The 57280-nt window shown below is 69.0% G+C and carries 48 protein-coding genes and 1 pseudogene (1 of these 49 cut by a window edge); 25 read left to right on the forward strand and 24 right to left on the reverse strand.

The annotated features are described in order from the left end of the window. Positions 1 to 265: pseudogene (locus tag FL344_RS19000) on the forward strand (hypothetical protein); the annotation flags it as partial. Between the two features lie 55 nt (positions 266 to 320). Here FL344_RS19000 and FL344_RS19005 read toward each other — a convergent pair. The 4 genes from FL344_RS19005 to hflK all read right to left on the reverse strand — a co-directional run bounded on the left by FL344_RS19005 (position 321) and on the right by hflK (position 4214). Continuing rightward, positions 321 to 860: a hypothetical protein gene (locus FL344_RS19005; RefSeq protein WP_228565174.1), complete on the reverse strand. Its 540-nt coding sequence runs from the start codon at positions 858 to 860 to the stop codon at positions 321 to 323. A 128-nt stretch (positions 861 to 988) separates the two neighbouring features. After that, on the reverse strand, positions 989 to 1912 hold the full coding sequence (locus tag FL344_RS19010; RefSeq protein ID WP_141619509.1) for an endonuclease/exonuclease/phosphatase family protein: 924 nt from the start codon (positions 1910 to 1912) through the stop codon (positions 989 to 991). 293 nt (positions 1913 to 2205) lie between these two features. After that, positions 2206 to 3147 carry a protease modulator HflC gene (gene hflC, locus FL344_RS19015; RefSeq protein ID WP_011553221.1) on the reverse strand — a complete coding sequence of 314 codons (942 nt, stop codon included), beginning with the start codon at positions 3145 to 3147 and terminating at the stop codon, positions 2206 to 2208. Next, positions 3144 to 4214, reverse strand: coding sequence for an FtsH protease activity modulator HflK (gene hflK / locus FL344_RS19020; RefSeq protein WP_141592000.1), 1071 nt, complete (start codon positions 4212 to 4214; stop codon positions 3144 to 3146). Before hflK ends, hflC begins: the two co-directional genes overlap by 4 nt. Before the next feature lie 161 nt (positions 4215 to 4375). Here hflK and FL344_RS19025 point away from each other — a divergent pair, with 161 nt between their 5' ends. Beyond that, the gene (locus FL344_RS19025; protein ID WP_141619510.1) at positions 4376 to 5422 is read left to right on the forward strand and encodes an NADP-dependent oxidoreductase; all 1047 of its coding nucleotides are present in this window, start codon (positions 4376 to 4378) and stop codon (positions 5420 to 5422) included. Between the two features lie 63 nt (positions 5423 to 5485). Here the strand turns inward: FL344_RS19025 and FL344_RS19030 are convergent, their stop codons facing one another. Continuing rightward, on the reverse strand, positions 5486 to 6430 hold the full coding sequence (locus tag FL344_RS19030) for a DUF808 domain-containing protein (RefSeq protein WP_141619511.1): 945 nt from the start codon (positions 6428 to 6430) through the stop codon (positions 5486 to 5488). A 262-nt stretch (positions 6431 to 6692) separates the two neighbouring features. Between FL344_RS19030 and FL344_RS19035 the strand changes: the two genes are divergently transcribed. Next, positions 6693 to 7913, forward strand: coding sequence for a DnaJ family molecular chaperone (locus FL344_RS19035; RefSeq protein WP_228565175.1), 1221 nt, complete (start codon positions 6693 to 6695; stop codon positions 7911 to 7913). A 57-nt stretch (positions 7914 to 7970) separates the two neighbouring features. Here FL344_RS19035 and FL344_RS19040 read toward each other — a convergent pair whose 3' ends face one another. Then, positions 7971 to 8552, reverse strand: a complete 582-nt coding sequence (locus tag FL344_RS19040; protein WP_141619512.1) for a hypothetical protein — start codon at positions 8550 to 8552, stop codon at positions 7971 to 7973. 270 nt (positions 8553 to 8822) lie between these two features. On the opposite strand from FL344_RS19040, the gene FL344_RS19045 reads away from it, so the two are divergent. Both FL344_RS19045 and FL344_RS39920 read left to right on the forward strand, forming a co-directional pair. Beyond that, positions 8823 to 9554 carry a hypothetical protein gene (locus FL344_RS19045; protein ID WP_026114162.1) on the forward strand — a complete coding sequence of 244 codons (732 nt, stop codon included), beginning with the start codon at positions 8823 to 8825 and terminating at the stop codon, positions 9552 to 9554. A 720-nt stretch (positions 9555 to 10274) separates the two neighbouring features. Further along, a complete protein-coding gene (locus tag FL344_RS39920; RefSeq protein ID WP_305021761.1) occupies positions 10275 to 10646 on the forward strand; it encodes a hypothetical protein in 372 nt (123 codons plus the stop codon). Here FL344_RS39920 and FL344_RS19055 read toward each other — a convergent pair. Together FL344_RS19055 and FL344_RS19060 are read right to left on the reverse strand one after the other, a co-directional pair. Continuing rightward, positions 10625 to 11197: a hypothetical protein gene (locus tag FL344_RS19055; RefSeq protein WP_228565176.1), complete on the reverse strand. Its 573-nt coding sequence runs from the start codon at positions 11195 to 11197 to the stop codon at positions 10625 to 10627. The two genes, FL344_RS39920 and FL344_RS19055, sit on opposite strands and share 22 nt — an antisense overlap. Positions 11198 to 11276: 79 nt before the next feature. Further along, the gene (locus FL344_RS19060) at positions 11277 to 12587 is read right to left on the reverse strand and encodes an OmpA family protein (protein WP_228565177.1); all 1311 of its coding nucleotides are present in this window, start codon (positions 12585 to 12587) and stop codon (positions 11277 to 11279) included. A gap of 250 nt (positions 12588 to 12837) precedes the next feature. Here FL344_RS19060 and FL344_RS19065 point away from each other — a divergent pair, with 250 nt between their 5' ends. After that, complete coding sequence (locus FL344_RS19065) at positions 12838 to 14475, forward strand: fumarate hydratase (protein ID WP_194863162.1); 1638 nt, start codon at positions 12838 to 12840, stop codon at positions 14473 to 14475. A 24-nt stretch (positions 14476 to 14499) separates the two neighbouring features. On the opposite strand, the gene FL344_RS19070 is transcribed toward FL344_RS19065, so the two are convergent. The 4 genes from FL344_RS19070 to FL344_RS19085 all read right to left on the reverse strand — a co-directional run bounded on the left by FL344_RS19070 (position 14500) and on the right by FL344_RS19085 (position 21509). Beyond that, on the reverse strand, positions 14500 to 14724 hold the full coding sequence (locus FL344_RS19070; RefSeq protein WP_141619515.1) for a hypothetical protein: 225 nt from the start codon (positions 14722 to 14724) through the stop codon (positions 14500 to 14502). A gap of 52 nt (positions 14725 to 14776) precedes the next feature. After that, positions 14777 to 16888, reverse strand: coding sequence for a M13 family metallopeptidase (locus tag FL344_RS19075; protein ID WP_141619516.1), 2112 nt, complete (start codon positions 16886 to 16888; stop codon positions 14777 to 14779). A gap of 157 nt (positions 16889 to 17045) precedes the next feature. Continuing rightward, positions 17046 to 20363: a C45 family autoproteolytic acyltransferase/hydolase gene (locus FL344_RS19080; protein WP_141619517.1), complete on the reverse strand. Its 3318-nt coding sequence runs from the start codon at positions 20361 to 20363 to the stop codon at positions 17046 to 17048. Between the two features lie 147 nt (positions 20364 to 20510). After that, positions 20511 to 21509 (reverse strand): hypothetical protein, encoded by a 999-nt coding sequence (locus FL344_RS19085; RefSeq protein ID WP_141619518.1) that lies wholly within the window; start codon positions 21507 to 21509, stop codon positions 20511 to 20513. A 14-nt stretch (positions 21510 to 21523) separates the two neighbouring features. On the opposite strand from FL344_RS19085, the gene FL344_RS19090 reads away from it, so the two are divergent. Both FL344_RS19090 and FL344_RS19095 read left to right on the forward strand, forming a co-directional pair. Then, a complete protein-coding gene (locus FL344_RS19090; RefSeq protein ID WP_141619519.1) occupies positions 21524 to 21943 on the forward strand; it encodes a VOC family protein in 420 nt (139 codons plus the stop codon). Positions 21944 to 22005: 62 nt separating this feature from the next. Further along, positions 22006 to 22776, forward strand: a complete 771-nt coding sequence (locus FL344_RS19095; protein WP_141619520.1) for a hemolysin III family protein — start codon at positions 22006 to 22008, stop codon at positions 22774 to 22776. 16 nt (positions 22777 to 22792) lie between these two features. Here the strand turns inward: FL344_RS19095 and FL344_RS19100 are convergent, their stop codons facing one another. Both FL344_RS19100 and FL344_RS19105 read right to left on the reverse strand, forming a co-directional pair. Then, positions 22793 to 23203: a hypothetical protein gene (locus FL344_RS19100; RefSeq protein ID WP_141619521.1), complete on the reverse strand. Its 411-nt coding sequence runs from the start codon at positions 23201 to 23203 to the stop codon at positions 22793 to 22795. A 91-nt stretch (positions 23204 to 23294) separates the two neighbouring features. Then, positions 23295 to 24188 carry a 1,4-dihydroxy-2-naphthoyl-CoA synthase gene (locus FL344_RS19105; RefSeq protein WP_141591986.1) on the reverse strand — a complete coding sequence of 298 codons (894 nt, stop codon included), beginning with the start codon at positions 24186 to 24188 and terminating at the stop codon, positions 23295 to 23297. A 250-nt stretch (positions 24189 to 24438) separates the two neighbouring features. Here FL344_RS19105 and eutB point away from each other — a divergent pair, with 250 nt between their 5' ends. Further along, positions 24439 to 26763, forward strand: coding sequence for an ethanolamine ammonia-lyase subunit EutB (eutB, locus tag FL344_RS19110; protein WP_141619522.1), 2325 nt, complete (start codon positions 24439 to 24441; stop codon positions 26761 to 26763). 171 nt (positions 26764 to 26934) lie between these two features. On the opposite strand, the gene FL344_RS19115 is transcribed toward eutB, so the two are convergent. Continuing rightward, a complete protein-coding gene (locus FL344_RS19115; protein ID WP_141619523.1) occupies positions 26935 to 27339 on the reverse strand; it encodes a RidA family protein in 405 nt (134 codons plus the stop codon). 119 nt (positions 27340 to 27458) lie between these two features. On the opposite strand from FL344_RS19115, the gene FL344_RS19120 reads away from it, so the two are divergent. From FL344_RS19120 to FL344_RS19130, 3 genes are all read left to right on the forward strand, one after another. Beyond that, the gene (locus tag FL344_RS19120; protein WP_141619524.1) at positions 27459 to 28346 is read left to right on the forward strand and encodes a LysR family transcriptional regulator; all 888 of its coding nucleotides are present in this window, start codon (positions 27459 to 27461) and stop codon (positions 28344 to 28346) included. Positions 28347 to 28570: 224 nt separating this feature from the next. Then, positions 28571 to 29203 carry an endonuclease III gene (nth, locus tag FL344_RS19125; RefSeq protein ID WP_141591980.1) on the forward strand — a complete coding sequence of 211 codons (633 nt, stop codon included), beginning with the start codon at positions 28571 to 28573 and terminating at the stop codon, positions 29201 to 29203. A 125-nt stretch (positions 29204 to 29328) separates the two neighbouring features. After that, complete coding sequence (locus FL344_RS19130; protein WP_141619525.1) at positions 29329 to 30657, forward strand: DUF418 domain-containing protein; 1329 nt, start codon at positions 29329 to 29331, stop codon at positions 30655 to 30657. Positions 30658 to 30676: 19 nt separating this feature from the next. Here FL344_RS19130 and FL344_RS19135 read toward each other — a convergent pair whose 3' ends face one another. After that, positions 30677 to 31360 carry a hypothetical protein gene (locus tag FL344_RS19135; RefSeq protein ID WP_228565180.1) on the reverse strand — a complete coding sequence of 228 codons (684 nt, stop codon included), beginning with the start codon at positions 31358 to 31360 and terminating at the stop codon, positions 30677 to 30679. A 55-nt stretch (positions 31361 to 31415) separates the two neighbouring features. Here FL344_RS19135 and FL344_RS19140 point away from each other — a divergent pair, with 55 nt between their 5' ends. The 3 genes from FL344_RS19140 (at position 31416) to xdhB (ending at position 38136) form a co-directional block, all read left to right on the forward strand. Further along, a complete protein-coding gene (locus FL344_RS19140) occupies positions 31416 to 33278 on the forward strand; it encodes a hypothetical protein (protein WP_228565181.1) in 1863 nt (620 codons plus the stop codon). Positions 33279 to 33481: 203 nt separating this feature from the next. Continuing rightward, the gene (xdhC, locus tag FL344_RS19145) at positions 33482 to 34318 is read left to right on the forward strand and encodes a xanthine dehydrogenase accessory protein XdhC (protein WP_141619528.1); all 837 of its coding nucleotides are present in this window, start codon (positions 33482 to 33484) and stop codon (positions 34316 to 34318) included. Then, positions 34315 to 38136, forward strand: coding sequence for a xanthine dehydrogenase molybdopterin binding subunit (gene xdhB / locus FL344_RS19150; RefSeq protein WP_141619529.1), 3822 nt, complete (start codon positions 34315 to 34317; stop codon positions 38134 to 38136). The genes xdhC and xdhB overlap by 4 nt, the downstream gene beginning before the upstream one ends. A 30-nt stretch (positions 38137 to 38166) precedes the next feature. Here xdhB and FL344_RS19155 read toward each other — a convergent pair whose 3' ends face one another. Further along, positions 38167 to 39207, reverse strand: a complete 1041-nt coding sequence (locus FL344_RS19155; protein ID WP_228565182.1) for an AraC family transcriptional regulator — start codon at positions 39205 to 39207, stop codon at positions 38167 to 38169. Between the two features lie 94 nt (positions 39208 to 39301). On the opposite strand from FL344_RS19155, the gene FL344_RS19160 reads away from it, so the two are divergent. Continuing rightward, a complete protein-coding gene (locus FL344_RS19160; RefSeq protein ID WP_141619531.1) occupies positions 39302 to 40093 on the forward strand; it encodes a hypothetical protein in 792 nt (263 codons plus the stop codon). A gap of 4 nt (positions 40094 to 40097) precedes the next feature. On the opposite strand, the gene FL344_RS19165 is transcribed toward FL344_RS19160, so the two are convergent. Beyond that, positions 40098 to 40904 carry a hypothetical protein gene (locus tag FL344_RS19165; RefSeq protein WP_141619532.1) on the reverse strand — a complete coding sequence of 269 codons (807 nt, stop codon included), beginning with the start codon at positions 40902 to 40904 and terminating at the stop codon, positions 40098 to 40100. Positions 40905 to 41157: 253 nt separating this feature from the next. Between FL344_RS19165 and FL344_RS19170 the strand changes: the two genes are divergently transcribed. Then, positions 41158 to 42441: an endonuclease/exonuclease/phosphatase family protein gene (locus tag FL344_RS19170; protein ID WP_141591971.1), complete on the forward strand. Its 1284-nt coding sequence runs from the start codon at positions 41158 to 41160 to the stop codon at positions 42439 to 42441. Between the two features lie 43 nt (positions 42442 to 42484). Here the strand turns inward: FL344_RS19170 and FL344_RS19175 are convergent, their stop codons facing one another. After that, positions 42485 to 44785, reverse strand: coding sequence for an SO2930 family diheme c-type cytochrome (locus FL344_RS19175; RefSeq protein ID WP_228565183.1), 2301 nt, complete (start codon positions 44783 to 44785; stop codon positions 42485 to 42487). 290 nt (positions 44786 to 45075) lie between these two features. Here FL344_RS19175 and FL344_RS19180 point away from each other — a divergent pair, with 290 nt between their 5' ends. Continuing rightward, complete coding sequence (locus FL344_RS19180; RefSeq protein WP_141619534.1) at positions 45076 to 45483, forward strand: hypothetical protein; 408 nt, start codon at positions 45076 to 45078, stop codon at positions 45481 to 45483. Here the strand turns inward: FL344_RS19180 and FL344_RS19185 are convergent. Continuing rightward, positions 45471 to 47672, reverse strand: a complete 2202-nt coding sequence (locus FL344_RS19185; protein ID WP_141619535.1) for an ATP-binding protein — start codon at positions 47670 to 47672, stop codon at positions 45471 to 45473. The two genes, FL344_RS19180 and FL344_RS19185, sit on opposite strands and share 13 nt — an antisense overlap. Positions 47673 to 47853: 181 nt before the next feature. Here FL344_RS19185 and FL344_RS19190 point away from each other — a divergent pair, with 181 nt between their 5' ends. Together FL344_RS19190 and FL344_RS19195 are read left to right on the forward strand one after the other, a co-directional pair. Next, positions 47854 to 48279 (forward strand): GAF domain-containing protein, encoded by a 426-nt coding sequence (locus FL344_RS19190; protein WP_043612819.1) that lies wholly within the window; start codon positions 47854 to 47856, stop codon positions 48277 to 48279. Next, a complete protein-coding gene (locus FL344_RS19195; RefSeq protein ID WP_141619536.1) occupies positions 48272 to 48976 on the forward strand; it encodes a TVP38/TMEM64 family protein in 705 nt (234 codons plus the stop codon). Before FL344_RS19190 ends, FL344_RS19195 begins: the two co-directional genes overlap by 8 nt. Before the next feature lie 9 nt (positions 48977 to 48985). On the opposite strand, the gene FL344_RS19200 is transcribed toward FL344_RS19195, so the two are convergent. Beyond that, positions 48986 to 49675: a hypothetical protein gene (locus tag FL344_RS19200; protein WP_011553182.1), complete on the reverse strand. Its 690-nt coding sequence runs from the start codon at positions 49673 to 49675 to the stop codon at positions 48986 to 48988. After that, positions 49662 to 50309 carry a recombination-associated protein RdgC gene (gene rdgC / locus FL344_RS19205; RefSeq protein WP_141619537.1) on the reverse strand — a complete coding sequence of 216 codons (648 nt, stop codon included), beginning with the start codon at positions 50307 to 50309 and terminating at the stop codon, positions 49662 to 49664. Before rdgC ends, FL344_RS19200 begins: the two co-directional genes overlap by 14 nt. Before the next feature lie 149 nt (positions 50310 to 50458). On the opposite strand from rdgC, the gene dacB reads away from it, so the two are divergent. Together dacB and FL344_RS19215 are read left to right on the forward strand one after the other, a co-directional pair. Next, positions 50459 to 51943: a D-alanyl-D-alanine carboxypeptidase/D-alanyl-D-alanine-endopeptidase gene (gene dacB / locus FL344_RS19210; RefSeq protein WP_141619538.1), complete on the forward strand. Its 1485-nt coding sequence runs from the start codon at positions 50459 to 50461 to the stop codon at positions 51941 to 51943. Between the two features lie 153 nt (positions 51944 to 52096). Beyond that, complete coding sequence (locus FL344_RS19215) at positions 52097 to 54304, forward strand: prolyl oligopeptidase family protein (protein ID WP_141619539.1); 2208 nt, start codon at positions 52097 to 52099, stop codon at positions 54302 to 54304. 69 nt (positions 54305 to 54373) lie between these two features. On the opposite strand, the gene FL344_RS19220 is transcribed toward FL344_RS19215, so the two are convergent. Next, positions 54374 to 54736 (reverse strand): hypothetical protein, encoded by a 363-nt coding sequence (locus FL344_RS19220; protein ID WP_228558156.1) that lies wholly within the window; start codon positions 54734 to 54736, stop codon positions 54374 to 54376. 291 nt (positions 54737 to 55027) lie between these two features. Then, positions 55028 to 55636, reverse strand: a complete 609-nt coding sequence (locus tag FL344_RS19225; RefSeq protein ID WP_228565184.1) for a hypothetical protein — start codon at positions 55634 to 55636, stop codon at positions 55028 to 55030. A 371-nt stretch (positions 55637 to 56007) separates the two neighbouring features. Between FL344_RS19225 and FL344_RS40050 the strand changes: the two genes are divergently transcribed. The 3 genes from FL344_RS40050 to FL344_RS19240 form a co-directional block, all read left to right on the forward strand. Beyond that, positions 56008 to 56241 carry a PAN domain-containing protein gene (locus FL344_RS40050; RefSeq protein WP_194863163.1) on the forward strand — a complete coding sequence of 78 codons (234 nt, stop codon included), beginning with the start codon at positions 56008 to 56010 and terminating at the stop codon, positions 56239 to 56241. Continuing rightward, entirely contained in the window at positions 56238 to 56924 is a 687-nt protein-coding gene (locus FL344_RS19235) for a hypothetical protein (protein ID WP_141619540.1), read from the forward strand. The genes FL344_RS40050 and FL344_RS19235 overlap by 4 nt, the downstream gene beginning before the upstream one ends. Positions 56925 to 57049: 125 nt before the next feature. Then, on the forward strand, positions 57050 to 57280 hold the 5' portion of the coding sequence (locus tag FL344_RS19240) for an ArsC/Spx/MgsR family protein (RefSeq protein WP_141591961.1). 147 nt of this gene lie beyond the right edge of the window; 231 of the gene's 378 nt are visible here — the first part of the coding sequence; it begins with the start codon at positions 57050 to 57052; the stop codon falls past the right edge of the window.

The raw sequence follows: 57280 nt of genomic DNA on the forward strand, positions 1-57280 counted from the left end.
CCCCAGCACCTATGGTGGGTTTCAGGTCGGCGCCCCCGCCCCCGCCCCAACGGTTGTCCAGCAGTACTACTACACGGTCGACCCGGCGAACCCGGCTGGCTCGAAGACCTGTGTCTGGCGCGTGGAAGTCACGGACAACGCCGGCACCTGCACCGCGCAGGTCTTCTTCGGTACCTACGGCGGCGCCCTCTGCACTGTCGACGAGGCCCAGTCGTCCATCGACCCGGTCACGTGTCAGACGCAGGTCGTCACCAACATGCAGTGAGTTGAATCGCGTTCCACCAGGGGCTCTCCAGGAGGCCCTGGTGGTGCGTGCACCGTCATCGACGGTCGGCACGGCTCCAGCGGAACGTCAGCCCGGCATGGCCGGCGGGCGGGCGGCTCCCACCCCTCAGGCCCAGGGGAAACTCGAGGCCCCCCTCTGCTCGCACTTCGAAGGAGGGGCTCAAGCGAAACCCGATCCCCAGGGAGCCCCCTGGTGAGAGCAGCAGGTTCGAGCCATTGAACCGCCCTTGAAAGGCGGTGAGCGGTCCCGCGAAGGCGCCTGTCAGCGATGCACCACCGGTCAGGGTCCACGCGCGGCTCAGCCGATAGTCGAGCAGCGTCTGCGCGCCGAGCCGGAGATTGACGGGCTCCGTGTAGTTGTTGGTGACGGGCACGTACCAGATTCCCGCGCTCGGAGCGACGGACCACGTCCACCGGGACTGCTCGAGGAGCCGGTGCCGTGTTCCCAGCTCCAGGCCCAGCAACGTGAGGCGGCCGCCCCAATCCCAGTTCTCGCCAGCGCCCTTGCGGAAGGAGAGCTCGGGGCTGGGGAGGTACGCCTGTTCCCGCCCACGCTCGAAGGCCAGCGCGTTCAATGAAACGCCGACCTCTGTCGTCCCAACGGGGGTTGTCGCGGCGCGGATGTTCCGCGCACCGCTCAGACAGCCAGAAGCCAGAACGAGCGTCCCACCCACCCATAGTGCCCGCGCGCCGAAGCCTCGCATCATGGGGGCCATGCGAACCGCACCCAAACTGGATGGTGGTCGCTCCCCGCGGGACGCCGGTCCACGCCGCGCTCCAGCGGAGCGAGCCCCTGGGCGAAAACGAAGTCGAGCGGGAGGCCACCAATCACGGAGTCCACCGTGTCCCCCACGCCTTCCGAGGCCCATTGGAAGTCCCGCTTGGAAAACAGCTTCACCATCTGCCTCAGGCTTCCCGGGTCCGAGGTATTGAAGTCACCGGCGATGACCTGCACGGGTCCCGTTCCCTCCATCGCGTCGATGATGGTCTCCGCCTGGTCCAGCCGCCCACCAAGCCCGACGATGGGCGTGGCGTTGTGCACGGAGGCCGTTTGAACCAGGGTCCCACCGATGTCCAACGTCGCGAGGACCGCGATACGGCGGCGCTGATGGTACGGGTCGTCATGAGGAAGGTGAACTTTCCGGTCCGCGACGATGGGCCACCGGCTCAACAGCGCGTTCCCGAAGTCGTCGTCGTCCACCTGCACGGAGGCAGGGTAGTAGACGTAGGCCAACCCCAGCTCACTTGCGATGCGGTCGACGGACGCTGCGTCCATCTCCTGCATCGCGATGACATCCGCCCCCGCGAGCGGAGGCCTCGAGAGCGCGGTGATGGCCTCGGTGACCTTTTCGGCGAAGGACAGGTTGAACGTCACCACGGTGATGGAAGCGGGCGCCTCGGAGGCGACGGTATCAGGCTCCCGATGGTCGCCGCTGTACCGGGGGCCGCCCTCATCGGTGTAGTTCTCCGCGAGCGGGCATCCCGTCAGGAACGCGAGCAGGAGAAGCGCCCACGGCGGCGCGATACGCAGCCGTTGGAGGTAGTCAGGCTGCCAGACGCCTTCTCTGGCGCCAGGCGCCTCCGCCGCGGCGGCGCGTGCGTCGTTGCATTTCAATGACCCGTGCATCGCGCCACTGAACGAAGCAGCGCCCCAGAGATTCCTTCCACCGCAGCGCCGACACCGCACCGCTCCCTCCAACGGGCGCAGAGCAACAGAGGGAGTGAACGCCTTGATGGAGCAACCGCCTCATGGCCCAAGCCCACCAGGCAGCCGGATGCGGTGCTTGCAGAGATGCACTCAGCCACCTGCGGAGTGAGGCCAGTCCTCCACCTCGCTCGCGGCGGAACGAATCACCGCAAGTACGGCACGGAAGCGGGGCATCAGCGGCCAGGATGCCGTTGACGCCCCGCCCTTCCCGCCTACTTCTTGGAGCTGCTGCGCAGGTACCGGTAGAACTCGGACTCGCCGCCCAGGAACAGCGACGTGGAGCTGTCCACGACGTCCGGGTAGGCCTCCAGCGTCCGCATGAACTGGTAGAACTCCGGGTCCCGGCCGAACGCCTCCGCATAGATCTTCGTCGCCTCGGCGTCCGCGGCGCCGGTGACGTCCTGGGCCTTGCGGTAGGCCGCCGAGCGGATCTCCTTCAAGTCACGCTCACGCTGGCCCCGGACCTCCGCCGCGCGGCCCATGCCCTCCGAGCGGGAGCGCTCGGCGATGCGCTTGCGCTCGGAGATCATCCGCTCGAACACCTTCACCTGGACCTCGTCCACGTAGTTGATGCGGCGGATCTGCACGTCGACCAGCTCCACCCCGAACTCCTTGACGATCTCCGCGGCCCGCAGCCGGATCTGGCGAGTGAGCTTGTCCCGGCCCTGGGCGACCTGCTCCAACGACTCCGCCCGCTCCGTCTCGGCGGTGTACTCGTCGTCCTCGAAGGGACGGTTGGTGGAGCGGACCGCCTCGATCAGCGCGAACGACGCGATGGTGTTGCGCGTCTCGCCGTCGATGATGTCGTCGAGCCGGGACTGCGCGTTGCGCTCGTCCCGCAGGCGCTGGAAGAAGCGCAGCGGGTCCACGATGCGCCAGCGACCAAAGGTGTCCACCCAGATGTACTTCTTGTCCTTGGTGGGAATCTGGTTCGGGTCACCGCGCCAGTCCAGCCACCGCTTGTCGAAGCGGTTCACCGTGTCGACAAAGGGCATCTTGAAGTGGAGCCCCGGGTCCACGACGGACGCGCCCTTCGGCTCGCCGAACCGGGTGATGACGGCCTGCTCGTGCTCGCTCAGGGTGTAGGTCGCGGAGAAGCCCAGCACCACGGCCAGGACGGCCAATACGCCAAGGGGAATGACAAGGCGGCTCATCGGCGGCCCTCCGTCTGGCTCGCGCTCCCGGACACCGCGGGGTCGGTCGCCTGCATGTTCAACAGCGGCGTGAGCCCCTTGACGGACTCATCCAAGACGACCTTCTGCCCGGCGCTCCGGAGCACCTGGCTCACGGTCTCCAGGTACATGCGGCGGCGGGTGACGTCCGGCGCCTTGCGGTACTCCTCGTAGACGCGAGCGAAGCGGTCCGCTTCACCCTTGGCGCGGTTCACACGTTCAATGGCATAGCCCTCGGCGCTGCGCAGCGCCTCCTCGGCCTCGCCCTTCGCGCGGGGAATGACGCGGTTCAGCTCGGCATAGGCCTCGTTGATGACGCGCTCCTTCTCCTGGATGGCCTGGTTCACCTCGTTGAAGGACGGCTTCACCGGGTCGGGCGGGTTCACGTCCTGGAGGACCACCTGCTGGATGTCCACGCCCGTCTCGTAGCGGTCCGCCAGGTCCTGGAGCAGCAACTTGGCCTGGGTGGCCACCGCCTGGCGGCCCGTGGTGAGGACCTCATTCACCGAGTGGTCTCCCACGACGGCCCGCATCGAGGCCTCGGAGATGTCCCGGAGCATGCCCTCCACGTTCTTCACCTTGAAGAGGTACTTGTACGGGTCCTTGATCTTGTACTGGACGATCCACTCCACCACCGCGACGTTGAGGTCACCGGTGAGCATGAGCGACTCGCGCTTCGTGTCCGATGACTCCGCCGCATAGGCAGAGCCCACGCGCGAGCGGGAGGCCTCCGTGCGGAAACCGAACTCCGCCTTGAGCTGACGCTGCACCGGGACCTTCACGATGCGGTCCACCCAGAAGGGCATCCGGAAATGCGGGCCCGGCTCCACCGTTCCCACGAAGCGCCCCAGCCGGAGGATGACGCCCACTTCGTCCGGCTCCACCTGGGCGTAGCTGGTCATCAGCCCCACCAGCAGGAACAGGCCAAACACCGCGAACAGGATGCGGCGCCCTATTCCAGGCCCCAGTTGCCGCCGAAGCTCACGTAGGACGTCTGACGGCTCCCGCCCTCGTGGGTCGGAATTCATGACGCGAGGATTCCATGACATCCATCCGTCTTCCCCCGTACAGGCTGCTCATGCAAGGGGCGCCGCGAGAATTCCAGCCAGCCGGGCACCATGCGCAGCGCTCACGCGCTTGACCGGTATGGGCACGTCACTTCGGTCACTTCGATTGCCGCTCCACGGCACGCTCATTAGGGAAGCCGCACTTGCCAGGGAGGAATCCGTTGAGGGACCTGACCAACCGACGAATCGTGCTCGCATCCCGGCCCGAAGGCCGGCCCACACGGGAGAACTTCCGCATCGAGGACGTCTCCGTACCGGAGCCCGGCGAGGGTGAGCTCCTGCTGAAGGTCCAGTACCTGTCGCTGGACCCGTACATGCGAGGCCGGATGAGCACCGCGAAGTCGTACGCCCGCCCACTGGACCTGGGCGAGGTCATCGTCGGCGGCACCGTCGCCCGCGTCGTCCGCTCCCGACACCCGGGCTACGCGGAAGGCGACATCGTCCTCTCCTACTCGGGCTGGCAGACCTACTCGCTGTCCAAGGGTGAAGGTCTGCGCAAGCTCGACCCGGCCGCCGCCCCTGTCTCCACCGCGCTGGGCGTGCTCGGCATGCCGGGATTCACCGCCTACTCGGGCCTCTTCACGATTGGACGGCCTCAGCCCGGTGAGACGGTGGTCGTCGCCGCGGCCAGCGGTCCTGTCGGCGCGACGGTGGGGCAGTTGGCCAGAATCAAGGGCGCACGCGCGGTGGGCATCGCGGGCGGGCCGGAGAAGTGCGCGTACGTGCGTGACGAGCTCGGCTTCGACGCCGTCGTGGACCACCGCGCTCCGGACTTCGCCGAGCGTTTGAAGGAAGCCTGCCCCAAGGGCGTGGACGTGTACTTCGAGAACGTGGGCGGCGCGGTCTGGGACGCCGTCTTCCCGCTCCTCAATCCGTTCGCGCGAGTCCCCGTCTGCGGCCTCATCGCCTGGTACAACAGCACGGGTCCCTTCGAGGGCCCGAACCGCCTGCCCCTCGTCATGCGCGACGTGCTCTCCAAGAGCCTGACGCTGCGGGGCTTCATCCAGACGGAGTTCGTCAGCCAGCTCCCGGATTTCTACCGGGACATGAGCGCATGGGTGCGCGAGGGACGCGTGCGCTACCGCGAGGACATCGTCAACGGGCTCGACCAAGCGCCCGAGGCCTTCGTCGGGCTGCTGGAAGGCCGCAACTTCGGCAAGCTCGTGGTGAAGGTGGACGCAACGGCATGACGGCCGACGCGTGAAGCGCCGCCTGCGTGCCCGGAACACTCAGGCACGCAGGGGCAAACTGGCTCAGCTCGGCTTGGCCCGTACGGACTGGAAGGCCCGCGTCGCGGCCGTCACCAGCAGAACGATGAGGCCACCCGCGATGATGCCAGCCACCGCGTTCATCAGAGACGGCACGAGCGCGCCCAGCAGCCCGCCAACGCCTGGCACCGCCGCAACCGCGGCGGTCGAATGCTCGATGAAGTGATGCAGGGGCGCGATGCCGTGCGTGAGGATGCCGCCACCCACCATGAACATGGCGGCCGTGCCCACGATGCCGAGCCCCTTCATCAGGTACGGCGCGGTGGCCAGGATGCCCTGGCCCAGGCTCCGCTTGAGCCCGCCCTCCGCCTTCATCAGGTAGAGCCCCGCGTCGTCGAGCTTCACGATGCCCGCGACCAGGCCGTACACGCCCACCGTCATGAGGAGGGCGATGCCCGTCAGCACGGCGACCTGCATCCCGAAGGTCGCGGCGGTGAGCGTTCCGAGCGAGATGACGACGATTTCGGCGGACAAGATGAAGTCGGTGCGGATGGCGCCCTTGATCTTGTCCTTCTCCATGGCGACCAGGTCCACCGACGGGTCCGCCACTGCATTGATGCGTTCCTGCTTCTGCGCCGCCTGCTCCTCCTTGCCGTGCAGGAACTTGTGGGCCACCTTCTCGAAGCCCTCGAAGCACAGGAAGGCGCCACCCAGCATCAGCAGCGGGGTGATGGCCCAGGGCGCCAGCGCGCTGATGGCCAGCGCCGCGGGCACCAGAATCGCCTTGTTGACCATCGAGCCCTTGGCGACGGCCCAGACGACGGGCAGTTCGCGGTCGGCGCTGACGCCGGAGACCTGCTGGGCATTGAGGGCGAGGTCATCCCCCAGCACGCCAGCGGTCTTTCGGGTCGCGACCTTCGTCATCGCCGCGATGTCGTCCAGCAGGCTGGCAATGTCATCAATCAGGGTGAGGAGGCTGCTTCCGGCCACGTGGTTCGTCCTGGTGTAGAGGGCACGGGCGCGTCTCGAAGACGTCCCAAACCCTGGATATAGCCTGGATTAAGCGCGTCCACGCGGCTTCGAAAGCCACTCCCCCGGCTTTTCCCCCACCCCACCGCCATCCTCTTTTCCCTGGGTTCACCGAACAGGGCTGTAAGCAAGCGCGCTGGACCTGGCCGGCCGGATGGGGCATGCGTGAGGCCCACCCGCAACCCGAGCCACACCCGGCCCGGCCATCCCGCGAGAGAAGTCCATGCGAGCCTGCCCGTGCTGCAGGGAGGTGCTGACCGCCGGCATCCTGGGCCTGGGCGTCCGCCGCCTCGCGGGAAGCTGCGAGGTTTGCGGCGACACGGTCTGCCAGGTGTGCCTGAGCACGCAGGTCCTGGAGGCCGGTGACTTCCGGCAACGCCCGGTGGCGCCCGGCCACGAGAACCGGAAGGCCCGGGGCCGCATCTGCCGCGCCTGCTGGTGGGAGCACCTGACGGAGCGAGGCATCAAGCCTCCGTTCCCCGCCCCGCCTGGACAACGCGAGCGGGCCGCCCACGCGGCGAGGTCATCCTGCCAGCACCTGGACGTCACCCAGGCCATGGGCTTCTGCCCCGGCTGCGGCGACGAAGTCGAATGGAAGGCCGAGCACGGCAACCCCGTCTGCGTGGCGTGCGAGGCACCCTCGCACCCGCTCTTCAATCACTGCTGGGCATGTGGCGAGTCCTTCGACGAGGCCAACGCGCCCGAGCCCGTGGCCCAGGGCTACCGGCTCGAGTTCGGCTGCGACGCGGATGACTGCACCGGGAAGCTGGCGTGGCTGATGCCCTACTGCCCGTGGTGCGGAGAAACGAAGCACTGGGAGCCCGCGAGCGGTGGCGACCTGGAGTGCACCGAGTGCGAGCACCGCCTGGACCGCGCGTGGGCCCACTGCGTGCGGTGTGGCGAAGAGGCCCCCCTGCCAGACGACTGTCTCCGGTGCGGCCAGGACCTGGACGACGCCCCCTCCGCTGCGCGCTGCGAGTCGTGCCGCAACATCGTGTGTGGGGACTGCTTCGACACACGCGTGGTTCCCTCCGCCTCCGGTGAGCCCCAGGAGCGGCTCCTGTGCACCCCCTGCGGCGTGGGCTTCGACCGGCCCGCGCCTCCCGCCGAGCCTCCCGAGGAGGAGGAAGAAGCGGAGGCCGAGGACACCGCCGAGGACGCCGACGACACGGACGACACGCCCGACGAGGAGCCTGAGCCTGAACCGGAGCCTCGCACCGAAGCGCCTCGCGCGCCTGAACCGGAACCGGTGGCGTCTGCCTGGGAGGTGCTGGGAATCACGCCCGGCACTCCGCTCGCGGATGCACGGCGAGCCTACCTGTCACTGGTGGCCCAGTATCATCCGGACAAGGTCGCGCAGCTCGGCCCCAAGCTGCAGGCCCTGGCGCAGGAAGAGACGCGCAGGCTCATCGAAGCTTGGGAGTACGTTCGCAGGAAGACTTAACGCAGTCCCCGGAACGAGTCCGGACCTCACCCGGTCCGGACCTCGTACCGTCCAGATTCAGGCGTGAGAGGACGGCTGCACGTCCGCGCCCTCCCGAATCTTGTCGGAGCGCTCCCGCAGCTCTCGCCACGAGTCCTCGAAGTCCTTCTTCAGCTTCGACCAGTTCTCACCATGGCTGCTCATCAATCGGCGCAGCGCGGACTCCGTGTCCTGGAGTGAGCGACGGATGAACTGGAGTTCCTGCCGCGTGAGCCGTGAGTCCTCGGCCCGGGACTGCGCGGCGGACGCTTCCCAACCATCCACCTGCGCGCCGAGCGCTCGAAGCTCCGCCTCCCGCTTGCGCTCGTAGCCGGCACGGACGAGCGCCATCTTGGCTTCCATCTCGATGACAGCCTGGTTGGTGTCATCGTAGGACTTCCGGAGTTCGGCCTTGCCCTGGTCGAAGTTCTGCGTCTGCCGCTTGCTCAGCTCCTCCAGCTTGGTGCGGAACTGGTCGAAGACGCGGCGAATGCCGGACATGTCCTTGAGCTCGTCGCTCGCCTGGCGGACGTCTCCCTGCGCCTCCGTTTCGGCAATCCGGGCGTCGAGCCTCCGCTTTTCCGCATCCATCTGCTTCACATAGGCCTCTTGCTCCGTCATGACGCGTGTCTCCTTCCGCGCGACCTTCCGGGCGCGGCGCTGTGCTGACGTCATGCATGAGGGCTCCCCCCCATGGACGCACACACTGCGACGGACGAGGCCCGGGCGTCCGGCTCACCGGGCCAGCTGCGGACGAAGCGCACTCCCGGCGGCCAGCTGCCCCGCTTGAACTCCCCTACAGGCCTGAATCCCACAGTGCATGTCAGGGCGAGACGCAATGCTGCGTCGAGGGCGACAACCCACTCTTCAGAAAAAATCGGAAGTACCGTCATGCCGAAGCTGAACCAGATCATCGCCGTCGAGAAGGGCGTCAAGAACCGCTCCCAGCAAGAGCTGACCCAAGCCCATCACGACCTCCAGAAGCCGCAGTTGCTCAGCGGCATCTCCCGCACGTATCAGCCCCGCGACGAGGAGGGTGAGCGCTTCCCCCCCGAATCCACCCGCGTGCAGGTACGAACGCAAGACGTCCTCAAGAAGACGCAAGAGATTCTCACCCGGCTCTTCGACGTCACCGCCACCAAGGACCTCACCAACTGTCACGCGAAGGCGGACGTGCGCGTGGATGGCAGGGTCCTGCTCAAGGGTGTTCCCGCCACGTATCTGCTCTTCCTGGAGAAGCAGCTGGTGGACCTTCACACCTTCGTGAAGAAGCTGCCCACGCTGGACCCGTCGGAGTCGTGGGTTCCCGACCCGGCGCAGGGCCTGTGGGCCACCGAGCCCGTGCAGACGGCGAAGACGAAGAAGGTTCCCCGCAACCACGTGAAGTCCGAGGCCACCGAGAAGCACCCGGCCCAGGTGGAGGTCTATTACGAGGACATCGTCGTCGGTTACTGGAAGACGGTGAAGTTCTCGGGGGCGCTCCCCGCCACGCGCATGAATGACCTGCTGGAGCGCGTGGAGAAATTGCAGCAGGCCGTCAAATTCGCCCGCGAAGAGGCGAACGCCGTCGAGGTGGAGGAAATGAAGGCCGGCGAGGCCCTCCTCGGCTACCTGTTCGGCTAGACTCACGGCCGCAGACCTTTTGGAGTCCAGACTCAAACTCAGCAGCAGCCTCACGCCGAGCGTTCTCCGGCCGTCCCCCAGTGCAGGTTCGAGTCCTGCCCCCGCCATTCAGCACCACCTGCGGCGGGGTAGCCCAATCATGGTAGAGGCAGGCGGCATCACGAGCGCGCGAAGCACCCCAAACTCAAATTCTCACTCCAGACTCAGCATTCGCTGTCGCAGGCCCGATCAACCGTTCCCGCCCCCTCCCTCGTGATGCTGGTGCAATTCCAGCCCGCCGCTCCATTTCCCCTTGCGCGGCGGTCGTTCAATCGCAGGACCCGAGGTCTCAACCGCAGGCAGGAACTTAAACGTGCGGGTCTCATCCATGGCAGCACCCCGAGCCCGGGCAGGAGGACACCCTGCTCGGGCTCACTCTTTTCCAGCGGCGTGGCGGGACTTGACGCGCCTGGGCGGCAGCGCTCGGGTGCGCCCCATGGATTGCCTGCGGACCCGCGCTGAAGCGTCGAACTACACGCAAACGTCCCTTCACTCCGACGTGCTGGCCTTCGTGGACGAGCTCTGCCGCCGCACGAAGCTCGCCCGCAGGGTGGACTTCGGCCAGAGCGGCGAAGGCCAGCCCCTGGTGGCGCTGGTGGTGAGCGACCGCGGCTGCTTCACGCCCGAGCAGGCGCGCAAGCAGAAGAAGGTCGTGGCAAGCTGCGCGCCTACAACCGGGGCATGTTGGAGCGCGTCGCCAAGGTCGTGCAGGGCCGCCATGGCTTCGACAGCTTCTGGTACGGCAACTACAAGGACGAAGGCGACCCGCGCTCGGGCTGGCACACGTACCCGGCGCTGCCGCGCTTTGGCAGCCACTACCGGGGCCTGCTCGGCCGGCTGGACGTGCTGCTGGAGACGTACAGCTACATCGACTTCCCGCGCCGCTGCGCGGTGATGCGCACGTGGCTGCTGGAGCTCTTCCGCGACGCGGCCCGGAACGCCGCCACCTGGTGGTGGGCTCCGCCGCCGCGCCGAAGAAGGCGGAGTAGCCCCGCCGCCGGACCTTGCGGGCGGGGCCTCGCGGCGGGCGCTCAATGGCGCCGGCCGGGGTGACGCCGGTCGTCACGGACTTCCCGCCGGGTCTGGTTCAGCTCCCGCTCCGCCACCTGGATGAGCTCCAGGATGAGCGTGCGCTTGTAGCTCAGGGCTCCGGGCTGCCGCAGGCCCTCGATTTCGTCGAGCTCGCGGGCGATGGCCTTCCGGGTCCGCAGCGAGGCGTGCTCGGCGCGCAGGTCGCTCCGGGCGTCGGCCGCGGAGGCACGGCCCCACATGGTCGCCCGGGGGCCGCCCCACTGGGCCACGCGCGCATCCCGCCGGCTCCGCCGCGCCTGCGCCCAGTCCTTGGACAGCTCCCGCTCGCTCTCCGCCAGTTCGGCACGGAGGAGCTTGCGCAGACTGACCTCCACGTTCGCCATCTGCCGTTCGCTCCGGCTGCGCCACGCGGCGTCGAAGCGGGCCAGCAGGTTGCGCAGGTCCTCCAGGTCGCGGCGGTCATCGCGCAGCTCGCTCCGCTCCACGCGCGTGGGACGGGGGCCGAACCCCTGGGCCTGCGCACTGCCAGTGAGGAGAAAGGCTGCGACCAGCGCGGATGCGATGCGGTTCATGGGGTGCGTCCTCGTGAGCTCAGGGCCCGCCGTCGTGTTCATGAGGACAGACGCCTGCACCGCGGATCTATTCAGCCCCCTACTCCTTGCGCAGCAGCACGAACTCCACGCGGCGGTTCAGCTCGCGCCCGCGAGGCAGCAGGTTCGGCGCCTTGGGCCGGGTGTCACCCAGGCCCACGGTTTCGATGCGCGACGCGTCCAGTCCCGCGTCGACCAGGGCCTTGGCCACGGCTGCGGCGCGGGCTTCGGACAGCGTCTTGCGGGCCGCCGCCGCGGGGCGTTCGCGGTTGTCGGTGTGGCCTTCAATGCGGAGCCGGAGCTTCTCGTCCCGCACGAACATGTCCATCAGCAGGGCCAGTCCCGCGGTCGTTCCCTTGCGTGGCGCGGCCTGCTTCTCCGCGAAGCGCGGCATGCGCGGCAGCTCCACGACCTCCTTCTTCAGGCGGACCTTCTGGGACTTCGACACCGGTGCCTTCGCCAGGGTGAAGGACACCGTGGGCACCGCCTCCCGGGAGAGCGTCACCTTTCGCGTCTGCGCCAGGTAGCCCTGAGCCAGGACGTCCAGCCGGTACTCTCCGGGCGGCAGCATGACCTCCACCGGCTTGCGCGCCTTGCGGTCCACCATCACCCGCTGCGGCGCCCCGGTGGCGGACTTCACGTACACGGTGGCCGCGGCGGGCCGCTTCCCCGCGAGCACCTTCAACAGCAGCTTCGCGGGCGCCACCGGCCCCTGCTCGGGCGCCTCCACCGTCTTCACGGGCGCGGCAACGGGCGGCGTCGGCGAGATGGGGGTCGTCACGGGGGGCGGGGTCGGCTTCGCGGGAGCCTGCGCCACCGCGGCCACGGGCGCACCCGCATCCGGCACGTCGGGAATGGCCACGTCCGCCATGGCGGCCGTCATCTCCGCCTTCACATCATGGGACAGCTTCAGCTTCAGCCGGGGGTCCGGCGCGGTGGGGTTGATGGCGGGCAGCACCCGCACCCGCGCCCGCAGGCCGCGCTGCACCTGCACCGTCACCGACGCCGTCAGCTTCCAGAGGAAGCCGCTCTCCTCGCTGAAGAGGTTCCAGGACTCGTTGGCGTAGGTGACGTGCGAGACGAGCGTGTAGGAGCCCTCCTCCACCGTGAGCACCGCGAGCCGGTGCAGGCCGGGGCCGTTGAGCTTGTCCAGGCCGGGGATGGCCAGGGGCTGGCCGTTGACGAGAAAGTCCGCCTCCACCAGCTTGTAGCCGCGCGACGTGCCCGCTCCGGGAAGGCCCTCGAAGGAGATGACGATCTCCGGCGGCGGCGTCTTCACCATCTCCTGGAGCTGACGGTCCAGGTCCTCGCGCGCCCGCTGCTCCACGGCGGACGGCTCCGCCGCGCGCGCGGAGGCGGCGAGCAGGGCCATGAAAACCAGAAGGGGAACTTGAACGGAGATGGCGGCCACGGGGGCTCACAGCATCGCACAACCTGGCGGCTCCGCGAGTTGTCCGCCACCCGGGCTGACGACCAGCCAACCCTCGCCCGCCTTCCCTCCTCTGTCCATGTATCAGGATGTATCTGGAGTGAAGGGACTTGTAGCTCCCATGCTGGGAGGTTTTCTCGCGCCACGAGTTCCAGCTACCCACGAGGGCCGCATCAGCGCTACGCCTACGGGTATGACCGACTTCCAGTTCCAGGACATGCTGCCGCTGGGCAAGGACGAGACGCCGTACCGGCTGCTCTCCAAGGACCACGTCTCCACCTTCGAAGCCGGCGGCCGCACCTTCCTCCAGGTCGCGCCCGAGGCGCTCACCCTGCTCACCCGCGAGGCCATGCGCGACATCGCGCACCTGCTGCGCCCCGGGCACCTGAAGCAGCTCTCCCACATCCTCGAGGACCCCGAGGCGTCGTCCAACGACCGCTTCGTGGCGCTGGAGCTGCTGAAGAACGCCAACATCGCCGCCGGCGGCGTGCTGCCCTCCTGCCAGGACACGGGCACCGCCATCGTCATGGGCAAGAAGGGCCAGTACGTCATCACCGGTGGCAATGACGAGGAGGCCATCTCCCGCGGCGTGTTCGAGACGTACCAGACGTCGAACCTGCGCTACTCGCAGATGGCGCCGCTGGACATGTACAAGGAGGTCAACACCGGCAACAACCTGCCCGCGCAGATCGAGCTCTACGCGACGGATGGTGACGCCTACAAGTTCCTCTTCATGGCGAAGGGCGGCGGCTCCGCCAACAAGAGCTACCTGTTCCAGGAGACGAAGGCGCTGCTCAACCCGCAGAGCCTGCTGAACTTCGTGGACGCGAAGATCCGCTCGCTGGGCACCGCGGCCTGTCCGCCGTACCACCTGGCCATCGTCATTGGCGGCACCTCCGCCGAATACGCGCTGAAGACGGCCAAGTACGCCTCCGCGCGCTACCTGGATTCGCTCCCCACCGAGGGCAACAAGCTGGGCCGCGGCTTCCGCGACGTGGCGCTGGAGCAGGAGATCCTCAAGCTCACGCAGCGCACCGGCATTGGCGCGCAGTTCGGTGGCAAGTACTTCTGCCACGACGTGCGCGTCATCCGCCTGCCCCGCCACGGCGCGTCCTGTCCGGTGGCCATCGCCGTGTCGTGCTCGGCGGACCGGCAGATCCTGGGGAAGATCACCCGGGACGGCATCTTCCTGGAGCAGTTGGAGGCGGACCCGGCGAAGTACCTGCCGGAGACGACGGACGGCGAGCTGGGCGGCGAGGTGGTGAAGATCGACCTCAACCGCCCCATGAGCGAGATTCGCGCCGAGCTGTCGCGCTACCCCATCAAGACGCGCCTGTCGCTCAGCGGCCCCCTGGTGGTGGCCCGCGACATCGCCCACGCGAAGATCAAGGAGGTCCTGGACTCCGGCAAGGAGATGCCCCAGTACCTCAAGGACTACATGGTCTACTACGCGGGCCCGGCGAAGACGCCGGAAGGCTATGCCTCGGGCTCCTTCGGCCCGACGACGGCCGGCCGCATGGACGCCTACGTGGACCAGTTCCAGGCCGCGGGCGGCAGCTTCGTGATGCTGGCCAAGGGCAACCGCTCCCCCGCCGTCACCGAGGCCTGCAAGAAGCACGGTGGCTTCTACCTGGGCTCCATCGGCGGCCCGGCGGCGCGGCTGGCCAAGGACTGCATCACCAAGGTGGAGGTGCTCGAGTACGCCGAGTTGGGCATGGAAGCCGTCTGGAAGATTGAAGTGGTGGACTTCCCGGCCTTCATCGTCGTGGACGACAAGGGCAACGACTTCTTCGCCAACATCAACAAGCCGTCGGCGGCGAAGAAGGCCTGAACGGGCGCCACCCGCCCCTGACGCTCAGGGACGAGGCGGCTCCCCGGCCTTGGGAGCCGCCGTGGCGGAGGCGCGGCGCTTCGGGATGATGGAGCGCCGTGGCCCCTTGAGGGCCACGCCCAACAGCATGGTGGCTGGGAGCAGCATTCCCAGCCCCTGACTGAAGTTGTCAGGGGGCTTCACGATGGCCCCCAACACCAACACGGAGAACAGCAGGCCACAGACGAGCCGGATGGCGAGAGCGTTCACGCCTCCAGCCTAGACAGCCCGTGGCCGCTGTCCACCGGCCCGTACCGCGGGGCTACCAGATCTTGACGCGCTGCTCGGGCGGCAGCCAGCTGGCGTCCCCCTCCTTCACGCCGAAGGCCTCGTAGAACTCCGGCATGTTCCGCACCACGCCGTTGACGCGGTACCGCGGCGGCGAGTGGGGGTCGGTCAGCAGCATCTGCCGCATGGCATCGTCCCGGTACAGGCCGCGCCAGATCTGCCCCCAGCCCAGGAAGAAGCGCTGGTCGCCGGAGAAGCCGTCGATGACGGGCGGCGTCTTGCCCTGGGTGGACAGCTTGTAGGCCTGGTACGCGACGGTGAGGCCGCTCAGGTCGCCGATGTTCTCGCCCAGCGTGAGCTTGCCGTTGACGTTCATGGCCTCCAGCGGGCTGAAGCCGTTGTACTGATTCACCAGCATGTTGGTGCGCTGCTCGAAGCCCGACTTGTCCTCGGGCGTCCACCAGTCACGCAGGTTGCCGTCGCCGTCGGAGCGGCTGCCCTGGTCGTCGAAGCCGTGGCTGAACTCGTGGCCGATGACGCCGCCGATGGCGCCGTAGTTCGTCGCGTCGTCCGCCTCCGGGTCGAAGAACGGCGGCTGGAGGATGGCGGCCGGGAAGACAATCTCGTTCATCGTGGAGCTGTAGTAGGCATTCACCGTCTGCGGCGTCATGCCCCACTCCTCGCGGTCGATGGGCTTGCCCAGCTTGCCTACCGCGCGCTGGTGATCGAACAGCTCGCCCCGGCGGACGTTGCCCACCAGATCACCGGCGACGATGTCCAACGACGAGTAATCCCGCCACTTGTCCGGGTAGCCAATCTTCACGCCGAACTTCTCCAGCTTGGCCTGGGCCTGCGCCTTGGTGGCGGGGCTCATCCAGTCCAGTCCGTCGATGCCCTTGCGGAAGGCCTCGCGCAGGTTGGCCACCAGCTCCTGCATGCGCTTCTTGGAGTCGGGGCTGAAGTGGCGCTCCACGTAGAGTTGGCCCACGGCCTCGCCGACGACCTCGTTCACCTGGGCCACGCCGCGCTTCCAACGCGGGCGGTTCTCCTCCATGCCCTGGAGCGTCTTGCCGCGGAACTCGAAGTGCGCCTGCTCGAAGGCGCTGCTGAGCAGCGGCGCGCGGGTGTCCAGCACCTTCAGCGCCAGGTACTGCTTGATGACCGGCAGCGGCGTGGACTTCAGCAACCCGCCCAGGGCCTCCAGGTAGTCCGGCTGACGGACGATGACGGAGGGCGTGGCCTCCGCACCGGACGCCTTGAGGAAGCGGCCCCAGGAGAAGCCCGGCGTCAGCGCGTCCAGCTCCGCGACCGTCTTGGGGTTGTACGTCTTCTCGCGGTCGCGGTTGCGCGCCCGGTCCCACTGCTTCGCGGCCAGCGCCGTCTCGAACGCCATCACGTCCTGGGCGGCCTTCTTCGCGTTCTTCTCACCGGCCAGCGTGAGCAGCTTCTCGATGTAGGCCACGTACGCGGCGCGGACCTCGACGAAGCGCGGCTCCTGCTTGGTGTAGTAGTCCCGGTCCGGCAGGCCCAGGCCCAGCTGCGTGGCGTAGACGATGTAACGCGTGGCCTGCTTCTGGTCCTGGCCCACGAAGATGCCGAACGGCACCGGCACGCCTTCGCGCAGCAGCGTCGCGAACAGCTCCGGCAGCGCGTCCGCGCGCTTCACGGCCTTCACGCGCTCCAGCTCGTCGCTCACCGGCTTCAGGCCCAGCGACTCGATGTGCTGGGTGTCCATGAAGCTGTTGTAGAGGTCACCCACCTTCTGCGCGGTGGAGCCCGGGTGGCGCTCCTTCGCCGCGGCGGACTCCTCGATGATGGCGCGCATGGCCAGCTCGGCCTTGTCCACCAACTCGATGATGGTGCCGTACCGGGCGCGGTCCGCGGGGATGGACGCCGTCTTCAGCCAGTTGCCGTTGACGAAGGCGTAGAAGTCGTCCTGCGGCCGGACATCGCGGTCCAGGTGCTTCAGCTCCACGCCCAGCGAACGCACGGCCTCCGCGGAAGCGGCCTGGGCGGCGGGCACGGCCGGAGGAGGCGCGTCATCGGAGGGGGCCGGCTGCTGCGTGGTGGCACAACCGGTGAGGAGCAGGGTGCCCAAGGCGCTGCGGGCCCAGGCACGACGGGAGAAGGTCTTCAGGGGGCTCAATGCGGCTCCGTGAGGAAGTGAGGGGCGGCGAATGCTGCCAGACGCGGAGGGTCGTCGTCCCTCCGGGCAGGCAGGAAAAACACCTGGGCCCGTCCCCTATTCCATGGAGCGGGCCCCACCCGCACCCTTCGCGCGGTGGGGCCCCTCGCAGCGTGCGCTAACGCTGCGGCTGGCCCAGCACCGGCGCCGGTACAGGCGTGGGCGTGGGCGCTGGCGCGGCGGGCGGGGCGACGGGCGTCACCGTGACGTCCTGGGCCAGCGCGTCCACGCCGTGGAAGCCCTTGGCGCTCACCTCGGCGCCCCGGTACAGGGCCCAGCCCGGCAGGCCGCGCTGGTAGGCGCGCGTCATGTGCCAGAGCTGGAGTCCGCTGTTGGACACGAACAGGTACATCGACCGCTTCGGGTTCCACGGGTTCGGCAGCGCGACGGCCAGGCCATCATCCGGGCGGCCGTACGTCTTGCCCTGCCAGCGGAAGTAGCGCCGCCCCAGCTCCACGGGGAGCTTCTTCTCGGTCGCCAGCCGCGCCAGCAGCGCGTTGTCCTCCGCGCCGCCGAAGAGGACCAGGTCCCGGTCCGCCAGCTCCGCGTCCGTCACCTCGGCGTCCGGCTTGATGGGCATCAGGTACTCCACGAACGCGTCCGCCAGCACCTCCCGGTAGCCCAGCGCCAGCGTGCGCATGGACTCCGTCTGGCGCGCCGTGCCGTGCACCAGGAGCAGCTTCTCCCAGGCGTCGAGCTGGTTCGACAGCGTCTGGTGGTGCTCGCGCGGCACCGGGATGTCATTGCCGGCGTTGAACACCACGCGGACGGGAGGCTCCGCCGTGCGGAAGGTGAACGTCTCGTTGAGGCCCTTCACCTCCACGCGCTCCAGCGTGGCGCCCTTCGCGGTGCGCACCTCCACCATCGCAACGAAGTGCCAGGGGCGCGAGCCGGGCTGCTCCACCTTCAGCGTCACCTCGTAGCCGTCCTTCACCTGCGCGGCGCTGGCACGGATGCGCGGCTGCGGCAGTCCGGTCTGCTCCACCCACTGCGACACGAAGAGGCCCACGTCCCTGCCGGTGGCCTCCAGCACCGCGCGCTTGAAGTCCGCGGTGGTGACGTTCTTGTTGGTGTAGCGGCCATGCAGGGCGTTCATCGCCTTGGAGAAGTGGGCGTTGCCCAGCAGCAACCGGAGCTGGTGCAGCAGGAAGGTGCCCTTGATGCGCGGCAGCATGTAGGTGCCGTAGCGGCCGTAGTCCGTCTTCGCGGAGGCCGGCACCACGTCCGCCTCGCGCGAGGTGGTGAAGAGGTAGCGCGCGTTGAGGTCGGCCAATGCGTTGCGCTGGTACTCGAAGGCCTTGTCGGACGTGTCTCCGTCCGCCGGCAGGTCCTTGAGCAGCTTCCAGTACGCGGCGGTGCCGCTGACCAGCCAGTTCTCGCCGTCCGTCGCGGGGAACACGGTGTTGGCCCACAGCAGGGGCCTGCCGAAGACGAACGCGTCCTTCGCCTTCGACACGTCGCGCTTGAGCGCGGCCGGCTCCGCGGGAGGCGTCCACCCCTTGCGCGCGGCCCCCAGCTTCTCCGCGACGAAGACGGGGCTGAAGGCCGTGTAGCCCAGCGACAGGTGCGGCGTGGCACCGGGCAGGTCGGGAATCCACCGGCCGCCCACCATCTTCTCGCGCAGCGTCGTCTTGCCGTAGTGGGCCAGGAACATCAGCTTCTGGGCCATCTCCGACGTGGTGACCTTGCCATCACACGCGTGGGGCCGGTTGATGGGGCTGGAGGCCATCATCCGGATGGCGGTGTCCAGGTCGAAGCCCTTCTTGCCGTACTTCGCGTAGTACTCCCAGAAGGCGATGTCGCGGTTCCAGGTGTTGAAGGACAGGTCCACCGGAGCGTTGTCCGGGTTGGGCACGTACTCCTTGCGCACCTCCAAATCCCGGTTGTTGTTGTTGGCCCAGATGAAGTCCTTGAGATTGCCCGGCGTGTCCCCGGCCTGCCCCTTGCCGCCGGTGCGCCACAGGCGCGTCTTCTTCGTCCCCAGCAGCAGGCACGCGCCCTCGTCCGTCTTCGTGTCCGCCAACGTCCAGTCGTTGGTGTAGAGGCCGTTGTTGCCGTCCTTCATGATGCGGGCGACGTCGTCGATGGACGACGCGTACTGCGCGGCCTTGCGGATGCGGTTGCTCTGGGGCGTGCCATTCATGTCGAACGGCGACTGACCCACCGTCGTCTCGCCAATGACGATGCCGGCGGCATTGACGTACCAGTCCGAGCCGCTGTGGATGCCACCCGGGAAGGTCTGCATCACGAAGCGGTGGCCCTTGGTGGGCTTCACGTCCAGCACCACGTCCCAGTGAACGCCCGTGTAGCCGCCCCACATGAAAATCTGTCCCATGATGGCGCGGCCATCCGGGGTGGCGGATTTGGTGGCCACGAAGGAGGAGCAGTGGTCCCCCTTCCCCGCCCGCTCCGCGTCCTCCTCCGCCTTGAGGAAGGTGCGGCCGGTGAGCGGCGTGCCCGTGGCCCGGTTCGCCTCGGCGAGCTGCCCCGCGTCCACGGCGGAGTTGAGCGTGACGATGTCCAGCAGGTCCAGCTCGCGGTCCTTGAACTTCGCGCCCGCCTTGTTGGCGCCGTCCGCGATGCCCTTCATCTCCTCCAGGAACTCCGCGTCGTACTTGCGCAGGAAGAGCGCGTCCGCGAGCAGCCGCTGGTGGTTCCACCCCTTGGAGGCGTCCGTCCTGTCCTTCTCGATGCCGAGCTTCTCCATGTAGCGGACGATTTCCTGCGGCACCAGTTGGCCGAACTGGTGGCCCCGCTCGTAGGGCTCGCCCTCGATGTGGACGTAGATCCACCCGCCCTCGTCATAGCGGAAGCCCTTGCCGGCCCAGCGCACCGACTCCAGCGGAATGTAGGCGGTGATGTCGTCCACCTTCTCGATGCGGACGTCGTCGAACCAGGCGGTGCCCGTGGCCTTGCCGTTGCGGCCCAGGTGGAGCTGCACCCGGTCCGAGGACTGGGTGGCGAAGAAGAGCACCGACGCGCGGCCTCCCGCTTCCGCTGCGGGCGCGGGTGAGCAGTTGGTGAAGGGGAAGCTCTTCATCGACAGGCAGGCGCCGTGCGCCGTGGGGTAGCGCGCCTGCGGGTCCGTCTGGACGCCTCGCGTGCGCACCCAGGCGCTGAGCCGATAGAGCTGGCCCACCTGGAGCTTCATCGCCTCGGACTCCACCGTCGTCTCGGCGCCGCCCACCGGGTTCTCGATGGCCAGGCCGCGAGCGCCCTCCACCTTCGCCGCGGCGCTGCCGGATGCCTTCCCCTGCCCTCGGGACTTCCAGAAGGCGGGGAGCGAGCCGGAGCCGCCCGCAATCTCGAAGTTCCCGTTGGGCACGGCGACGGGCGTGGAGGCGGGCGCGGCGGCCCAGGAGGGTGCCGCGTGAAGCGTGCTCGCGGACAGCAGCAGCGCGCCAAGCAGCTTGGACGTCATGCGAAAGGAGGACATGAGGCTCCCAGCCCGGAAGGGACACCGGGCGACGGGTAGAGGTGGCCGGGGCGCATGACACCCCCGCCATCCCCGAGCGTCAATCGCGATACTCCACGACACGGCGATGACGCATGGCGGCTTCCACGCTGCCCGCCCGTCCATCCCTCAGCGAAGGACCCAGGCGCTCGTGCGGAGCAGCAGCCGGGCCGCGCGCCGCACGGCGTCCACGCGGCGCGCCGCGGTCGCTGGCGGGGTGACGGGCGCATCCCAGTCGAAGGTGCGGAGCCGGTTCAGGAAGCCCTGTTGGACGCAGCCCTCCAGGCTGAAGACGTGGAGGTCATGCGTCCAGCGCACCGCCAGACGCAGGTCGCGCGAGAACTCCGTCCAATCCAGGGGCTTCGCGGCGAAGGCGCCGGGCAGCTCCACGCCCCCGCCGGTGACGCCCACCGCCAGGGACTGACTTCCGGGCCCGTAGCTCCAGAGCACGGAGGGGCCATGGGGCCGCAGGAAGCTGGTGTAGAGCATGAGGACCTCACGGTCCGCCGGCAGGTCGAGCACTCCCGCCAGCCGCTGCACCAGCGTGGAGCGCGACTCCCGCTCGTCCACGATGATGGGGAACTGGTAGGCGTCCACCCGGTAGCCGTCCGCGCGGATGCGCTCCATCAGCCGCGCGTACCCTGCCCTCGCGTCCCGGACGCGGCGCCCCTGCACGAGCCTGGGCAGGATTTCGCCCAACTGCCGCCACCCGCCCTCCATCCACCGTCGCAGCTCGCGGATGTCCGGCTCGATGTCCAGCCCCACGCCCTCCCACGCCAAGTGGTGCTCGGCCGTCCATGCCTGGAAGGCTTCGTAGCGTGCCGTGGCCTGCGCCACATTGCCCGCATGGAACCAGTAGCCCTCTTCGGTGGGCAGCAGCAGCCACGCCGTGACGGGAATGCCCATCCGGTTCAGCCGCTGGACCACCTGGGCCCGCTCCGGCCCCAGGTCGAGCAGGCCCAGGCTCACCCCGGCCTCCAGCGCCGCCAGGTCCTCCACGACGCCAGGAGTGGCGAATAGCTCACGCAGAGGCTCCGCCTCCAGCTCGCAAAAGAAGGTCATCATGTGAGGTTTCATGCCAGCCTCGCGCCTCCCCGCGCATCGCCCGACGTCCGTGCGCCATACCACCGTGAAGGAGTCACATGGAGTTCCACAAGGGCCGGCTGTTCGATCACGTCCATCTGCGCGTCCAGGACCTCGATGCCAGCAAGCGATTCTATCGCGCGGTGCTGGACGTGTTGGGCGTGCCCTTCTTCAGCGAGAGTCCCCACCACTTCTCCGCCGACGAGCTGTTCGTCGACCGGGTGGCCCCAGGGACGCCCCGCTCCGAGCGCGGCGTCCATCTGGCCTTCCAGGCGCGGGACCGGGAGACCGTCCACCGCTTCCACGCGGCGGCGCTCGCCGCGGGCGGCCGGGACAACGGGGCGCCGGGTGAGCGCAACTACCACCCCGGCTACTACGGCGCGTTCGTCCTGGACCCGGATGGGAACAACATCGAGGCCGTGTTCCATGGCCCGGTGACGCGCTCCGCTGATTCCGTGGTGATGAAACCAACGTTCTGACGCGGAGCGTCTGCCTGGCCGCGAACCGGCGGTGGTGTCTTCCGGTTCGCACCCGCGGCCGTATGCCGCTGGACGCTCGGACGCCCCGGGCGTCAGAAGCTGGACGGGATGTCCGGCGCGCTGACGCGAGGGTGACCTGCGATGATTACGAGCAGGTCATGGCGTCCCCAGATGGCACCGACACCCTGCTCCTCATCGAGAGCGTCAAGCCCCGGCTCCGAGGTGTCTCCCACGCCGTGGCCTTCGTGGCGGCGCTGCTCGGGTGCATCCAAATGGCGCTGATGCCCGCGCGCGGCCCCCAGTACGTGGCCGACCTCGTGTTCGGTGGCAGCCTGGTGCTGATGTTCGGCGTGAGCGCCACCTACCACCGCTTCACCTGGGGCATGGACGCGTACCGGCGCATCCAGCGCTTCGACCACGCGGCCATCTACATCCTCATCGCGGGCTCATTCACGCCCATGGCCACGCTGGACACCACGGGTGACACCAGCCTGTACCTGCTCTGGTTGATGTGGATTGCCGCGCTGACGGGCGCGGGCCTCACGCTCCTGGGCGTGCACACCTCGCGAGGGCTGCGCTCCGCCCTCTACGTCGCACTGGGCGCCGTGGCCGCGCCGGTGATGCTGCGGCTACCCGAGGTGATTGGCTCCGGTCGCGTCGCGTGGCTCGTGGTGGGCGGCGTGCTCTACGCCGTGGGCGCGGTCATCTATGCGCGCCGCTGGCCCGACCCGATTCCCACCGTCTTCGGCTACCACGAAATCTTCCACCTGCTCGTCGTGGCCGCGGCGGGCGTGCACTACGCCGTCATCCTGGACATCGTGAGCGGCGCCTGACCCCGGTGTGACGGCGCTATCGCCGGTGGCAGCGGTCGTAGGGCCATTCCCGCTCGCGCTCGCAGCGGACGAAACAGGCGTAGCAGTCTCCCACCCATCGTCCCCTCCCCGCGTCCTTGCACCGGGCATGGGTGTCCACGCAGCGCCGCTTCCATCCCGCCTTCGCGCCGTCGTCCCGACTCGCCTCGCGCTCCTTCGCCACGGCCTGGATTTCCGCCAGGTACACGACGGCTTCCGAGGCCGAGAGACCGCACAACTCAGGTTGCGCCGGATGACGCTGGAGGCAACACGAGATGGTGTCGAGACACGTCGTGGCGGGCGTGGAGGCTTCGCGACGGCTGGCAGCGGCCGTGGCGCCGCTGGAGCAGCCCAGCGCCAGGCTCGAGAGCACGATGAGGAGGGACGCGGAGAGGTTCGTCTTCGGCATGGAAGAGGCCTAGAACACGAGGCCCCTTCCACCGACCATCACCCTGGATGGGTATTCCCAGGGCGTCCGCGCCGCCTCGGCGTCCGCGGCTTCAGTACGACCAGGGGAAGCGCTTGAAGTCGCGCTTGCGCTTCTGGACGAAGGCGTCGCGGCCTTCCTGCGCCTCTTCGGTGCCGTAGGCCAGGCGCGTGGCCTCGCCCGCGAAGAGCTGCTGGCCCACCAGTCCGTCGTCGGGCAGGTTGAACGCGTACTTCAACATCTTGATGGCCGTGGGGCTCTTCGTGTTGATCTCCGCCGCCCACTCCAGCGCGAACTCCTCCAGCTGCGCATGGGGCACCACGGCGTTGACCATGCCCATCTGGAAGGCCTCCTCCGCCGAGTAGTTGGCGCCCACGAAGAAGATCTCCCGCGCCCGCTTCTGACCAATCTGCCGCGCCAGCAGCGCTGAACCGTAGCCCGCGTCGAACGACGCCACGTCCGCGTCCGTCTGCTTGAACACCGCGTGCTCCTTGCTGGCGATGGTCATGTCACAGACGACGTGGAGGCTGTGCCCACCGCCCACGGCCCAGCCCGGCACCACGGCGATGACGGCCTTGGGCAGGAAGCGAATCTGCCGCTGGACCTCCAGGATGTGGAGCCGGCCCAGGCGCGCGGGGTCGGACTCCCCCTCCTCGCCCTCGTACTTGTAGCCGTCCTTGCCGCGGATGCGCTGGTCACCACCGGAGCAGAAGGCCCAGCCGCCATCCTTGGGCGACGGCCCGTTGCCCGTGATGAGCACGCACCCCACGTCCGTCATGAAGCGCGTGGCCTCCAGCGCGCGGGACAGCTCATCCACGGTGCGGGGCCGGAAGGCGTTGCGGACCTCCGGGCGGTTGAACGCGATGCGGACCGTGCCCTGGTCCACCGCGCGGTGGAAGGTGATGTCCTTGAACTTGAAGCCCTCGACGGCCTTCCAGCGCGCCGGATTGAAGATGTCCGAGACCATGATGTTCTCACTCGGGGGGAGAGAAGTGGATGCGCGCGGACCCTAGGCGCAGTGGCAGCGCCCGTCCAGGGATGCGCGCGCAGCCCGCACGGGCGCCATCTGTCCGAACCTCGCGGAAGTGCTCAGACCCTGGCCGGAGTTCCTCGTTGGGTGCCCTACAGCGACACGCGGCACCACCCGGGCCCTGCTTGTGCGCGGCGGGAAGAGGAGTGTTCCCTTCCGCCATCCAAGTCCTGAGTGAGGGAGAACCATGCACCTGGACCCGAGGTTCCTGCTGCACCGACGCGCAGTGCTGACCGCGATGGCGGGAGGCGCAGCCGCCTCCGTTCTGGGCTGCCGGAGAAAACCGACGTCCACCCCCACGCCGGAAGGCGTCTACATCCCAGACGTGAAGTCGGGCGAGGACGTCTTCGGCTACCTCCAACGGCTCCGGGGCGGCTTCGACGACACGCTCTACAAGCAGGTGCTGGGCGCGGCCAATACCTTCAAGGAAGGCGACGCGCTCGTGGGCGTCGCCGCCGCGGATGAGAACTCGCGTGTGAATGCGCGCAGGCTCTTGGGGCACACGCGGCTGGCGGACGTGCGGCGACACCCTTTGCACCAGGATGCGTTGCACGCACTGAGCCTGGAGGCCGAGGACTCGCAGGCGGCGGCGCTGACGGCGGACTGGACGTTGGGACGGCTGAGGAAGTTCCTGCTGGAGTCCGACGAGGCGGCCATTCATGCCATCGGCCCCGGGCTGGGCAGCGATGCCATTGGCTGCGTCGTCAAGCTGATGAGTGACGCGGAGCTCATCGCGCTGGGAAGCAAGGTGTTCAACCCGCTACCAGGCAGCAAGGTGGGCGCGCGGGGCTACATGGGGGCGCGCATCCAGCCCAACTCGCCCACCGACAACGTGGACGACATCCGCTGGCAGGTGTTCGACGGCTTCTCATACGCGGTGGGTGACGTGGTGCTGGGATGCAACCCGGTGTCCTCCACGCCAGAGTCCGTGGCCGCCATCGAGTCCGCCCTGCTCGAGGTGCTGGTGACCTTCGGACTGACGGACGTGCTGCCCCACTGCGTGCTGTCCCATATCGACGTGCAGGCGGAGGTGGAGCGGCGCCAGCCCGGCACCACGGGCGTCTGGTTCCAGAGCATCGCTGGCAGCGACAGCGCCAACGCGACCTTCGACATCTCCGTGGAGAAGATGCTCGCCTACGCGGACGGGCGCACGGAGCCTTTTGGGCTCTACTTCGAGACGGGCCAGGGCGCGGACTTCACCAACGGCCATGGCCACGGCTACGACATGGTCCTCCACGAGTCGCGCAAGTACGGCTTCGCGAGGGCCCTGTCCCAACGTGTGTCCCGGGCGCGGCAGGGCGCGGCGCCATGGGTGCACCTCAACGACGTCGCGGGCTTCATCGGGCCGGAGGTGTTCCGCACCCGCGAGCAACTGGTGCGCTGCTGCCTGGAAGACATCGCGATGGGCAAGCTGCACGGGCTCACCATTGGCCTGGACATCTGCTCCACGCTGCACATGGACGTGTCACTGGATGACCTGGACTGGTGCATCGAGCGCATCATGCCGGCGAATCCGGCGTACCTCATGGCGCTGCCCACGAAGAACGACCCGATGCTGGGCTACCTCACCACCGGGTTCCAGGACCACGTCCGCATCCGCGAGCAGTTCGGCTACAAGGTGGATGACCGGATGTGGGCCTTCTTCCAGCGCCTGGGTGTCATCGACGCGGAGGGCAAGCCCACTCGCCACTTCGGTGACCCGGTCTGGGTCTATCTCCAGTACCTGCGCGCGAAGGGCGACACCCGGCCGGAGGCGGACATCCGGGCGGACGCGGAGCAACAGCTGTCTGCGATTCGTGCGCGCGGCGTGCCCATGGCGCGTGGGTACGGCGCGCACCCGTGGGACCTGGAACCCGCGCTGGACGCGGAGTTGCGCCGTGTCTACGCGGACTCGAAGAAGAGCCTGTGGACGGAGCTGACGCCCGCCTTCATCACTGCCGTGCCGGAGGGCGTGCGGCTGGTGTCGAAGTCGCAAGACCGGACGGAGTACATCCTCCACCCGGAGACGGGCGAGCAGCTCGACGCCGCGTCCCTGGAGGCGGTGCGCTCGATGAGGGCACGCCATGCGGGACGGTATGACGTGCAGCTGATGGTGTCCGACGGGCTCAACGCGCTGGCCATCATGGACGAGGGACAGCTCGCGCCCTATCTGGAGACACTGCGCGCGGCGCTGATTGCCGCGGGGTACCAGCCTGCTCCAGAGCATCTGGTGCTCACGTCCGGTCGCGTGCGCGCGGGGTACCGCGTGGGCGAAGCGCTGTACTCGGGCCTGGAGGACGCGGCCCGGCACCGGGGCCTCATCCACGTCATTGGCGAACGGCCCGGAACCGGCCACCACACCTTCTCCGCGTACATCACCGCGCCTCCCGGAACCGTCTGGTCCCAGCCCGGCAAGGTGGACCACAACATCACCCGCGTGGTGTCCGGGGTCGCGCTCACGGCGTATGCGCCCTCACTGGCTGCGCCGGAGACAGTGCGGCTGCTTCAGCAACTGGCGCCCCGGGGCGGGTGACGTCTGGGGACGACGACGTGGGGCGGACGCTCCGCCCCGGGCAATGGCCACTCACACCGGCTATGAGCCATTGACCGCTGCGTCGTGCAATCAGTCGTGGATGCAGTCCCGCCATCGAGCCCCCGTCGATTCATCGACCGTGGGACGCTCGATGGCGGGGGATGGCGTGGGTCAGTCCACGACCGCCGTGGCTTCAATCTCGACGAGGACGCCCGGCTCGAAGAGCGCGGCGACGCCAATCAGCGAGGCTGGCGCCGGCACGATGTTCAATTCCTTGGAGACCTGCTCGATGCCGGCCAGGAAGTCCGGCATCCGCTCGTGCTTCCAGTCGACCACGTAAATCGTCAACCGAACGACGTCGTTGAACGTCGCCCCGGCCGCCGCGAGAGCGATGGCGACGTTGCGGTAGGCCTGCGCGACCTGCCCAGCAAGGTCTCCTCGCGCGACGAGCTGCCCATCCGCGTCGTACGCGACCTGCCCTGCGATGTGCACCTGTCTGCTGCCGGTGGCGACCGCCACCTGTCGGTACACGTCAGGCTTCATCATTCCTTCGGGGTTCATCAGGGTGACAGGCATGGGTGCTCTCCAATGGGTGAGGTTGAGGAAAGGAGCGATTGCCGGACGCGTATACCGAGCCCACTGGCGAACGGCGTTCCCCACTCCAGCGACGGGAGGACTACAATCGAGAGCCCGCCATGAAACGCGCCCATCTGGATGAGATCTTCGCCTTCATGGCCGTCGTCGACGCGGGCAGTTTCGTCAGCGGTGGCCGGGCCATCGGGCTGACGCGCTCGGCGGCTGGCAAGGCCCTGGCCCGGCTGGAATCCCGCCTGGGGGTGCGTCTGCTCAATCGCACGACGCGCCACCTGAGTCTCACCGACGATGGCCGTGTCTTCCATGAGCATTGCCAACAAGTCCTGGCGGCTTTGGATGAAGCGGAAGCCAGCGTCGGAGAGCGCACGGGCACGCCCCGGGGCGTCTTGCGAATCACCGTGCCCGACGCATTCGGCAGACTGCATGTCCTGCCCGTGCTGAAGAAATATCTGCAGACCTGGCCCGAAGTGCAGGTGGAGGTGAGCTTCACCGATCGCGTCGCGGACATCATCGAGGAGGGTTACGACCTGGCCGTGCGCATCAATGTCACCAGCACCGATACGCGACTGGTGTCCCGGGTCGTGGCGCAACATCGGGTGTTCGTCTGCGCCGCCCCCTCGTACCTGGCCGCGCGCGGCGAACCCCAAACATTGGAGGAGCTCGCGACGCATGATTGCCTGCTCTTCAGTAGCCGGGCGCGACGACAGCGCTGGCGACTGCGCCCGAAGGGTGGCTCCTATGTGACGGTGGAGGGCCGAAGCCGCCTGCGGCTCGACAGCGGCGAGGCCATCCGGGACGCGGCTGTCGCGGGACTGGGCATCGCCTTTCTTCCCAGCTTTCTGGTCGACGAAGATCTGGCGCGTGGACGCCTCAAGGCGCTGTTGCCGTCATGCGAGACGGAGGTCGTCCGGATCATGGCGTTCTACCCGAGCAAGCGTCACCTGCCAGCCAAGGTGCGGCGCTTCATCGACCTGTTGGTCGAGCAATAGCGCGCGAAGTCGCCTCCCGCGGTGTCTCAGGTATCCGTGGGGCGGAGGACCTCCAAGCTCCCTGGGCGCGAGAAGTACCGAGCGTGCTGAGATTTGCGAATGCGGCAGGAGACCGAATCTCCTGCCGCCAATTCGCGAGCTTGGCCCGGCTCGGCTGGGCGGCCCCCAAACGCTCGTGGCACATGTCAGACGCTCCGAGTAGGGTGGTGGTCACTCACGCCACCATGAATCCCGCCGAGAAAGCCGCCCTCTTCCTCGAGCGCCTCCGGGAAGCCCATCCGGATGCGCGCTACGAACTCAACTGGTCCACGCCTTTCGAGCTGCTCGTCGCCACCATCCTGGCCGCGCAGTGCACCGACGAGCGCGTCAACCGCGTCACCGCCACTGTCTTCCCCAAGTACCCGGGTCCACAGGCCTTCGCCGACGCGGACACCGCCGCGCTGGAGGAGGACCTCAAGCCCACCGGCTTCTTCAAGCAGAAGACGAAGTCCGTGCAGGCCATGAGCCGCGCGCTCCTCGACAAGTTCGGCGGAGAGGTCCCCCGCACCATCGACGAACTGGTGACGCTCCCGGGCGTGGCGCGGAAGACGGCCAACGTCGTCCTCAACACCGCCTTCAATCTCCCCTCCGGCATCATCGTCGACACCCACGTGGCGCGCGTCAGCCAGCGCCTGGGCCTGACGAAGAAAGACAAACCCGAGGCGATTGAAGAAGACCTGATGAAGCTGGTGCCCCAGGAGCAGTGGACCTTCTTCGGCCCCGCCACCGTCCTCCATGGGCGTTACACCTGCACCGCAAAGAAGCCGAAATGCGACGACTGCATCGTGAAGGATGTGTGCCCGCGTATCGGCGTGTAACCCAATCCCTGTCCGCCTGTGGGATATGAATGTCTTTTCGCGTACGCTTCTGGGACGCGAAAAGACGCGCATCAATAGTGGAGGAATTCGCAATCGAGGTGGCTGTATGACGTTGTTCATCCATCATGCCCACCGCCCCTTCCTCCGCTGCCTCCGCACCGCGCACCGAAGCCCGTCCGGTCGAGGCAGGTGAACGCCTGGAGTTGATCGACGCGCTGCGTGGCTTCGCGCTCTTCGGCATTCTCATCTCCAACGTGCAGATGTGGTTCAGCGGCAGGGTGTTCCTGTCCCGGGAACAATTCGAGGCGTCCATCGCCAATGCCTCGCTCCTGGACACCATCACCCGGTATGCCTTCGAGGTGCTGGTCTCCGGGAAGTTCATCACCCTCTTCGCCTTCCTCTTCGGCCTGGGTTTCGCGGTGCAGCTCGGCCGGGCCGAGGCGCGAGGTGGCGGCTTCGTCCCGCTCTACGCGAGGCGGCTGACAGTCTTGCTGGTGGTGGGTGTCCTGCACCTGTTCCTGCTCTGGTACGGCGACATCCTCTCCTCCTATGCGCTGATGGGCTTCTGCCTGCTGCTCCTGCGGCGGCGTTCGGAGCGGACGCTGCTCATCATCGCGGCGGTGCTCGTCCTGGTGTGGCCGCTGCTCATGAACCTCCTCTGGCGGCTGCCGCAGCTCCTGGCGGACTCACCCGAGGCCGGTGCCGCGGTCATGGCCGCGGCCCGCGAGAAGACCTCCGCCATCCACGCGCGGATGCTGACGGCCATCACCGGGGGAAGCTGGTGGGACGTGACAAAGACGAGCGCCGGGTTCTACCGCGATGAGTTCTTCACGATGATGCTGGCCGGACTGCTGACCTGTCTGGGCCGCTTCGCGCTCGGGCTCTGGGCGGGACGGCGCGGCATCTTCCAGGACGTCCCCTCGCACCTGGGTTTCTTTCGCCGCCTGCTCGGTTGGGGGCTGGTGGCCGCGGTGGTGGGCTCCGTGCCCGGCGTGGTGGTGACGGTGCTCATGCAGAAGAAGGTGCTCACGCCGGAGACGATGCCCGTGTGGCTGCCCCTGGTGCTGGCGCCGCTGCGCAACCTGGCACAGGTGGGGCTCGCGGGCGTGTATCTGGCGGGCATCACCCTGCTCTTCCAGCGCGCCACCTGGCAGCGGGCGCTGGGACTGCTCGCGCCCGCGGGACGCATGGCGCTGACGAACTACCTGTCGCAGACGGTCATCAGCCTGCTCATCTTCTACGGCTATGGCCTGGGACAGGTGGGCAAGCGGGGCCCCTTCGCGTGTGTCGTCATCTGCGTGGGCGTCTTCTGCGTCCAGGTGCTGTGGAGCCACCTGTGGCTGTCACGCTTCCGCTTCGGTCCGGTGGAGTGGGCGTGGCGCTCTTTGACGTACGGAAAGGCTCAGCCCATGCGGCGCGCCGCGTCCGACGCGCCCGCCCCCCTGACGGCGTGACGGGCTGGACCTGGCGACGTCAATTCGCGACCGCCGGGTGAGGAGCGGCCACTCGCACCCGGAAACCAAAGCCAATCCAAAGATGGAAGGCGCGCTCGCGGAGGGTTTCGCTCCCCGAACCGTTGAGCAGCCGCACATCCAGCTTGTCGTACTGCCCCCCTGTGCCGGTGACGAAGAGCCCGGCCCAGAAGTTCCCGCCGAAGTTCCTGTCGAACCCGGCCTGCAGCGTGACGTCAGGCCCTGAGTAGGTGACTTCCGCCGCGGGCACCGAGAACGAGCTCGTATCGTAGCCGAGTGCCACCCCCGACCAGAGGTCGATGGGTCCCGATGGGTTCCAGTGATAGTTCCCCTGGAGGCCGAAGCGCAGGTTGCTGCCTTTGCACGTCCGCTCAGCGGAGCAACGAATGCGCATCTGCGCATGAGAGAACTGGGCCCAGGGCCCGACCTCGACGCGCGAGGCGATCCGGATGGTGGGCTCCACGATGGCGGCGAAGAGCCCCTTGTAAATCTCATACAAGTAGAGCGGCTCGGCGGCGCCGTCCATGCGCCCGCCTGGCATGAGGTAGCCCCCTCGCGCGGAGATGGCGAGCCAGCGAGGAAAGCCCGGGTCCCGCGCCTCCTCCACCTCCGCGAAGGCCGGCCAAGACACCAGGAGAGACAGCACGACCAGCGTCCGCGCGATGGGACGAGAGAGTGTTTGCATGGGCACTCGTTCGGTTATTACAGTCACTCGACCGCCGTCAATCCAAGGCTTCCCAGTGCCCCGAAATCGCTCCGACAACCTTTCGCCCCTGCTCGCGCTGGTGGCCGTTGGCCTCTTCGCCGCCTGTGGTGGCCCTTCCGCCGAAGAGGACGCACGCGTCTGTGCCGACGTGGAATGCAGCGCGGGACGCTGCGTCGCCGAAAACAGCGCCCCCGTCTGCCGTTGCAGCGCCTGGGAGCAGGCCGCGGGCCTCACCTGCGCCATCGTCGGTTACCGGCAGCCCGACGACCATGGTGACACCCCGGAGACCGCCACGGCGTTGGCCCCCTCGGTGGAATTCCAAGAGGGCATCATCAACCCGCCCTTCCGAGCGAAGGCGGACCGGGATGTCTTCGCCATGCCCACCGCGGCAGGCCATGGCTATCGCATGATCGTCCGGGCCGGCACCCTGGCCCCCGTGGACGTGCGCCTCGTGGAGGCCTCGGGGCGTGAGGTGAGGACGCGGACCGTCACGACGTCTGAAGGCACCCGGGTGGAGTTCGTCTCCACGGAGGAGGCCCCTCGATTCATCACCGTGGCCGCTCCGGAAGGAAGCGGTGCGTCGGGGACGTATGCCTACCGATTGGAGGACCTGGGCCGGGATGAGCACGGCGATACGCTCGCCACGGCAACGCCACTCGCGCTGACGAACATCCCCTTCCCGCTCGCGATCGAGTTCCAGGACGACGCGGATGTCTTCACCTTCCGCACCGAGCCGAACCAGGGCTTCCGGTTCTCCTGCGAGGGCGAGAACGTCTCGGTGCACCTCATGGATGGCGAGGGCGCCCCGGTGAATGGCGGGGTGACGAGGGACTCGTCACGCGTCAGCGCGGGCCAGCTGAGCCCGGTCGCGAACACCTGGTTCGTCCGGGTCTACAGCAGTTCCGACGCGGCCTTGGCCACCCAGTGCCAGTTGGACGACCTGGGCCAGGATGACCACGCCAATGCGCTCCAGGGGGCGACTCCGCTGACGGCGGGCCTCCCCTTGGCCGTACGACTCCACGGCCCCAACGACGTGGACGTCTTCTCCTTCTTCGCCACCGCGGGACACATCTACGACATCCGCTTCCACCCCGCCGTCTATGAGCGGCGCTTCAGGCTCACGGACGCGGACGGCAAGACGCTGGCGGAGACGCAGCGGAACCGACTCGTCCATGAAGCGGCGTCGACAGGGACGTACTACGTGCACCTGCTGCCGAATTCATCCTGGGGGAGCGACATCGAGGTGCGGGTCGACGACCTGGGGATGGATGACCATGGGGCTACCCCCCAAACGGCCACCCTCGCTGACGTGGGGGAAACCGTCACCGGGCTCATCCACAAAGAGACGGACCTGGACGCCATCTCGGTTCCGCTCGACCCGGATGTGTTCTACCGGCTGTCCTGCACCCGGGCATGTACGCTGACGACGCGCACTTCCGGCGCCCCTCTCTACATGATGAATATCGAGGACGGCTTGTGGCACGTCCATACGCCGGCTTCGGGGCTCGTCACGTTCATCGTCAGCTCGAGGTCCATTCCCTACGACTTCACGTTCAAGTTGGACCACGCGAGCACGGATGACCACGGCGACGACGCCGAACACGCCACGCCGCAGGCCGTTCCCGTGAACGCGGCCGGCGTCTTCGAGTTGGGCTCGGACGTGGACGTCCTTTCCTTCGAGTTGGAGGCGGGCCGGACCTACGTCGTGCGCGGCAGCAGAACGACCATCCGGCTCCTTGATCCCCTTGGCGCGCAGGTCGCCCTGGCGTACGAGAGGGAAACGGGGAACCAGATCTTCACAGCCCCATCGTCCGGGACGCATGTCGCGGAGCTCAAGTCTGAGAATCCCTACCTGCCGCGTGAGACGGCCTGGAGTTTCTCCCTGCGCGAGCAGTGAGCACTTCCCCGTCGCCGCACAACAGCAACCGGAGGCCACAACGTGCGCTACCGCACCGGACTCAAGGGCCGCCTGGTCGCTGAATTCAAGGAAATGCGGACCCGCCTCCTGCCCGACTGCCAGGTGCGCTACACGCTTTGAGCCGGACTCCGTTTCATGGACGTGACGTGGGCGGCCCGGCCTGTGGCAGACTCTGCCGGACAATGTGGGATTGGACCCGCCAACTGGCGGAGTGGTCGCGGGACGATGTTCCGTTCGCCGTGGCGACCGTGACGGTGTGTCAGGGAAGTACCCCCGCCAAGCCTGGCGCGAAGCTGCTCGTCCGCGCGGACGGGACGTTCCACGGCACCGTGGGCGGTGGCCACCTGGAGAAGCTCGTCCTCGCGGACGCCCGCGCCTGCCTGGAGAAAGGGGAACCCCGTGCGTACCGCTATCCGCTGGGCTCGAAGCTCGGCCAATGCTGTGGCGGCGTGGTGGACGTCTTCATGGAGCCGGTGAACCACGGCCCGCGCCTGTACCTCTTCGGCGCCGGCCACGTAGGTCAGGCCCTGTGCCGCACGTTGGACGGCACCCCCTTCCAGGTCCACCTCGTCGACGAGCGCCCCGAATGGGTCCACGGCGAGCGCATCCCCGCCTCGGTCATCCGCCACGAGGAGCCGTGGGACGTCTTCGCCTCGCGCGCTGTCTGGGACGCGCGCCGCACGTACATCGCGGTGATGACGCACCGGCATGACCTGGACCAGGACATCATCGCCTTCGCCTTGGAGAAGCCCGCGCGCTACGTGGGCCTCATTGGAAGTAACACCAAGTGGGCCCGCTTCCGTCAGCGCCTGGAGGCTCGGGGCGCGACAGCGGCGCAGTTGGCCCGCGTGCGCTGCCCCATCGGGCTGGAGATTGGCGGCAAGTCGCCCCAGGAAGTCGCGGTGAGCATCGCCGCCGGACTCCTTCAGCTCCATCACCAGGGCGCAGACACCGAAACTACCGCCGAGGCCCCGCCCTCGGAGACGCCCCGCCTGCGCGGGGGCTCGTCAGGAGAATGAGCACTATGTTCGAGTTCCAGCTCAATGGCGCGACGGTCCGCGTCGATGGCGTCTCCCCCAACACCACGCTGCTCGACTTCCTGCGTGCCCGCGGCCTCACCGGCACCAAGCAGGGCTGCGCCGAGGGCGACTGCGGCGCGTGCACCGTGGCCCTGGTGGACCGGGACGCCCAGGGCAACCGGTGCCTGCGCGCCTTCAACGCCTGCATCGCCCTGGTGCCCATGGTGGCCGGCCGCGAGCTGGTGACGGTGGAAGCCGTGGGCAGCTGCGAGAAGCCCCACCCCGTGCAGCAGGCCATGGTGAAGAACTACGGTTCGCAGTGTGGCTTCTGCACGCCGGGCTTCATCGTCTCCATGGCGGAGGCGTACTCCCGCAAGGACGTCTGTACCCCGTCAGCCGTGGCGGACCAGCTCTGTGGCAACCTCTGTCGCTGCACCGGCTACCGCCCCATTCGCGACGCGATGATGGAGGCGCTGGCCCAGCGCGAAGAAGGACCGGCGCCCGCCACGGCGATCCCCTCCACGCCGCTCGGAGGTCCCGCCGAGCCCCTGTCCCCGCTGCGCTACGAGGCCGGTGGGCAGACCTTCCTGCGCCCCACGTCGTGGGAGGAGTTGCTCGACCTGCGCGCGAAGCACCCGGAGGCCCACCTGGTGGCGGGCGCCACTGAATTGGGCGTGGACATCACCAAGAAGTCCCGCCGCTACCCCTTCCTCATCTCCACCGAGGGCGTGGAGTCCCTGCGCGCGGTCCACCGTGGGGAGGATGGCTGGTACGTGGGCGGCGCGGCCTCACTGGTGGCGCTGGAAGAGGCCCTGGGTGACGAGCTGCCCGAGGTGAAGAAGATGCTCAACGTCTTCGCCTCCCGGCAGATTCGCCAGCGCGCCACGCTGGCGGGCAACCTGGTGACCGCGTCGCCCATTGGCGACATGGCGCCGGTGTTGCTCGCCCTGGATGCCTCGCTCGTCCTGGGCTCGGTGCGGGGCGAGCGCACGGTGGCGTTGTCCGACTTCTTCCTCGCCTACCGGAAGACGGCGCTCCAATCGGACGAGGTCGTCCGCCACATCCTCATCCCCCACGCCGCCGTGCCCGAGGGCGGCCGGCGGCTCTCCGACTCCTTCAAGGTGTCCAAGCGGCGCGAGCTGGACATCAGCATCGTCGCCGCAGGCTTCCGCGTGGAGCTGGACGCGGGCGGCGTGGTGAAGCTGGCGCGCCTGGGCTACGGCGGCGTCGCGGCCACACCGGTGCGTGCGCGCCGCGCGGAGGCGGTGCTCACCGGGCAGCCCTGGACGGCCGAGACGGTGGCGCGCGTGCTGCCCGTCCTCGCAGAGGAAATCACGCCCATCAGCGACCTGCGCGGCAGCGCGGAGTACCGGCGGGGACTGGTGGCGGGCCTGCTGGAGAAGTTCTTCTCCGGCTCGCACAGCCCGGCCCTGGACGCCGCGCCGGGCTTCGACGCGGGGGAGGTCCAGGCCCCCGCGGACGCGGGACGCGCATTGCGGCACGAGAGCGCGCTGGGCCACGTGACGGGCAGCGCGCGGTACGTGGACGACATGGCGCAGAAGCGGCCCATGCTGGAGGTCTGGCCGGTGTGCTCGCCCCATGCGCACGCCCGCATCCTCAAGAGAGACCCCACCGCGGCGCGCAAGGTGCCCGGCGTGGTGAAGGTGCTCATGGCCGAGGACATCCCCGGCATGAACGACACCGGCCCCATCCGCCACGACGAGCCGCTGCTGGCGGACCGCGAGGTGCTCTTCCACGGGCAGATTGTCGCGCTGGTCGTGGGCGAGTCCGTGGAGGCCTGCCGCGCGGGCGCCCGCGCCGTGGAGGTGGAGTACGAGCCCCTGCCCGCCATCCTCACGGTGGAGGACGCCGTGGCGCGGAGCAGCTACCACACCGAGCCGCACGTCATCCGCCGGGGCGACGTGGACGCCGCGCTGGACAGCAGCCCCCACCGCCTGTCGGGCACGCTGGCCATTGGCGGGCAGGAGCATTTCTACCTGGAGACGCAGGCCGCCTTCGCCGAGCGCGGTGACGACGGCGACATCACCGTCGTGTCCTCCACCCAGCACCCGTCCGAGGTGCAGGCCATCATCTCCCACGTGCTGCACCTGCCGCGCAGCCGCGTGGTGGTGCAGTCCCCCCGCATGGGCGGCGGCTTCGGCGGAAAGGAGACGCAGGGCAACGCGCCCGCCGCGTTCGTCGCGCTGGCCGCGTGGCACACGGGGCGCTCGGTGCGGTGGATGCTGGACCGCGACGTGGACATGGCGGTGACGGGCAAGCGCCACCCGTTCCATGCCGCCTACGAGGTGGGCTTCGACGACCAGGGGCGGCTGCTGGCCCTGCGCGTCCAGTTGGTATCCAACGGCGGCTGGTCCCTGGACCTGTCCGAGTCCATCCTGGACCGCGCGCTGTTCCACCTGGACAACGCGTACTACGTGCCGGCGCTGGCGTACTCCGGGCGGGTGGCGAAGACACACCTCGTCTCCAACACCGCCTTCCGCGGCTTCGGTGGTCCGCAGGGCATGCTGGTGACGGAGGAGGTCCTGGCCCGCGTGGCCCGGGCCGTGGGGCTGCCGGCGGACGAGGTCCGCGAGCGCAACCTCTATCGCGGCACCGGGGAGACGAACACCACGCACTACGGCCAGGAGCTGGAGGACGAGCGAATCCTCCGCGTCTGGGAGGAGCTCAAGAAGTCGTCGGAGTTCGAGCGCCGGCAACGCGACGTGGCGGCGTTCAACGCCCAGTCCCCCTTCATCAAGCGGGGCCTCGCCATCACCCCGATGAAGTTCGGCATCTCCTTCACCGCCACCTTCCTCAACCAGGCCGGCGCGTTGGTGCACGTGTACCGGGACGGCTCGGTCATGGTGTCCCACGGCGGCACGGAGATGGGCCAGGGCCTGCACACCAAGGTGCTGGGCGTGGTCATGCGCGAGCTGGGCGTCACGGCGGACGCCGTGCGGATGGCGAAGACGGCGACGGACAAGGTGCCCAACACCTCCGCCACCGCGGCCTCCAGCGGCTCCGACCTGAACGGCGCCGCCATGCGGGAGGCCTGCGTCACCCTGCGGGAGCGGCTGGCCCCGGTGGCCGTGCGCCTGCTGTCGGACCGGCATGGGCGCAGCGTGGCGCCGGACGCCCTGCTATTCAGCGACGGCAAGGTGGGACTGCGCGGTGAGCCCGAGCTCTCCCTGCCCTTCGCGGACGTGGTGGAGGCGGCGTACCTGTCCCGGGTGGGCCTGTCCTCGACGGGCTACTACCAGACGCCGGGCATCGGCTACGACAAGGCCAAGGGCCGCGGACGCCCCTTCCTCTACTTCGCCTACGGCGCGGCGGTGTGCGAGGTGGAGGTGGACGGCCACACGGGCGTCAAGCGCGTGCTGCGCGTGGACCTGCTGGAGGACGTGGGTGATTCGCTCAACCCCGCCGTGGACCGCGGGCAGATTGAAGGCGGCTTCGTCCAGGGCCTGGGCTGGCTCACGGGCGAGGAGCTCCGCTGGGACGCGAATGGCCGGCTGCTCACGCACTCCGCCAGCACCTACGCGGTGCCGGCCTTCAGCGACGCGCCCATCGACTTCCGGGTGCGGCTGCTGGAGCGGGCGCACCAGCACAACACCATCCACGGCAGCAAGGCCGTGGGCGAGCCCCCCCTGATGCTCGCCATGTCCGCGCGCGAGGCCTTGCGTGAGGCGGTGGCCGCGTTCGGTCAGGCCGGTGGCGAGGTGGAGCTGGCCTCCCCCGCCACGCACGAAGCGCTGTTCCTCGCCATCCAGAAGCGGCGGGCGCGCGCGGCTGCGGAGGGCGGGCGCGAGGCGGCCTGAGACGCCGCTTGGACGGACAGCGGTCCAGGCTCAGCGTGGGGCCTGGAGCCGCTCCCTCCGGAAGCCCTCCGGGCTCACTCCCCACCAGCGCTTGAAGGCGCGGTGGAAGGCCACCGGGTCCGCATAGCCGAGGAGGAAGGACACCTCGGCGATGGACATGCGGCGCTGGAGGTAGCACTCGGACAGCTCGCGGCGCAGGGCCTCGACGATGGCCGCATAGCTCTGCCCTTCGCCCGCGAGCCGCCGCTGGAGCGTCCGCGGCGGCTGCCGCAGGGCCCGGGCAACGGCCACGAAGGAGAAGTCCCCGCCGGCCAGCTCGCGCCGGACCTGCTGCCGCACGCGCTCGGTGGTCGTGGACACGTCCGGCAGCCGCTCCAACGCGCGCTGGGCCTGCCGTTGGAACATGGCGTTGAGCAGCGCGTTCGCGTGGATGAAGGGCCGCTGGGCGTCCTCGTGGGAGAACTCGATGGCGTTGAAAGGCGCGCCGAACTCCAGGGGACACCCGAAGAGCGCCTCGTGCTCGCGGAGGTCCGCGGGCGCGGTGTGGGTGAAGCGCACGACGAGCGGCCGGACGTCCACGCCCGTGAAGGCCCTCACTCCGGTGGCGAACTGCACCAGCGCCGCGTCCACCAGGTGCCGGTGCGCGGGCCGGGACGCGCCCACGGGCGTGAAGCGCATGCGCACGCCGCGCGCCGTCTCCTCCATCAGGAAGCGCTCTCCGTCTCCCCAGACGCGCTGGTAGCGGCAGCCCCGCTCCATGGCTTCCCGCAGCGTCGCGCAGGTGAGGACGACGAAGGTGGCCGGGTCATCCAGGTCCACCACGTCCACGCGGGCGATGTGCAGCCCCAGGTTGGCGTCCCCGGACAGCTCCGCCGCCCGCGCCAGGAGGCCGTCCAACGCGGCGTAGGGGATTCGCAGCTCCGGGTCGTCCAGGTCCTCCATCCGGAAGCCCACCTCCCGGCAGAGCGCCTCCACCGGCAGGCCCAGCGTCGCCGCGAGCCGGAGCGCCTGCCGCGCCATGCGCGCGGACAAAGACGGCTCGGAGGATGAGGACGGAGGCAGCTGCGCCACGAACGGGACGCTAATGGCGCGTTGGCGCGGCCAGCAAGCCGTTCTGTCGCCATCCGTCAGTGCGCGCGCGGCGGGGGGCCTGCACGCTTGGACCATGGACGACACACCTTCGCTGCTCCCGCGGCTGCACCTCTTCGAATTCACGGACCAGACCTGGGTCCCCGACGCGCTGAGGGATTTGACGACCGACTACCTCCACACCGTCAGCACGCGCCTGGGCATCTTCGACGCGGCGGCGGAAATCCTGGCGCGCGGGCTGAACGCGGCGCAGGGCCCGGACCTGGTGGACCTGGCCTCCGGCGGCCGAGGCCCCCTGCCCCGCCTGCGCCAGCTGCTCGCGGAGAAGCACGGCATCGACGCGCGCGTGGTGCTCACCGACAAGTTCCCCAACGCCCAGGCCGCCAAGCGGGCGCGGGCAGAGGGCGTGCAGTACCTGGAACGCTCGGTGGACGCGCTCCAGGTTCCGGCGGACCTGCGGGGCATGCGGACCCTCTTCAACGCCCTGCACCACTTCCGGCCGGACGAGGCCCGCGCGGTGCTCGAGGACGCCCAGGCCCGCGGCGTTCCCTTCGCCGCGTTCGAGACGGTGCGCCGCACGCCCCCGGCCATCCTGTCCATGTTGCTGGTGCCCCTGCTGGTGCTGCTCTTCACGCCCTTGGTGAAGCCTCTGACGCCGCTGCGGCTGCTGCTCACCTACGTGGTGCCGGTGGCGCCGCTCATCATCTTCTGGGACGGGCTGGTGTCTGCGCTGAGGACGCATCAGCCCGACGAGCTCCGGCGCATGACGGAGGCCCTGGCGCGCGAGGGCTACACCTGGGAGGTGGGCGAAGCGAAGGTCCCGGGCAAGGCCGCCATCACGTACGTGCTCGGGCGGCCCACGCGCTGAAGCGTCAAGGTAAGTGCAGCAGCATCAGCAGCACGAAGAGGCCGTTGAGGCCCACGCCGACGGACATGTAGTTGCCGCTCGCCCGGGACATGCCGGCCGCGACGTTGACGTGGCCGAAGTACCCCAGGGCCAGCCGCGTGCCCACCTCCGCGCCGACGTTGAAGCCCGGGTCGCGGGATGCGCGGGTCGCCGTGCCCAGCATCAACCGGCCGTAGGGCACCACCCAGGCATTGACGAAGTGCTGATAGCCGACGAAGCCGTTGAACTCGGAGATGCCCCGGCTCGTGTAGGCCAGGTTCGAGCCGATGTTGAGTCGCCGTTCCAGGAAGGCCATGGGCTGGATGTTGAGGGCGAGGTCCGCCGTCGGCCGCCAGGCCCCCACCCGGTACTGCATGGCGAAGTCGAAGGCCGGTTTGTCCAGCGCCGGTGCCTCCCTCCGGAGCCTGGCCGCTGCCCGAGCGTGGGCCTCGCCACCGCGCGCGTCGTAGAGGTCCGCGAGCGCCAGGGCGCCCTCCTCACTGTCCGTCTCGTACACCGTGACGAACGGCGCCTCGGCACCCGCGAGGTTGCCGTCCGCCATGCGCAGGCGCCCCAATGCCAGGCACCCCTGCGTCGAGCCACCGTCACACGCCTTGGAGAAGGCCGTCTCCGCCTGGGTCCGGTCTCCGTCCTGGAGGAGCTGCTCTCCCCATTCGTTGCAGGCCCAAAGGCTTCCCTTCTCACAGGAGGTGCTTCGGGGCACCGCCTGGCGGGTCGTGGCACACGCCACCAGGAGAGGAGCCATCACCGCCAGGAACGCCAATCGCCGCATGTCCGGTATTCAACCATAAGTGCGACCGGGCTTCCTCGGTCTCCAGGCCCGGGACGGCACGCCCGAAAGCATGGCCGCCCTCCACCCGAACGGAGCAGCCCGGCCAGCCCTCCATCCCCTGGGAGCCCCCTGGTCATGGGGAGGGCGAGCACAGACCTTGAGGGCATCGAGGAGGACCTGTGGCGCCAGTTGCCTTTCACGAAGACACCTTCCGCCCTCAACCCGCGCAGCCGCTCCCGCGGAAGGAGCCCCGATGAAGGTTCCGGAGATGCTGGAGCACCTGCCGGGGGTCGGCCCCCTGATTGGCCGGATTGCGCACGGGCCCGAGGGCGCCCTTCCGCGCCGGGAGACCACCGTGACGCTTCCGGACTTCGCCGCGGTGTCCCTGCCCAATACGGAGCGAGCGCTGGGCGACGGCCGCACGCTGGTGGTCCGCAACCCCGCGGTGCGCTCGCCGCGCGGGCCAGGGCTCACGGTGATGACGTACAACATCCTGCTCGGTGGGCAGCGCCGCCAGGCGCTGCTGGACTACTTCGACAACCTGGAGGCCCGCGGACGGCTGCCCGACGTGCTGGGCCTGCAGGAGGCCAACATCCCCATCGCCGTGCTCCTGGCGGAGCGCTATGGCTTCCATCTGGCGTACCAGGGGCATGACGGCGGCCCCGGCGCGCGGCTGGTGAACGGGAAGGCCTTCCTCACCCGGCACCCGCTGGTGGACGCGGCGCACTTCACGTACGCCACGCCCGACGCGGAGCGGGACGCGGCCATCATGCGGCGGGGCGGAGACCCCTGCGAGCTTCCCGAGGACCGGGGCGCGCTGTACGTGCGCCTGGAGGTGGAGGGTCACCCGGTGGTGCTCTACAACGTGCACCACACCCTGGGCGACTCCGGCATCAACGCCCGCAACCTCCGCCAGCTCAACGCGTTGCTGCAGCACCGTGAGGTCATGCACGCGGTGGTGCTGGGGGACTTCAACGCCAACACCGCCATCAAGACAGGCGGCTCCTGGCTGATGGCTCACCTCAGGACGTACGACGACACCGACACGGTGGAGGAATACGAGGTGCGCTACGGCGAGCCCCACGCCAGCGTGGGGGACGAAGGAGTGGGCAACATCGCCGACCCGCGGTTGCGGCACGAGCTCCACGTGCTGGAGCAGGGCCTGCCGGAGACCATCGCCCATGCCACCACCGCACAGGTGCGCCTGCCGGATGGCTCGCTCATGACGCCGAAGCAGGCGTGCGCCGACCTGCGCTCCGGCCGGGTGCAACGAGGCAGCGAGCAATGGTTGCGGCTCCAGGACATCGCGGACAGCGCCACCCTCACCTCGCTACCGGATGAGAATGGCGTGGTGCCCGCGACGGGCAAGCGCTTCGACAACCTCTACGCCAGCCCTGGACTGGTCCCCCGCCTCTTCGAGGTGGACCGCAGCACCGAGTCCTCCGACCACCAACCCGTGGTGGCGCACTACGACGTGCGGACGCCAGGGTTGAAGGACGGCAAGCCCACTCCTGGCACCGTCCAGCAGCCCACCTGAGGCGCCAGCTTCACCGATGCTGGCGCCCCCGTCCCGCGAGGCCTCAGGGCCCCGCGGGACACGCGGGCAGGGACGTAATCCACGCGTCCACGAGCCCCGTGCCCTCGGCGTCCTTCACCGCGCTGGCCAGCGGCGGCATGCGTGCCGTCGACAGCGAGTGCATGCGCCGCGACAAGACCGACTTCGACGGGTCTCCCGGCGCGACCAGCATCGCTCCGGCCACGCCCAGCTCACCGTGCTCTGGCGCCACACCACAAATCTTCGTTGCGGCGAGCGGCGTGGAGTAGCGCAGATCCAACTCACCGCGGCCCAGGCCATTGGGCCGGTGACAGACGGCGCAGTTGGCGTGCAGGTAGGCCCGTGCGCGCGTCTCCACGGGCTCCGGTCCGGCGTAGGCAGGCATCCGGGGCAGTTGCTCCACCGGGGCCGGCAATTTCAGCACGCCAATATGCTCCAGGGTCCGGAGCTGCGACGCGACGCGCCCGCCCGGGTATGTGTAATCCCCGTTGAGCTGCGCGACCTCCAGGCCCAGCACGAAGCCCGCGGCGGCGGTGTGGCACTGCATGCATTCCCCCCGGCTGGGGTACGTCCACGTCTGCGCCCCCACCGTCTTCACCTTGCCCGTCTCCAGCAACGTCGCGTCGGTACCCGCCTCATTCCACTCGTACGTGTAGCCCGCCCAGATGCCGTCCGGATGGCGCATGAAGAGGCGCGTCTCCACGCGCTTCCCGCCCAGGAGGAACGTCTTCACCGTCACGGTGCCGGGGGGCGCGTCCAGCACGCCCTCCGGCCCCACCGTCATCACCGCCCCGTCTGGCACACCGATGAACCGCTCCTTCCCCGCGCCGTCCGACCACAGCGGGGCATTCACGCCGTACGGGATGAGGCCCGCCGAGGGGAGGTTCGGGTTCGTCGGGTCCGCGCAGCCCGTGGCGGACAGCAGTGTGGGGAACGCCTCGCCACCCGGCGCGGGGGGGAGAGAGGCGTGGATGCGGTGCAGTCCTCCGCCCGCGAAGTCCACCACCAGCAGTTCGCCGTCGTTGAGCTCGGCGAACGAGGAGATGCTGAGCGTCGTGGTGACGAGCAATTGGGGCGCCGCGGCTGCACCGGGAAGGGCGTCACCCGGCAGCGTCCAGATGCGACCCGAGCCGAAGTCGCCAAAGAGGTACTTGCCCGCGAGCGCCGGTACGGCGGTGCCGCGGTACACGTAGCCTCCGGTGACGGAGACGCCTTCTGCGCGACCGTAGACGGCCACGGGCGGCGTCAACCCGGTGGTGCGGCAGCCGCTGCCGCGCGCGCACTCGGTTCCCTCCAGGATGCTCCAGCCGTAATTGCCGCCCAGTTCGACGCGGTTGATTTCCTCGAGGAGCTTTTCGCCCACGTCGCCCAGCCAAAGCGCGCCGGTGCTCCGGTCGAAGCTCCAGCGCCACGGGTTGCGGAAGCCGGTGGCGTAGATTTCCTTCCGCCCGCCGGCGGTGGCGTAGGGGTTGGTGGGCGGAATGGCATAGGGCCGCGCGCTGTCCACGTCGAGCCGCAGCATCTTCCCCAGCAGGAGCTCCGGATTCTGGGCCGTCTGCTTCGGGTCCACGCGTCCGCCACCGTCACCGAAGGCGAAGTAGAGGAAGCCATCCGGTCCGAACGCGAGGTGGCCGCCGTTGTGGAAGGAAAAGGGCTGGTCCTGTTCGAGCACGACCTCCGCGCTCGTCGGGTCCAGGGTGGCCCCACCATCCGGACTGCGGTAGCGGACGATGAACGAGCGTAGACCGCCCATGGCGCTGTCTCCGACATAGGAGAGGAACACCTGGCCATTGGTGGCGAACGCCGGGTGGAAGGCCATCCCGAGCAAGCCCGTCTCGTCATGCTCCACGTTCACCTGCCCGGAGATGTCGACGAACACGGAGCTGACGGGCGGCGTGGCGTCCTTGTCGAACACGCGCACCCTCCCCCCTCGCTCCACCACGTAGATGCGGCGGTTGTCCCCTGGCGCCTGGAGGGCGAACAAGGGCTGGGTGAAGCTCAGCTCCGGGAACGCGCGCGAGATGGTGGCCCCCGCGGGGTCCGGGGGCCGGGGAGGCGCTACGCACGTAGGGTTCGCGGGACGCACGTCGAGCCCGAAGGGCACCTGGGCACCCGTGCCCCCACCATCTGGCGCCATCGGTGCGCTCCCGTCTCCGTCCGTACCCGGTCCCCCACCCGGTGAGGGGTCGGTGATTTCAACTTCGTCCCCTGGGCGACCGGAACCGTCACCCGAAGCGCCAGGACACGCGAGCGAAATGCCGAGCAAGCTCATAGCGAGCGCCACCACGCCCAGCAGCATCAGGACAGACGTTCGTCGTTGTTTCATGGCGATGCTGTGGTGGTTCGCGACGGGGCGGAACGCCAGGGACGGGACCTCACATCCAAGGCGGACTCTGCTGGATGCCGGACCGCGTGGGTGGCAGTCGTCGTGAAGTGGGCCCGGGCATCGTTCGAGGGACGTCTGCCCTCGGACACGGCGCGTCACCTGACAGTCCCGCTGACAAAGGCAGGCGGCGGAACGACCCCTTCCCTTGTCGCGCTGTCCTGGGGCGGACGACCGTGCGTGGGCCGGCCTCACCGCGCGGAAGCCCCTAGATTGCTCGGAAAGGAGGCCTCATGAAGACAGGCAGTGGGACGACATCCCGATTCTTTCGTCCGTTCACGGGCGCTGCGCTCACCGCCGTGCTCGGCCTCGTGGGAGTGCCAGCGGCAACTGCCGCCCAGGGCGTCGTGCCCCAGGTGTCCTGCTACCAGCGCGCGACCGACGGCGGACTCGACGACTCCCTGGCCACGCAGCTCTGCCGCGGCGCTCGGTCATCCACGCCCGCCGACTGCTTCGTGCGCGCCCAGGACGAAGGCTCACTCACGCAAAGCCAGGCCGTCCAACTGTGTCAGTTCGCCGCGCCCGACGAGGACCCCGCGGGTTGTTACATCCAGGCCCGGGAGCAGACCTTCACGGCCCCAGCGCGCGTGTTGCAGCTCTGCCAGCCCGCGGTCCAGACCTGTCCCGGCTACGTGGAGTGAGCCGGCACGGTTCGTTTCCCCGGCAGCAGCAACTCACGCAGACGCGTGAAGTCCACCGGCTTCACCAGGTGCTCGTCGAAGCCCGCTTCCAGCGCGCGGCGCCGGTCCTCTTCCAGGCCGTAGCCCGTCACTGCGATGAGCATCAGCTCGCGGCCCTCGTCCGTCGAGCGGAGCGCCCGGGCCACCTCGTAGCCGTCGAGCCCGGGCAGGCCGATGTCCAGCAGCACGACCTCGGGACGCAGCTCGCGCGCCCGCGCCAGCCCCGAGGGACCGTCCTCCGCTTCGCTGACGGTGTGCCCGTCCAGTTCGAGCAACTCGCGGACGAGTTGCCGGCTGTCGGCGTGGTCATCCACCAGCAACACGTGGCGTCCGGGGGCCGGCGCCATGGGAGCGTCTTGAAGCCGAGGCGCCTGTTCGACCTGGCCGCGCGGCAGCCGCACCGTGAAGGTGCTGCCCTTCTTCAGCCCATCACTCTGCGCGAACACGGAGCCGCCATGCAGCTCCACCAACCGCTTCACCAGCGTGAGGCCAATGCCCAGGCCTCCCTGCGCGCGGTCCAGGGTGCGCTCCGCCTGGAAGAAGAGCTCGAACACGCGCTCCTGGAGCTCCGGTGACAGGCCATCTCCGGTGTCGGACACCTCCAGCACCACGTGGCCGGGCTCTTCTCGCGTCACCACGCGGATGCGACCGCCGGGCGGCGTGTACTTGAGCGCGTTGGACACGAGGTTCGTCACGACCTGCTCCAGGCGGCTCGCGTCCCCCTCCAGCCAGGTCCGCGGGGCCTCTACCTCCACCTGGTGCGCCTGCGTCCGTCCGGAGGACTCCAGCGCCGCGACGGCGCGCCGCACGCACTCCGACAAGTCCATGGTCTGCTTCTGGAGCTGGATGCGGCCACTGCTCACCCGCTCCACATCGAGCAGGTCATCCACCAGCCGCGCCAGGTGGAAGGCCTGCCGCTCCACCAGGGCGCGCGCCCGCTCGCGGCTGGCGGCATCCTCCGTCACCGACAGCACCTTCACGCCGCTGGTGATGGCGGACAGCGGGTTGCGCAGCTCATGGCCCAGCATGGCCAGGAACTGGTCCTTGGCGAGGTTGGCCGCCTCGGCCTCCGTCATCTTCGTCCGCAGCGCGTCCTCGCGCTCCATCACCATGGCCGCGGTGAGCGCGAGCGTCGCCCGCAGGTCCTCCAGTTCCGTGATGCCCGTGGGCCCTACGTTGGTGAACGCATCCGCCGAGTCCGGGCGCTCCCGGGCCGCGCGGGCCAGGGCGCGGAGCGGACGCGTCATGCGGCGGCTCACCCAGGCGGCCCAGGCGGTGGCGATGACACAACACCCCAGCCCCGCGATGAGCAGCGCGGCCAGGGACTGGTTCACCGACGCGGTGAACACCTCGCGAGGCCCCGCGAACGACACCGTCCAAGGCACCACCTGCAAACGCGCGAAGGCCGCGAACGACTTCATCCCATCCACCGTCTGCGACGCGAAGAAGCCCTCGCGGCTCGCGCGGATGTTCGCGATGTATTCGGGCCGGGCCTTCGTTCCGACGAACCGGGCGCGGCCCCGGCTGCGCGAGAGGATGACGCCCTCCTCATCCACCAGCGTGCCCACCCAATTCCCCGGGACGCGCTGTTCGTCCCAGAGCTTGTCGAAGTGCTGCATGGCATACGTCGCCACCAGCACACCCGTGAGCACGCCCTGGCGTCGCACCGGCATCGCCACCACCACGGTGGGCGGCCCCTGGAAGCGCTGGTAGGGAAAGTCGGAGATGACCACGCGCCCCGTCTTCACGACCTCGCGCACGTAGGGCCGCTCATCCACGAGCGCCGTCAGGTCGGCTCCGAAGGGCTGGTCCGTGGTGAACATCGGCCGGCCCTCCACATCCAGCAGGGAGAGCGAGCCCCACTGTTCCTGGGACGCCACCACGGCCTGGCAGGTGGAATGAAAGGTCTTCAGGTCGCCTTGCACCAGCGGGGCCGAATGCGACAGCACCTCCAGCGCCCGGATGGACTGGCCCAGCTCGCGCTCCACGACGAGCGCCAGCGCGCGGGCCGTCTCGCGCATGCCCTGGGCCCGGGCTTCGCGCTGCGACGCCGCGAAGCGGTTCACCACCCCCGCCGCGAAGAGCACGAGCGGCACCAGCAGGCCGAGCGCGAGCAACCCGAGATAGAAGCGGAGCGAGCGCGGCTTCATCGACCTGCGTCCTTCCGGCGGAGCATCGCGCCTCATCCTGCACGGGTGGGAGGACGAGTTGCCCTCCAGGACACAGGAGTGACGTGGGCTGAACAGTCTCGCGGAGGATGCGTTCGAACGTCGACTCGGGGTCCGGGCGCGTTGACTGCGGGCGAAGCCGGGGCGCACAGTTTTGCGCGCCATGAACGAAAAGAGCGCGTCCTACCAGTCGTGGCTGGAGTCGTTCGCCAGCGAGCACGGAGCCACCGCGGGCACCGTCCACCTTCAGCGGGGAGACGACCTCTTCCTCGTGGCTGCCCTCAACATCCCGCCGCCGTTGATGGCGGCCGTCCAGCACGTGCCACACGGCAAGGGGATGGCGGGGCTCGCCCAGGTGCGCAAGCAACCCGTGCAGACGTGCAACCTGAAGGAGGACACGTCCAGCGACATCAAGCCGGGCGCAAAGGCGGTGGACGCGCGCGCGGCGGTGGCGATTCCGGTGCTCGATGCGACAGGCCGTGTGCGCGCGGTGGTAGGCATCGCCTTCACCGAGGAAGGCTCGCTGGCCGCCGAGCGCGAGACGTCCCTGATGGCCGCCGCGTCCCGGCTCCCCATCGCGGATGGCTGAGCCCACGCCAAGCCTGACTGCGGCAGGCGAAGGCCGGCTGTCCGGTCGCGCCGTGATGGGCTGGGCGGCCTTCAGCGGGCTGCTGCTGGCCTCCATCCTGGTGCCCTTCGCCTGGTTCGGGGACAGCCTGGAGGCAGCGTCCGAACACTTCCTGGCCACGCGGCCACCCTCCTGGCAGGTGGCGCTGCTGCTCGGGGGACTGCTGGCCGGTGATGCCGTGCTGCCGGTGCCCTCCAGCCTGGTGGGCACGGCCGCAGGGGGGCTGCTGGGCTTCTGGGTCGGCGCGGCGACGTCCTGGCTGGGGATGATGGCGGGCTGTGTGGTGGGCTATGGCCTGGGCGCGCGGGCCGGAACGGCGGCGCTGCGGCGCATGGCGGGTGACGCCGAGCTGGGCCGGCTGACCCGCGCCGCCGAACGGATGGGGCCCTGGTTCCTGCTCGCCTTCCGCGCGGTGCCGGTGCTGGCGGAGACGTCCGTGCTCTTCGCGGGAACCAGCCGCATGCGCCCCCGGACGTTCCTCACCGTGAGCGCCCTGGCCAACCTGGGCGTGTCGGTGACCTATGCCGCGCTGGGCGCCAGCGCCGCGCGGCTGGAGTCGTTCCTGCTTCTCTTCGCGGGCATGGTGCTGCTGCCCGGCCTGGCGCTGGCCTGGATGCGGCGAAGGACACCGCCGCATCCGGACCCCGCGACACGCTAGACGCTCCGCTCAGCTCCGCGCCGTGCGAGCGTCACGGCCCCGGGCGCGGGCCGCCTTGGCGAGCGCGTCCGCGCCCTGCTCGTCTCCCCGCATCCACTCCTTCATCGCGGGGACGACCGTCTTGCTCCAACCCTTGCTGGCGCGCACCGACAGGTAGTCCTGCACCAGCGCGTCCACCATGGCGGCCAGCTGCTCCATCAGGAGGAGCCGCTCGGAGAGCTGGTCATCCTCCTCCTCGCTCATCAGCGCCGGCAGCTTGCCCGCGCGGATGTCGAGGAACTCGGAGTCCACCGTGGCCTCGAACTCCCTCTCGCCCTGGGTGAAGCGCAGGCGGGCCTGGGCCACCAGCAGCCCGCGGTCCAGCGAGTGCTTCACCTGCTCGGAGTACGGCGCCAGGGTGCCCTTGGCGCTCATCTCCGTCACCTCGCCGGACACGCCGCGCAGCACCACGCGGCCCATGAAGAGGACGCTGACGCCTTCACCCTCCACCTCGACGAGCGGCCCGCCGGCCTCGGTGCGCCACAGGAGCCACGTGAGGAACTCGCGGCCCAGGTAGGCGCGGCCACGCAGCAACTGGTCTTGCGCTTTGCCCTTTTCGACTTCGGCCTCGTCCTTCGTCTCCTCGGTGGCGCCGCCGTCCACGCCGACATCACCGCGCATGAAGGCCGCTTCGGCCCGCGCCTCGTCACGCCTCGCCATGTGCCACCTCCCCGGCCGTCGCCGGCAGGTCCATGCCAATCAGCTCCGTGGTGGGCCCCAGCAGGGAATCATCGATGCCCGCCGTCTGCGCCATGGCCGACGGCGTCATGCCGAAGAACTTCACGTTCAGCCCGCCCTCCAGCGCGACGGTGATTTCGTCCACCACCTTGCGCGACGCGGACCAGATCTGCACCTGCTGCGTCTTCAGGTTCCAGCTCACGTCCACCGTCGACGTGCGGGGCGTGGCGCGGATGCGGAGCATCTGGCGGATTTCACCGCGGCTCTGCGTCTTCTCGCCGCGGCTGGGCGGGCGGCCATTCTCCTTCTCGAAGGCGGCGGCCCACTTCGCCAGCTCCGCCTTGAGCGCCGCGGCCGGCACCTTGATGGTGTCGATGCGGAAGGCGAACAGGGCGTACTCGCCGTAGTAGAGACGGCCGGCGGAGAACTCGCTGGACTCCTCGTTCTCCAGCTCCACGAAGCCGACGGCGCGCTCTTCTTCGGAGCGGCGGTCGATGGGCTCGAACGCGTGCGCCTTGAGGCCGCGCGTCAGCCAGCGTTTGACATCCGAAGGCGCTTCCTTCGCCGGTTCGACCCGGAAGCGCGACAACGTGACAGCACCACGAAGGACAGGCATGGGGCGCGGCAGGATGGGGTGCGCGCGCCGTGCCGTCAAGGCACTCGATGTGGCTGGCGGCGCCTTCCTCGTGGCCGCGCTCCCTTTCCAAGCGGCCTGTCCCCAGCCGAATGACAGGTCCGCCCCACGGCGGTAGCGTGGCGGGCGACATGCGCCGCGCCCTGTCCGTCTCGCTGCTGCTCGTGGCCCCCCTCGTACTCTCCGGCTGCTTCCGCGAGACACGACCCGAGGGCGACACCCTTCCCTCCCTGGCCCGCGCGCTCTTCGACACCCTGGAGGCCGAAGGCGCCCTGGCCAGCGCCTACGTGGTGGACGCACAGACGGGCGAGCCACTCTTCACCCACCGCGAGCACGTCCGGCTCCTGCCCGCATCCACGCTCAAGGTCGTCTCCACCGCGGCCGTCCTCTCCGCGCTGGGCGCGGACTTCCGCTTCCAGACGCCGGTGGCCCTTGAGGGCACGCTGGATGGCGGGCTCTTCCTGGGCGATATCGTGGTGGACCCCACGGGGGACCCGTCCCTGGGCTCGTGGCGCTTCCCCGAGACGGCGCTGGCGTGTGAGCAGGTGGCGGACGCCCTCCAGGCGCGCGGCATCCGCCAGTGGCGCGGGCAGGTGCGCGTGCGCGGCGCGAAGGAGGCGGAGTTCCCCTTCGGCCCCGGCTGGGCCTGGGATGACGCCGCCTATGCCTACAGCGCGGCGCCAACGGCCTTCGTCTTCCGGGAGAACGTGGTGGACGTGGCGCTGTCCCGGGCCGCGGGCGCGGACTGCGCGCAGCCCCCCACCATCCAGGTGACCCCCGCCTTCGCGACGCTGACGGCCGTGGTGGGCGTGGACACGAACGCGGAGCGCCCCTCCCTGGCCTGCGTGCGCCAGCGTGGCGGCCCCGGCGTGCGCTGCCTGTGGCGCTCCACCGCGGACACCTGCCCCCGCTCCGCCGCGGTGAGGCTGTCGGTGGACGAGCCCGAGCAGCTCTTCTCCGCCTGCGTGGAGGCGGCCCTGCTCGCGCGCGGCATCCCCCGGCTGCCCGTGACGCTGGAGGCGCCCACGCCGCTGCAACCCGCCGTGCCCGCGCCCCTGGTCACCCTGGTCAGCCCGCCGCTGTCCGAACTGGTGAAGGTGACGAACAAGGAATCCCTCAACTTGTACGCGGAGCGCCTGGGTCTGCGCTTCGCGCGCGAGCTCACGGGCACGGAGAGCTATGGCGCCCTGCGCACCGCGCTGACGGAGGAGCTGACCCGCCGAGGCATCCCCTCGCGAGACTTGCGCCCGGTGGATGGCAGTGGCCTGTCCCGGTACAACCTGGCCACCGCGCGGGGACTGGTGCGCGTCATCTTCACCAGCCTGCGTGAAGCCTACGGCACCGCGCTGCTGGACAGCCTGCCCGTGGCCGGCCTGGACGGCACGCTCGCGGCCCGCCCCGTCACCGCCGACACCGCGGGCCACATCCGCGCGAAGACGGGCACGCTGTCCGGCCAGCGGTGCTTCGTGGGCGTGGTGGACCGGCCGGGAGACGCGCGTCACCCACGCGTCGTCTTCGCGCTGATGCTGGGGAACATGGACGACGGTACCGCCCTGCCCGCCAATGAGGCGTTCGACCGGTTCGCCGCGGGGCTGGTCACACTGCCGCTGCGCTGACGGCCAGGACGCACCGTCTCATTCCCAACGGTTGCACGGCGGAGGCGCGGGCGAACACCCGGCGCACGGTGGCATTCCCAACGCAACGAAGCCGTTTCCCGTCCCAAGGGACGTGGCAGGCTGCGTGCGCGTTTCCCAACCCCGAGGTGAACCGTGAAGCTGAAAACCGCATTGACGGCGGCGGTGCTGACCCTGCCGCTGGCTGCGCCAGCCGCCCCCGCCCCCGCGCCGGCCGCGACGGCGTCCCGCAAGGCCGCCACCAAGGCGCCCGCGTCACCGAAGAAGGAGACGGTGGACACCTACCACGGCACGGCGGTGAAGGACCCGTACCAGTGGCTGGAGGACTCGTCCGACGCGCAGGTGAAGCAGTGGAACGACGCGCAGAACGCGTACACCCGCGCCCTCCTGGACAAGCTGCCCGGACGCGAAGCCATCCGCCAGCGCGTCTCCGAGCTGCTGAGCTGGAAGTCCCCTGGCTACGGCGGGCTGCACGAGGCCGGCGGCACGTTGTTCGCCATGAAGGCCCAGCCGCCCAAGCAGCAGGCCTTCCTGGTCGTGCTCGGCTCGGTGGATGACACGTCCAAGGAGCGCGTGCTGGTGGACCCCATGGTGGTGGACCCCTCGGGCCACACCACCATCGACTGGTACGTCCCCACGCTGGACGGCAAGAAGATCGCCGTGTCGATGTCGAAGAACGGCACCGAGAGCGGCGACGTCACCGTCTATGACGTGGCCACCGGCAAGCCGCTGCCGAATGAGACCGTGCCCCGCGTGAATGGTGGCACCGCGGGTGGCAGCCTGACGTGGACGGCGGACGGCAAGGGCTACTTCTACACGCGCTACCCGCGCGGCGATGAGCGTCCGGAGGTGGACCGTGACTTCTTCCAGCAGGTCTACTTCCACCAGCTCGGCACGCCCACGGAGAAGGACACGTATGTGCTGGGCAAGGACTTCCCGCGCATCGCGATGACGGAGCTGGACACGTCTCACGACGGCCAGCACATCTCCGCCGTCGTGGCCAACGGCGACGGCGGCGAGTACATGGTGTACCTGCGCGACGCCGCCGGGAAGTGGTCGCAGGTGTCGAAGTTCGAGGACAAGGTCATCCGCGCGCGCTTCGGCCATGACGGCGCCCTGTACCTGCTCAGCCGCAAGGACGCGCCGCGCGGCAAGGTGCTGCGGCTGCCGCTGGCCACGCCCACGCTGGACAAGGCCACGGTGGTGGTGCCGGAGGGCGAGGCCAGCATCCAGGGCTTCTTCCCCACGAAGTCGCGGCTCTACGTGAGCGAGCAGCTCGGCGGGCCTTCGCAGCTGCGCATGGTGGACCTGAAGGGCACGGCGCTGGGGATGGTGCCCACCCTGCCCGTGTCCTCCGTGGGCGGGCTCGTGAGCCAGGGCGATGACGACGTGCTCTTCATCAACACCAGCTTCACCCAGCCGATGGCCTGGTACCGGTACTCGGCGAAGGACAACACGGTGAAGAAGACGGCGCTGGCCCGCACGTCGCCGCTGGACCTGAGCGACGTGGAGGTGGTGCGCGCATTCGCCACGTCCAAGGACGGCACCAAGGTCCCCGTCAGCATCCTCAAGAAGAAGGGCACCAAGCTCAACGGCAACAACCCGGCGTTGCTGACGGGCTACGGCGGCTTCAACATCTCCATCAGCCCGAGCTACAACACGCTGGCCGGTTTCTGGCTGGAACAGGGCGGCGTGTTCGCGGTGGCCAACCTGCGTGGCGGCTCGGAGTTCGGTGAGAAGTGGCACGCCGAGGGCTCGCTCACGAACAAGCAGAACGTCTTCGACGACTTCTACGCCGTCGCGAAGCTGCTGGTGGACCAGAAGTACACGCAGCCGAAGAAGCTGGCCATCCAGGGTGGCAGCAACGGCGGCCTCCTGATGGGCGCGGCCGTCACCCAGCACCCGGAGATGTACGGCGCCGTCGTGGCGCGCGTGGGCATCTACGACATGCTCCGAGTGGAGCTGACGCCCAACGGCCAGTTCAACATCACCGAGTACGGTACCGTGAAGAACCCGGAGCAGTTCAAGGCGCTGCACGCGTACTCGCCGCTCCACAACGTGAAGGACGGCACGGCCTACCCCTCCGTGCTCTTCACGTCCGGCGCGAACGACCCGCGCGTGGACCCGTTCCACTCGCGGAAGATGGTGGCCCGGATGCAGGAGGCCACCAAGGCGAAGAACCCCATCCTGCTGCGCGCCAACGCGGAGACGGGCCACGGCGCCGGCACGCCGCTGAACGCGCGCATCGAGGAGGAAGTGGACGTGTACTCGTTCGTGTTCAACGCCCTGGGCATGAAGTACCAGCCCCCGGCGAAGAAGGTCGCGGCGCCCAAGCCGCAGTAGCCGCTTGAGGCCTTCATCCACCGCCGCCCGGACGCTGGCGCGGCGGTGGATGCGGTGCTGCACGGCGAATCAGCAGGTCCAGGTACAGGCCGTGCCGCCCCACACCTCGTTGCAGCGCCCTTCCGTCTGGGGAATCGAGTCGCAGAAGCTCTGCGCCGTCCCCGGAAGCGCCTGGCAGCAGCCCGTGCACGTCCAGATGCAGGAGCTGCCCTGGTTGACTTCATTACAGCGTCCCGGCGTCTGGGGAATCGAGTCACAGAAGGCCTGGGTCGTCCCCGTCAGCGCCGTGCAGCACCCCGTATTGAGCGCCGCTTCTTCGCTCACGCCGTCGGACGCCGCGCCTTCTTCGTCCACCACGCCACAGCCCGTGAGCCCTGCGACGGCCAGCAACACGGCACCGTGAAGCGCGAACCGCTTCAGTGAACCACGCATGCGAAACCACCTTTCCTGAGCAAGCTGCATGGGCAGCCTAGCCCGAGGAAAAGCGGAAAAGCACGACGCACTGCAGAGGCGTGCGGACCACGCCCCAGCGGCAGCGTCCCCGCCACTCCTGGAATGCGGAGTGCTGGCACACGGCTTCGCGCGGGTGCGCTGCGAGCGATGTAAGGACGAACTGCTCGTCGCCTTCTCGTCGGACGTCCTCACCGTCTTCCTGCGCGCGGTGTTCGCCCTACAACCTCGGCGAGCGCGGAGGCAGGGCATCCGTCATGGGCAGGTGAGCGGCTACTCCCACTGCTTCTCGACGTCCGCCTGGGATGGAGGTGCGGGCCGAGGCGGGAAGTAGCGCTGCGGGTGGTAGCCCCTGTCAGACCAGGTCACCCCCTTCCCGAATTCGCGCACCATGCCGCGAACGCCATCCACCGAGTGCTGACGCTCGCTCCCGTCCGTGAAGGCCTCGGCGACCCGCCCGTCCTTGAAGACGGCGCGGAAGATGATGGGCGGGCGACGGCACGGAATGCCGGTGTAGATGGGCTTGTAACGAACGCCATCGACGCGGGTCAGGTGGTACTGCAGCCTGTTGTATTTTTGATTGGGCTCGTGGGGGCCCATGCTGCAACGGGCGACCACCTCGGAGACCTCGCCCAGGAACGTCCGGGTATTGGCCGCGGCTTCCAGGATGAGCCCCGGGGAGTTCCTGGGGTTCATCTTGGAAATCGCATCCTCGATGCTCTCGTTGAGGAGCCGCGCCAGCGTCGGACTCGGGATGTTCCCCGGCTCCGCGGGCGGCCACAGGAGTGGGCTCAAGAAGATGTACGCCACCCCGCCGAGGGGGGCTACGAGCCAGACCAGCGACAGCAACAGCACTTTCTTGCGGCTGGCTTGCGACGCCATTCAGATGTCTCCACGTCTAGCGCCGAGGGGCCGGACGTGCCCTCCGCCTGCGCAGATGTTTCATCGTTAGCTACCACGAGACCGCCGCGACGGCGGAGCCCCCATGATGGGCGGATTGTCGCTGCACCGGCCCCCAGAGGACGATGCCTGCCCCGACGGTGACGACGCCGACCACCAACGAGAGGATGGTCAGTTCGGGCGTGACATGCTGGATGCCATCGCCTGCTCTCGGTGTGGAGGCCGCAGCAGGGTGCTGGCATACCTGACGGATCCCAAGGGGCGCCCCATTCTGGAGCACCTGGCATTGCCCTCATGGCCTGCGAAGCCGGCCCCGGCACAGGGTCCACCCCAGAGCGCGTGGTGAAGCCTGCGTGCCAGGCGGGCGCTTCCTCAAGGCCTCAACGCAGTACGCCACTGCGTGTGCGGCCGAGTGTCAGCAGGACGCGCGCTGCCATGCCTGGCCCCACCAGCGGTCTGGAGTACAGGGCCCGGCGTCCCGCTGCCAGCTCAAGCGCGCCGTGCCTCCCATCGCAGTCGCGACGTACACAAACTCCGGCGGCGTGCGGCCAATCGACGCCGCACCACCAATGGAGAGCCGAGAATGAATTCGAATCAGTCCAAAGCGGCGCGGCCCCACCTGGAGTTCCTCAGCGTGCGGGCCTTGCTGTCGTCGCTGGTCCTCTTCGGAGGAAGCGCGAATGCCGCCGAGGTCATTCAGCAGTTTCGCCAGCCCGAGTCGCGCGATGAGACGGGAAAACTCATCGTCGAGGAGTCGGTCGTCAGCATCATCAACTGCAATGGCTCGGGTGAGAACGGCGGCCAGTTCTACATCTACCAATATGTCAAGCGCCCGGGAGTTCGGGCCATCCGGCCACCCGACTGGAGCCAGCCAATCGGCGGACGCGATTTCGCCGCCTTTGAAGAGGCGGTCGCGGCGGCCTGTGCACCCGCTTCTGCCCCGGGAGGCCCGACGCCGGGGGCCCCCACCCCTGCCGGCTGCTGGAGATTCTCCGGCACCTGGTCGGACAACATCTTCGGGACCATGCAATTGGTCCAGATTGGCGAGAACGCCAGTGGCACCTATACCGGAACGACATCGCCCGGCGCCATCAACGGCAAGGTCACGGGGCAGGCCTTCGATGGAACCTGGGTCAGTCGTGAGGGCACGTCCGGCACCGTCCATCTCGAGCTGAGAGGGGATGGGAGCACCTACGAGGGAGAGGCGAGCACCACCGGCTGGGGGAACAAGGTCAGCGGCAAGTGCGTGGGCCCGCCGCCCGCAGGGTGATACGGGGCGCGTGGGTACCTCCACAGGCAGGCGAAGCGGGGGCGCGCCTCGCTTCTGCCTGCCGCAGCACCGACAGCCCGGAAAGAGTGCGGACGGGCGGCTCCGCAGCGTGCAAGACTGGCCGGATGGAGCTCTGGATCAACCCTGCCTGTTCAAAGTGCCGCGCCGCGATGGCCGCGCTGGATGCGTCCGGTACAGCCTACGTCGTCCGCCGCTACTTGGAGTCGCCCCCCACCGCTGCGGAGCTGGAGGCCGTACTCGGGAGGCTCGGGCTGGAGCCCTGGGAGCTGGTGCGCATGGGTGAGGCCGCGGCGACCGAGGCCGCGCTGGAGATGCTGCCCAGAGACGCGACACAC

The sequence above is a fragment of the Myxococcus sp. AB036A genome (genome assembly GCF_006547355.1).
GTDB classification, from domain to species: domain Bacteria; phylum Myxococcota; class Myxococcia; order Myxococcales; family Myxococcaceae; genus Myxococcus; species Myxococcus virescens.

Coding starts and splice junctions, on each gene's coding strand:
- FL344_RS19010 (WP_141619509.1), bottom strand. CDS start 1,912: ATGCACGGGTCATTGAAATGCAACGACGCACGCGCCGCCGCGGCGGAG.
- hflC (WP_011553221.1), bottom strand. CDS start 3,147: ATGAGCCGCCTTGTCATTCCCCTTGGCGTATTGGCCGTCCTGGCCGTG.
- hflK (WP_141592000.1), bottom strand. CDS start 4,214: ATGTCATGGAATCCTCGCGTCATGAATTCCGACCCACGAGGGCGGGAG.
- FL344_RS19035 (WP_228565175.1), top strand. CDS start 6,693: ATGCGAGCCTGCCCGTGCTGCAGGGAGGTGCTGACCGCCGGCATCCTG.
- FL344_RS19040 (WP_141619512.1), bottom strand. CDS start 8,552: ATGACGGAGCAAGAGGCCTATGTGAAGCAGATGGATGCGGAAAAGCGG.
- FL344_RS19045 (WP_026114162.1), top strand. CDS start 8,823: ATGCCGAAGCTGAACCAGATCATCGCCGTCGAGAAGGGCGTCAAGAAC.
- FL344_RS39920 (WP_305021761.1), top strand. CDS start 10,275: ATGTTGGAGCGCGTCGCCAAGGTCGTGCAGGGCCGCCATGGCTTCGAC.
- FL344_RS19055 (WP_228565176.1), bottom strand. CDS start 11,197: ATGAACCGCATCGCATCCGCGCTGGTCGCAGCCTTTCTCCTCACTGGC.
- FL344_RS19060 (WP_228565177.1), bottom strand. CDS start 12,587: ATGGCCCTGCTCGCCGCCTCCGCGCGCGCGGCGGAGCCGTCCGCCGTG.
- FL344_RS19065 (WP_194863162.1), top strand. CDS start 12,838: ATGACCGACTTCCAGTTCCAGGACATGCTGCCGCTGGGCAAGGACGAG.
- FL344_RS19080 (WP_141619517.1), bottom strand. CDS start 20,363: ATGTCCTCCTTTCGCATGACGTCCAAGCTGCTTGGCGCGCTGCTGCTG.
- FL344_RS19090 (WP_141619519.1), top strand. CDS start 21,524: ATGGAGTTCCACAAGGGCCGGCTGTTCGATCACGTCCATCTGCGCGTC.
- FL344_RS19095 (WP_141619520.1), top strand. CDS start 22,006: ATGCCGCTGGACGCTCGGACGCCCCGGGCGTCAGAAGCTGGACGGGAT.
- FL344_RS19100 (WP_141619521.1), bottom strand. CDS start 23,203: ATGCCGAAGACGAACCTCTCCGCGTCCCTCCTCATCGTGCTCTCGAGC.
- FL344_RS19105 (WP_141591986.1), bottom strand. CDS start 24,188: ATGGTCTCGGACATCTTCAATCCGGCGCGCTGGAAGGCCGTCGAGGGC.
- eutB (WP_141619522.1), top strand. CDS start 24,439: ATGCACCTGGACCCGAGGTTCCTGCTGCACCGACGCGCAGTGCTGACC.
- FL344_RS19115 (WP_141619523.1), bottom strand. CDS start 27,339: ATGCCTGTCACCCTGATGAACCCCGAAGGAATGATGAAGCCTGACGTG.
- FL344_RS19120 (WP_141619524.1), top strand. CDS start 27,459: ATGAAACGCGCCCATCTGGATGAGATCTTCGCCTTCATGGCCGTCGTC.
- nth (WP_141591980.1), top strand. CDS start 28,571: ATGAATCCCGCCGAGAAAGCCGCCCTCTTCCTCGAGCGCCTCCGGGAA.
- FL344_RS19130 (WP_141619525.1), top strand. CDS start 29,329: ATGCCCACCGCCCCTTCCTCCGCTGCCTCCGCACCGCGCACCGAAGCC.
- FL344_RS19135 (WP_228565180.1), bottom strand. CDS start 31,360: ATGCAAACACTCTCTCGTCCCATCGCGCGGACGCTGGTCGTGCTGTCT.
- xdhC (WP_141619528.1), top strand. CDS start 33,482: ATGTGGGATTGGACCCGCCAACTGGCGGAGTGGTCGCGGGACGATGTT.
- xdhB (WP_141619529.1), top strand. CDS start 34,315: ATGAGCACTATGTTCGAGTTCCAGCTCAATGGCGCGACGGTCCGCGTC.
- FL344_RS19160 (WP_141619531.1), top strand. CDS start 39,302: ATGGACGACACACCTTCGCTGCTCCCGCGGCTGCACCTCTTCGAATTC.
- FL344_RS19165 (WP_141619532.1), bottom strand. CDS start 40,904: ATGCGGCGATTGGCGTTCCTGGCGGTGATGGCTCCTCTCCTGGTGGCG.
- FL344_RS19170 (WP_141591971.1), top strand. CDS start 41,158: ATGAAGGTTCCGGAGATGCTGGAGCACCTGCCGGGGGTCGGCCCCCTG.
- FL344_RS19175 (WP_228565183.1), bottom strand. CDS start 44,785: ATGAAACAACGACGAACGTCTGTCCTGATGCTGCTGGGCGTGGTGGCG.
- FL344_RS19180 (WP_141619534.1), top strand. CDS start 45,076: ATGAAGACAGGCAGTGGGACGACATCCCGATTCTTTCGTCCGTTCACG.
- FL344_RS19185 (WP_141619535.1), bottom strand. CDS start 47,672: ATGAAGCCGCGCTCGCTCCGCTTCTATCTCGGGTTGCTCGCGCTCGGC.
- FL344_RS19190 (WP_043612819.1), top strand. CDS start 47,854: ATGAACGAAAAGAGCGCGTCCTACCAGTCGTGGCTGGAGTCGTTCGCC.
- FL344_RS19195 (WP_141619536.1), top strand. CDS start 48,272: ATGGCTGAGCCCACGCCAAGCCTGACTGCGGCAGGCGAAGGCCGGCTG.
- FL344_RS19200 (WP_011553182.1), bottom strand. CDS start 49,675: ATGGCGAGGCGTGACGAGGCGCGGGCCGAAGCGGCCTTCATGCGCGGT.
- rdgC (WP_141619537.1), bottom strand. CDS start 50,309: ATGCCTGTCCTTCGTGGTGCTGTCACGTTGTCGCGCTTCCGGGTCGAA.
- dacB (WP_141619538.1), top strand. CDS start 50,459: ATGCGCCGCGCCCTGTCCGTCTCGCTGCTGCTCGTGGCCCCCCTCGTA.
- FL344_RS19220 (WP_228558156.1), bottom strand. CDS start 54,736: ATGCGTGGTTCACTGAAGCGGTTCGCGCTTCACGGTGCCGTGTTGCTG.
- FL344_RS19225 (WP_228565184.1), bottom strand. CDS start 55,636: ATGGCGTCGCAAGCCAGCCGCAAGAAAGTGCTGTTGCTGTCGCTGGTC.
- FL344_RS19235 (WP_141619540.1), top strand. CDS start 56,238: ATGAATTCGAATCAGTCCAAAGCGGCGCGGCCCCACCTGGAGTTCCTC.